The following is a 57,671-nucleotide window of genomic DNA, read 5'->3' on the forward strand; positions in this document are numbered from 1 at the left end:
CTATTTTGTAGGCCTCTCTAAATGGTACGCCTTGTAAAGCTAAATCGTTTACAACTTCAACACTAAACAGATAATCGTATTTTTTATCCTTTAAAATACCATCCTTTATGGTAATGTTCTGGAACATAAAGGTGGCAATCTCCAGGCACTCATTAAGCGAAGTGATTGCCGGAAAAAGATTTTCTTTTAACAACTGTAAATCGCGGTGATAGCCTGATGGCAGATTAGTGATCATCATGGCAATTTCATTCGGCAGTGCCTGAATTTTATTGCAGCGCGAACGGATCAGCTCGAAAACATCAGGATTCTTTTTATGCGGCATAATGCTCGAACCTGTGGTAAGCTCGGGCGGAAAACTGATAAAGCCGAAATTCTGATTGATAAACAGGCAAACATCCATAGCCATTTTTGCCAGGGTTGCGGCAACAGCACTCATGGCCTGAGCCAAGATTCTCTCGGTTTTGCCACGTCCCATCTGTGCATAAACCACATTGTAGTTTAGGCTTTCAAAACCAAGCAATTTAGTGGTTAAAGTTCTGTTCAAAGGGAACGAAGAGCCATAACCGGCAGCAGATCCCAATGGGTTTTTATTGGTAATTTTCCAGGCAGCCAACATCAGTTCCATATCATCAGCAAGGCTTTCGGCATAAGCACCAAACCATAAACCAAACGATGAAGGCATGGCAATTTGCAAGTGCGTATAGCCCGGAAGTAATTTATCTTTATGGGTATTGCTCAGCTCAATTAGCTGGTTAAACAAAGTTGCAGTTTGACCGACCATGTCTTCGATACAGGCACGGAAAAATAATTTTAAATCAACCAAAACCTGGTCGTTACGCGAACGGCCACTGTGAATTTTCTTACCCGCCTCTCCAATACGCTGCGTTAGTAACCACTCTACCTGCGAGTGCACATCTTCTACGGTATCTTCGATGGTAAAATTACCGGCTTGAATTTCGGCGTAAATATTTTTCAGTTCCTGCTGAACGGTTCTTAATTCATCTGCTGTAAGCAAATTAATGGTTTCCAACATTTCTGTGTGCGCCAAAGAACCTAAAACATCAAATTTTGCCATTTGCAGATCGAGTTCACGGTCTTTACCAACAGTAAAGCTTTCTACAAATTTATTTACATCTATATTTTTTTGCCAAATCTTCATTTTAATTTATTTAACCGCAAAGGGCACCAGATTTTTCGTAAAGCACGCTAAGCTATTTTAAAATTTCACTACCGCATTCACTGAGATTTTCACAGAGAACGCAGGACATTTAAAGCCCTCTAGCTTTAACCTCCAACAACCGGTTTCAACATATTAACATACCCTTCAACACCTTCAGCTACTTCCCTAACATACAAAAATTCATCAGCCATGTGCGAGCGACCCGAAAAACCCGGACCAACTTTTACTGATGGAATATCCAGCAAAGCCTGGTCGGAAGTTGTAGGCGAACCATAAGTAGTTCTTCCCAAAGCAACCCCTGCCTGTACAACAGGATGGTTTTTATCAATAGACGAAGGTTTTAAGCGGATTGAACGCGGGGTAACATCACAATCAACATTGGCACGGATAATTTCCAGCACCTCTTCGTTGGTATAAGCATCTGTTACGCGCACATCAACAGTAAAAGTACAATTGGCCGGCACCACATTATGCTGCGAACCTGCATTGATAATGGTAACGGTCATTTTCAAGGGACCAAATACCTCTGATACTTTCGGAAACTGGAAATTCCTGAACCATTCAATATCTTTCAATGCTTTGTAAATGGCATTCTCGCCTTCTTCCCGTGCCGCATGACCGGCTTTACCGTGCGATACACAGTCTAATACCAGTAAACCGCGCTCGGCAATGGCTAAATTCATTTCTGTAGGCTCACCTACGATGCCAAATTCAAGCTCACCTAAATCTGGCAGCACCAGTTCTAAACCATTATTGCCCGAAATTTCTTCCTCGGCAGTAGCAGCTAAACAGATGTTATATTTTAAATTTTCCTGATCGTAGTAATACAAAAATGTTCCGATTAGCGAAACCAGGCACCCTCCGGCATCGTTACTCCCCAAACCAAATAATTTATCACCTTCAATTGCGGCATCATACGGATCGCGGGTATAACCAGAATTTGGCTTAACCGTATCGTGGTGCGAATTTAAAAGTAAGGTCGGCTTAGCAGCATCAAAATGCTTGTTGTAAGCCCAAACATTGTTCATTTTACGCTGGGTCTTGATCCCTCTCTCTTCCAGAAACTGAGCAATTAAATTCGCAGTTCTGTCTTCTTCTTTGCTAAAAGACTGGATACGGATTAACTGCCGCAATAAGTCCAGACTTTCTTTTTGTATATTTTCTAATGACATAGTATCAAGTACTCTTTACCGGTATTAAGTATTCAGTATCAAGATTAATTTGTTCGTGATACGGAGTAGTTGCTACCTATTTTGTTTTCGCTTTAAAAGTATTAAGGCATTACTTACACTTATCTAAGCTTTAGTCTTCAAGCTCTTAGCCCTCTTTAGTATACAAATTCCCGGCTTTTAAGGCCGAAAGTTTAATACCCTTTATCAACGAAGAGCTATAACCGTTGTGTTCCATTTCATTTAAACCTGCAATGGTACAACCTTTCGGCGAAGTTACCTTATCTATTTCTGATTCCGGGTGCGTTCCGTGTAATAAAAGTAAATCGGCCGCTCCTTTTGCTGTTTGAACCGCCATTTTCAAGGCTTCATCTGCATGGAAACCAATTTCCACCCCACCTTGCGAAGCTGCCCTGATACCCCTTAAAAAGAAGGCAATACCACAGGCACAAAGTGCGGTAGCCGAAGTCATTAAATCTTCGTTTATTTTAACTACCGAACCTACCGTTTCAAACATGCGGGTTACATCTTCTAAATTTTGCGGCGAAGCATTGTCGCTCGCAATGCAGGTCATCGATTGCCCTATTGCGATAGCCGTATTGGGCATTGCCCTGATAATCTGAACATCGCTATCCAGTTTCTCGCGAACCGCAGCACAGCTTACGCCCGAAATTACCGAAATCACCAAATGTTTAGCGGGGTTTATGGCCGATTGGATTTCCTCTAAAACCACATTTAACTGCTGAGGCAGCACAGCTAAAATAATCACATCTGCATCAGCTGCTGCATCGGCGTTATTGGCCGTAACCTTATAGCGCTCTTGTGCAAACTTATATAAATTGGCAGTGTTGCGCCTGGTTAAGGTAATGTTTTTGGTTGTGGTGTAGTTGGCTTTAACCAATCCTTTTGCTAAAGATAAACCGATATTTCCGCTACCGATTATGGCGATTTTTTTCATTTTGTGGTTCGTTTATTATTTCTACTTCTTTGATTTCACCAATTACCAGCTTATACTGATCATGTGATTTCATCGATTTTAATTTTATTAAGAAAAGCAATTGTAGTAAGACTACTCATCTGCAGTCCTGCTATCCGCTTTACTCCGTTACACTCCGTTCCCGCTGCTATCAGGTTTATCAGGCAAAACCAGCACATTTCAGCTCCTTTTTTCTGCAACAGCCTATATAACAGATTAACTTTCCACCTTTTACTCTCAACCTCTAAGTCTTCTGCTTTACTTCAGCATTTTAGTACCAAAAGTACCTGTTGCAAGCTCATTTAATTCGTCGGCTTTGCCAATATACACTGCCGAAACGCCTTTTTTAATCGCCTCAAAAGCATTGTGCAATTTCGGAATCATCCCACCCACCACGGTACCATCGGCCTTTAATCCCTCAAATTCATCAGCCTTAATTTCTCTCACCACAGAGCCATCATCATTTACATCTTTCAGCACACCCTTTTTCTCGAAGCAATATACCAAACGCGTTTCATATAAGCCTGCCATAGCCACAGCCACCGAGGAGGCAATGGTATCGGCGTTGGTATTTAACAATTGTGTTTCCCCATCGTGGGTAATGGCACATAAAACAGGTACTAAACCCGCTTTTAATAAATTATCTAACGTTGTTGCAGATACCGAATTTTCATCCAAATCGCCAACAAAGCCATAGTCAATTTCCTTTACCGGACGCTTTTTTGCCTGAATAACATTTCCATCTGCACCAGTTAAGCCAATTGCATTACTTCCTTTAGCCTGCAACTGTGCAACCATATTTTTATTTATCAATCCGGCGTAAACCATGGTTACAATCCGTAAAGTTTCAATATCGGTAATCCTGCGACCTTCAACCATTTTAGCTTCAACGCCTAAACTTTCGCCCAATTCGGTTGCAATTTTGCCGCCCCCGTGAACCAGGATTTTATCGCCTGCCAAAGCCGTAAAATCCAGTAAAAACCGGTGCAGGTTTTCAGAATTATCAATTACGTTTCCGCCAATTTTTATAATGGTGAGTTGTTTTTTCATTTTTAAGCTTTAAAGTTAAAACAGCAAGCTAAAAGCTTTGATCTTTTAACTTGCTACACGTTTATAGTTCTTCGAGCACCGCTTTGATTACAGCTTGTGCAGCCCATAAACGGTTTCCTGCTTCGTGGATCACCAATGAGTTTGGTCCGTCCAAAATCTCTGATGATAATTCCAGATCGCGGCGAACCGGCAAACAGTGCATTACTTTTGCATCGTTGGTGATTTTTAACTTTTCGTTGTTCATCATCCAGCCATCCGGATAGGTTAATACCTTACCGTATTCTTTATAGCTGCTCCAGTTTTTCACATAAACATAGTCGGCACCAACAAGGGCTTCTTCTAAATTATATTCAATTTTAGCGCCTGGCGTAAAATCTTCGGCCAGTTCATACCCTTCGGGCTGGGCAATCGTGAAATCGATCATACCTTCTGCCTGTGCCTTACACATCCATTCGGCAAAAGAGTTTGGTACCGCCTGAGGCAAAGCTTTTACATGCGGCGCCCAGGCCAAAACTACCTTAGGTTTTGCTCCGTCAGGTTTCTTTGTCCAGGTTTCGTGAATGGTAATGATATCTGCAAAACTCTGCAAAGGGTGACGTGTTGCACTCTCCAGGCTCACCACCGGTACTGCACAGTACTTTACAAACTTGTTAAAAAAATCTTCACTGTAATCTTCCTCCCGGTTGTTCAGTTTTGGGAAGGAGCGTAAGCCTAAAATATCGCAATACTGACCCATAACAGCTGCAGCTTCGCGGATGTGCTCTACAGTAGAGCCATTCATCACTACACCATCCTGGGTTTCTAAAGCCCATCCCTCTTTATCCAGATTCATCACCATCACATTCATACCCAAATTTAAGGCTGCTTTCTGCGTGCTTAAACGGGTACGTAAGCTTGGGTTCATAAAAACCAACCCCAGGGTTTTGTTCTTACCTAAATCCTGATGTGCATAAGGATCTGCTTTTAATGCCAATGCATCATTTACAAATTGTTTGATGCTTGGGACATCGTGTACGGAAGTGAACAATTTCATCTTTTTTATTAGGTTAAAGGTTGAGGGTTGGAAGGTTGAGGGTTTGCTATCCCTCAATCTCCCATCTCTCAAAATTTACAATTGCGATTAATACCGCCTGATTTAATTTTTTAATTTACAATTCTTAGCCTTTGCATTCAAGGCCTTCAAGCTTTCTACCTTCCCGCTACCTACCTTATTTTACTAATTTTTTAAAAGCCTCCAAAAACTCATCAGCATGTGCTTTGGTTAGGTTTAACGCTGGCAACAAACGGATTACATTTGGTTTTGCCTCACCGGTAAAAATGAAGTGTTTAAACAAAAGCTCCTTTTTAACATGCGCCAGTTCTTCGGGTAATTCAATACCAATCATTAAACCGCGACCACGAACTTCTTTTACCTGCTCAAATTTCTTCAGTTCGGTAATCAGGTAATTACCAATTTCTTCCGCATTTTTCATCAGGTTATCCTGCTCCATAATTTCGAGCACAGCCAATGCCGCTGCACAAGCCAGGTGATTACCACCAAAAGTGGTACCCAGTTCGCCATGCCATGGTTTAAATTTCGGAGCAATAGAAATTCCGGCTACCGGAAATCCGTTGCCCATACCTTTAGCCATGGTGTATACATCGGCTTCAACACCTGCCCAATCGTGCGAGTAAAACAAGCCCGTTCTACCATAACCACATTGAACTGAATCGGCAATGTAAACGGCATTGTACTCATCGCAAAGCGAACGGACTTTTTGCAGGAAGCTTTTAGATGCTTCTTTAATTCCGCCAACGCCTTGTATACCTTCAATAATTACAGCACAAATTTCGTTACCCTGTGTTTTAAAAGTTTCTTCTAAAGCCACTTCGTTATTGTGTGGCAAAAAGATAACATTTTCGGTTTGGTTAACCGGTGCTACAATTTTAGGATTATCGGTTACTGCCACCGCCAAGGAAGTACGCCCATGAAAAGCGCCTGTAAAAGCAATCACTTTTTTTCTTCCATTGTAAAAAGAAGCCAGTTTAAGTGCATTTTCGTTGGCTTCAGCACCTGAGTTACATAAAAATAACTGAAAATCCTTTTTGCCCGATACTTCACCCAGCTTCTCAGCCAGTTGCACCTGCAAAGGAATTTTAACTGAATTAGAATAAAATCCCACTTTGCTTAACTGGTCAGTTAAACGGCTTACATAATGTGGGTTAGTATGGCCTATTGAAATTACAGCATGGCCGCCGTATAAATCTAAATATTGTTGTCCGTTAGCATCCCAAACATTACTGCCGGCTGCTTTGGTAATTTCTATATCGTTAAGTGGGTAAACGTCGAATAAGTTCATTCTTTTTTAGGGTTTTATGTCATTCTGAGGAACGAAGAATCTGTTTCGCAAGTTGCAGATGCTTCGTGCCTCAGCATGACAGGTTATTAAAAGTTGGCTGCTTTTAACTTCAAGCCTGCAGTTTCTTCCAGTCCGAACATTAAGTTCATATTCTGAACCGCTTGTCCGCTGGCACCTTTTAACAGGTTATCGATAATACTGATGACAAATAGTTTGTTGCCATGTTTTTCGATATGCACCAATGCTTTATTGGTATTTACAACCTGTTTTAGATCAATATTTTTCCGGCTTACGTGTGTAAAAGGATGCGCACTGTAATAATCTTCGTAAATGGTTTGTGCCTCTTCTAAAGTAAGATCGCTTTCCATGTACATTGCCGCCAAAATACCACGGGTAAAAGCACCACGTTGCGGAATGAAGTTTAAAGTATTGGCAAGTGAGGGTTGCAACTGCAGCAAGCTTTCGCTAATCTCATTTAAATGCTGATGCTCAAAAGCCTTATAAATAGATAGATTATTATTTCTCCAGCTAAAATGTGATGTTGTAGCTAAGCTCTGTCCAGCTCCTGTAGAACCCGTAGTAGCATTAATGTGCACTTCTTGCTTAATTAGCCCTTTAGCGGCCAATGGCAATAAACCTAACTGAATACAAGTTGCAAAACAGCCTGGGTTAGCAATGTTGCTTGCCGATTTAATTTTATCGCGGTTCAATTCAGGAAGTCCGTAAACAAATTCACGGTTTTCGAAAGTAGATTTCTCGTGCAACCTGAAGTCTTGCGATAAATCTATTACTTTGATGTTTTCGTTAATTGGATTTGCGGCTAAAAACTTCTTTGCATCGCCATGGCCAACGCAAAGAAAAAGCACATCAATATCCTGCGGAATATCATTTACGAAACGTAAATCGGTATCGCCTATTAAATCGGTATGCACATCAGAAATTAGGTTTCCGGCATTACTTGTGCTGTTTACGAAAGCAATTTCAACATTTGGGTGGTTAACCAAAATGCGCAGCATTTCGCCGCCTGTGTAACCTGCCCCGCCAATTATCCCTGCTTTAATTTTATTCATCGCTATGAGTTTAGTACTATTTTATAAAGAAAAAAATCTTCGTCATTTGCCTGCTTAACAAAGCCTATACTCTTGTACAAATGCTGTGCGGTATAATTATCGACAGCCGTTTCCAATTGTACAAATGTAGCACCAGTGGTTTTGGCAAAATCCATTGCTGTTTTAATTAGCTTTTCGCCAATACCTTGTTTGCGGTAATTTGCATCAACGTACAGATCGTTTAAAATCCAGTTTTTGCTTAATCTTACCGAAGAGTATTTTGGGTATAGTTGTGTAAAACCTACTGCTTGCTGGGTATCCGCATCGATGGCTATAAAAATAACCGATTCATTGTGCTGCAAACGTTCATCGATAAAAGCTTTGGCCATCCCGATATCCGAAAACTGATTGTAGAATATACGATATTGGTTAAACAGACCCGCTACCAGATGGGCTTCATTTACTCCTACTCGTTTAATTCCTATATTATTCACAATCAGTTCTGTCGTTTTGGGTTGATGGGTAGGAAAAAAGAATAAATTCCAAGTCATCAGGCTCGTTGTTCATGATTTTATGTTTGTGGCCAGCTTTAATTTGCAAGCCTTTGTTGGAGTTAACGGTAAAAGTTTCGCCTTCAATTAAAAATGTTGCCTGCCCTTTCAATATGAAGAAAAATTGTGCTGCATAAGTATGAAAGTGCAATTTCTCAGCGGTTTTCGCAGGCATCAGCTCTTGTTTAACTGATGCCTCCGGGCTGTTTACAAAATTCCATCCATCACAATTATCGCCCCATTTGTAGTGGCTCAGACATTGCGCTTTGGAAAGGATTTCGTTCATTTTTAAGTATTGCGTTTGGTATCGAGTATTTAAGTAGCAGGTACCAAGAGGGGTAAAACTTACATTTTACCTCTTCCATTTTACATTTTACAAATAACTATGCTTCCTCTCCGTTTACTTTGTGCCAGATCATTACCTGGTTACCGAAGATTTTAGAGAAACCTTTAACATCTTCTCCACTCCAGGCATTGTTCATTTCACCGTAGCTGCCAAATTTGTTGCTCATTAAATCGTGGTTAGATTCAATACCGATAATCTGGAAACGATATGGCAATAGCTCAACAAATACTTTACCGCTCACAAATTTTTGTGTATCGGCTAAAAATGCTTCAATATTCCGCATAATCGGATCGTGAAACTGACCTTCGTGCAACCAATTGCCATAGAAAGAAGACAATTGCTCTTTCCAGCTTAACTGCCATTTGGTTAAAGTATGTTTTTCTAAAGTGTGGTGTGCTTTGATGATAATTACCGGACCAGCAGCCTCGAAACCAACACGGCCTTTAATACCGATAATGGTATCGCCTACGTGGATATCGCGACCAATACCAAAAGGTTGCGCAATGGCCTGTAATTTCTGGATAGCCCTTACCGGCGCTAATTTTTCGCCATCAATAGCAACCAGTTCACCTTTTTCGAAAGTAAGCTCAATTTTGCGCGATTCGGTTTCTGAAACCTGCGTAGGCCAGGCACTTTCCGGTAAAGTTTCGTTAGAGGTTAAAGTTTCTTTACCACCTACCGAAGTACCCCATAAACCTTTGTTGATTGAATACCTTGCTTTTTCAGCGCTATATTCAACACCATGACCGGCCAAATATTCGATTTCGGCTTCACGCGATAATTTTAAATCCCTGATTGGGGTAATAATTTCAACACCCGGAATCAGGATATTAAAAATCATATCAAAACGAACCTGATCGTTACCTGCACCTGTACTGCCATGTGCTACATAATCAGCACCGATTTTCTTTACATAATTGGCGATTGCCGTAGCCTGACTTACACGTTCTGCACTAACAGAAAGTGGGTAGGTAGCATTTTTTAATACGTTACCGAAAATCAGGTATTTAATACAATCTTCATAGTACCCTTCAGTTTCATCTACCACAGCATGCGATTTCACCCCTAAAGCGTAGGCTCTTTTCTCAATTTCCTGTAATTCCTCATCAGAGAAACCACCAGTATTTACAATTACCGAGTGAACTTCCAACCCACGGTCTTTTGCCAGGTAAATACAACAAAATGAGGTGTCTAATCCTCCGCTAAATGCTAAAACAACTTTTTTCATGCTATTTAAATAAAAGGGTAAATAAAAATAAAAGGGCTTTTAAGCCTGTTTTTGGCTTAGGTTTAACAACCAAACGTTGTTTGATGCGCATAAAGCGCTCGTATAATTTGGGTTTCTTTTGCAGTTCTTCGGCAAATTGTTTGGCTACTTCGTGTTTTTTCTCTGCCGGATCGTAAAGCATGGCCGTGCACATGCAGTTTTTACGTTCCTTCATTTTCAAAATTTCGAAGTTTACGCAACTCTGGCAGCCTTTCCAAAATTCTTCATCCTGGGTAAGTTCGCTGTAAGTAACAGGTTCGTAGCCTAAATCTGAATTGATTTTCATTACGGCTAAGCCAGTTGTTAAACCAAAGATTTTTGCCTTAGGGTACAATCTTCTCGATAAGCCAAAAATTTCATTTTTAATGGCTTTGGCCAATCCGGCTTTACGGTATTTCGGACTTACTACCAAACCACTGTTGGCCACAAATTGCCCGTGGCTCCAGGTTTCGATATAGCAAAATCCCGCCCATGAACCATCTTTGTGGAAAGCAATAACCGATTTGCCCTCTTGCATCTTGTTAGAGATGTATTCTGGCGAACGCTTTGCGATACCCGTACCACGCGCTTTCGCAGATTCGGCCATCTCGGTTACAATTTCTTCTGCAAATACACGATGTTCAGGAAGTGCAACCTGCACTATAAATTCGTTAATATCCATTCGTTTTCTAACGAAAAATTATAAGTATTCTTGTTAATTGGGTTTTTAGAGAGGATCAATTCCTCGTTACGTTTAGTTGAGTACTAAATACGTGGAGTAAAATTTTGCCGGCTTGTGGGGTAATAAAACACGGGCTGAAAACGATTAATAAATAAACTTTCACCAGCAACCAAATGGGCTGTGAAAACAGAAAGTTTATGTAAAAATTGTTTAATCATTTCTTGCGTATTAAAACGGCTTTAACTCTATTGAGGTGCAAAGGTTTAAATAAAAATCGAGTTACACAATATTATCCTCATTTTTTTATGCTCTGAGGTTAATTTTTTTAAACTAATCTGACTTAATTATGCCTAAACGCACACATTCATTCAAAATTAAAAAGCAATTGTTAAGCAGATCGATTTGAAACGAGCGGACCAATATTAACATTGTTAAAAAAAGTCGGCAAACTTTAACATCCGCTTAACATCATTTAACAACCTCCAATAGGGTTTAAAAGCAATATTTGTGAGCCTGTAGCGAAACCTATCAGGCAACCGTTTTATGGGTACCCTTTAATATTTAAATCAAATTTCAAATCAGTATGAAGAATTTTACTCCGTTCAATCTCAAATTTATCCCTTTATTTATTTTCGTTGTTTTAACCGCACTAACTTCTTGCAAAAAAGATGAAACAGATACTACGATTTCATATTTAAGGATTGTAAATGCTTCGCCTTCTTTAGCTACTTATAATGCCTATTTTAATGGTAACATGGTCAACTCAGTAGCCTTACCTTTTGGTGGCTCGGCTGCTTACAGTTCCTATGCACCAGGCGGCTACACTATAAAATTTACCACAGCCAGCAGCGCTGAAAGCTTGTTGAGCAAAACCGTAACGCTGGGTGTAAACACCTATCATTCTACTTACCTGATTAATAAGCCTGCGGCATTAGATATTTACACCATCACCGACGATTTGACCATCACTGCAACCGATAAGGCTTATGTACGTTTTATCAACTTATCGCCCGATGCACCGGCATTAGACCTGGCCAAAACCAGCGCAACCACTACATTAGCTACCAACAAGGCTTATAAAACAGCAAGTGCTTTTACCACAGTTGATGCGGGAACTTATACGCTCGATACCAAAGAAACCTCTTCGGGAACGGTGAAGGCTACATCGGCCAGCACTACCTTTGTGGCGGGCTACCATTACGATGTTATTTGCGGTGGACTGATAGCACCTGCAAATGATACGGAAAGACCTTTAAGTTTACAGGTTGTATTGATCAAGTAAACTTAATTTCTCTGCTAATAATTAAACGTCTTGTGTTTACACAAGGCGTTTTTTGTTTTTATAATCCTGTTGCCGCACTCGTTATTTAACCCAGAAGGCATTTCATGCTTATTTCTGCAAGCATTTGGTATAAATCGAGGCATAAGAATAAACTGTCCGAAGATTTAACAATTTCTTATTTAGAATTATTCAAGATAATTTGGATAATCCAAATTTCTGCCGTTATTTTGCGTCTCTTTAGAATTAATCCAAATAAATTTTAAAGAATAAAATTAGCTGTTCTCCCTTAAAAACGCATTGCATATAATTTTAAAATAACAAAATGAATAAAACCAGACTATTTGTATTAACCGCAGTGATGCTCTTAATCCATACCATCACCTTTGCTCAGCAGTTTGCTACTATAAAAGGTACCGTTACCACATCTGACGGGAAACCTGCGGCTTACATTTCTGTAGGCCTAAAAGGCAAAGGCTTAGGGAACGTTACCAATGATAAAGGCTTATATGAAATTTTACGTGTTAAACCTGGTTCTTATACCATAAGGGTTTCGGCTGTAGGCATGCAAAATCTGGAAAAAACCATTACGCTGACAGCCGGCGAAAGTAAGGTGGTTGGCTTTGTAATCAGCCAGAACGCTAACCAGTTGAGCGAAATCAATATCAATCAGGGTCGTACCAACCGCTATGTTACTAAAAAAAGCGAGTACGTATCGAAAATGCCCCTTAACAACTTAGAAAATCCACAGGTTTACAATACGGTAGATAAGGCTATATTGGCCGATCAACTTGTTTTCTCGGTTGATGATGCTACCAGAAATATCCCCGGTTTACAAAAAATGTGGGAACCTACCGGACGTGGCGGAGATGGTGGTAGTTTTTACAGTGTGCGCGGTTTTACTGCACAATCGGCCTTAAGAAACGGTGTTGCCGGCTTGGTTACGGGTGGTATTGATGCGGTAAACCTCGAAAGACTAGAGGTATTGAAAGGCCCATCAGGTACTTTATTTGGCAGTGCCTTAACCTCTTATGGAGGTGCAATTAACCGGGTAACCAAAAAACCATTTTTTACTACTGCCGGTGAAGTAAATGTGGGCATGGGTAGTTCGGATTTTAGCCGGGTAAGTGTTGATTTCAACAAACCACTGGATAGCAATATCGCATTTAGGATAAACGCTGCCTACAATTACATCAACGATTTTCAGGGCGTAGGTTATGACAAGAGTTTCGCCATAGCGCCAAGCCTATTGTTTAAAATTACCAAAAAGCTAACCTTATCTTTAGATGCCGAAATTTTTAATACACAGGGCACAGGCAAACAGGCCTTCTTCTTCTATTATCCTACCGCCGCATTAGGCGCTTCATCGCCAGCCGAAACCAAACTGGATTATAACCAGCCTTACCGCGGCGATGGATTATTGAATACATCCAGAAGCACCAACTTTTTTGCACAGGCAGATTATAAATTTTCAGATCATTTTACCTCAAGCACCGTTTTTACCAGCAGCCACAGCTTTTCTAACGGCTATGGTCCGTATTTCTACCTTTTACCGGATAATGTGGTTACCGGAAATCCGGCAGATGCTGGCAAAAGCAATTACCTGGTAAGGGCCGATCAGTCGACAGAGCGTTCAAAAAGCCAGCTATATGGTGTACAGCAAAATTTCAATGCAGATTTTAACATTGGCAGCCTGCGCAACAGAACAGTTATTGGATTCGATTTCTTCAGGAAAAGTCCAACCATCAATTTCAATGGGATTAACCAGTTTGATATCGTACCGCTTAACGTAGCCGGATTTGATTATAGCCAGTTTAACGGCAGCACAGTAGCACAACGTTATATTCAGCAAAATATGGCGCCACCATATATCGTAGATGTTAAAACCAATATTTATGGTGCCTATGTTTCGGATGTATTGAACATTACCGATAAATTAATGGCGCTGGCTGCATTACGCTACGATTATTTCGACAACAAAGGTGGTCTTGAATACAGCCCTGTTGAACCTTATGCACAAAAAGGATTTTCGCCAAAATTTGGTTTAGTTTATCAACCTATCAAAGATCAGGTTTCGATTTTTGCCAATTACCAAAATAGCTTTACCAACAAAGGTGCGTACCGAGCAATGGTTAACGGCTCACTTACTACAGCTATTGCAAAACTGGAGCGTGCCAATCAAATTGAGGGTGGTGTTAAGTTAGATGCCTTTAACGGTAAATTATCTTCGACCATTAGCTACTACAACATTAAAGTAGAAAATGTATTGAGGGCAGATCCTAGCAATCCGGCAAACGCACAAATACAGGATGGTACTCAATTAAGCAAAGGTGTTGAAGTTGATATTATGGCCAACCCGGTTAATGGCTTAAACATTAATGCAGGTTTTGCCTACAATGATTCGAAATATACTGAAGCTGATGCGGACGTAATTAACAGAAGACCAGCCACGGCCATGTCGCCTTACCTGGCCAACTTCTTTATCAGCTATAGATTTACCAACAATGCATTGAATGGCCTTGGTTTTGGATTTGGAGGTAATTATGCCAGTTCAAACAAAATTGTAAACAGCGTAAGCATGGGCGTTTATACCTTGCCGTCATACACTGTTCTAAATGCCTCAGCATTCTATGATCTTAAAAGAATCAGGTTTTCTGCCAAAGTTGACAATTTAACCGACGAAAAGTACTGGATTGGTTACACTACTCAAAATCCACAGCGCTTAAGAACATACGCCGGCAGCATTACCTATAAATTTTAATTCTACTCATCAGGAGAAATTGGATCAGATCAATGTCTCCTGATTTAAAAACCGAAAACATGAAAACTAAAATTGCACTACTATTCTTCTTTCTGGCCTTCAGTATCTCCGGCGCTTTTGCACATGCTTTATGGATAGAAACATCGGCTACCGGTAAAAAAGGTCAGGCACAGGAAGTGAAAATTTTCTTTGGCGAATACGAAAGCGGCGAACCCGATTCGGCAGCCAAATGGTTCAGTAACCTTAAAGATTTTAAACTGGTTTTAACAGCGCCAAATGGTACTATTAAAGTTTTAACCGCTTCGCCTGATGTGCTTTTCTACAAAGCCAGTTTCACACCTGATCAGGACGGCACCTACAAACTTTCAGTTGTACACGAGGTGGCAGCGGTTTATGAAAAAGCTAAAATCGAATATTATGCTTTTGCCGACGTTGCGGTAAGTACCCTGAAAATAAATACCACTTTCCCTGCTGATGCAGCCTTAACCATCAGACCAGATAAACATCCATTAAAAGCAGGAGAAACGGCTACACACCAGGTAATTTACAACAAAGCACCTTTTGCAAACCAAAAATTAACTGTAGTGGGACCCGATAAAAAAGCACAGCCTGCATCGACTGATGCTGCAGGTAAGTTCACTTTTAACCCAGCTACAAAAGGAAATTATTTTCTGGAGGCTTTTACAGAAGATAAAACCTCTGGAAAATTAAACGGAAAAGATTACGATAAAATCTGGCATTTGGTTACCTACACCACTCAGGCTAACTAAGTCATTTTTATCAAAAAAAAATTAACCAATTGGCATTGAAACCGCCAATTGGTTCTTTTATTAAATAAAGCTTAATGGCGTTAACAAAACCAATACAGAAAAAAACAAATAAATCGCGGCTCAGACGGATTAGTGATTGGCTGCACCTTTGGCTGGGGATTGCCTCTGGTCTGGTGGTTTTTCATCTGGGAATTACCGGTTGTATTTTCGCCTTTCAAAAAGAAATTACCGAATTCATTCACCGAAAAGAAGTGTTTGTTGAGGTACCCGCCAACCGCAAAACCATTGCCTTAAGTACATTAACAGCAACTGCCGAAAAAACACTGGGTGGCAAGAAAAAAATCTCTTTTCTATCAAGCTATGCCGAGCCCGACCGGGCCTGGGAGTTTAGCACCTATAAAGCGGGTAATCCTGACGCTTTCTGGTATTTCGATTCGATAGATTATTACGATCTGGTTCTCATTAACCCATACACTGGTAAGGTTACTTTAGTTGCCGATTACAAATATGAGTTCTTTGGCATCATCAAAATGCTTCATTGGAGCTTCCTCATTAACCACCCCATCGGGCAGCAAATTATTGGCTGGTCTACCATCATTTTTGTCTTTCTCTTAATTTCAGGTATGATTATGTGGTGGCCTAAAAACCTCAAAAAATCAAATTTCGACAAGAGTTTTAAGATTAAGTGGAAAGCCAAATTTAAACGGTTTAATTACGATCTGCACAATGTACTGGGTTTTTACGTGATGATTATTTGCCTTATGCTGGCCCTAACCGGCCTGGTTTGGGCTTTTCAATGGTTTCAATCAACCGTATATGTAGTAGCAGCGAGAAGTACCGCTCCGCCTAAACAACCAGAAGCCAAATCAGATTCGACTAAAACCATTACCGCCATACCTTTTGATGTAGCTTTCGAAACGGCTAAAAAAACTTTCAAAGATGCCGATCGCATTGGTATCTCGCCGGCAGCAGGTGGAACAACGCCGATATATGCTACCGGGTACAGGGGAGCAGAAACCTACTGGAATTTTGATGTATTGCTGTTCGATCAGTACACGGGTAAATTGCTGGCCCGTAAAAACCAGACTGAAAAAAATGCTGGCGAGGCCTTGATTGGGATGAACTACGATATCCATGTGGGAGCAATTTTAGGTCTGCCCGGAAAAATTATGGCATTTTTTGCGAGCCTTATTGCAGCCAGCCTGCCTATAACCGGATTTATTATCTGGTGGGGTAAAAAGAAAAAGAAGAAAAATCCCGCAGTTGCGGAAAAATAAGCACACCTCTAATTTAATATAAAATGAAAATCTTAAACTTAATTTTGGTGTTAAGCAGTATGATTACCCTTAACGCCAATGCGCAAACAAAAATTGATTCACCGGAAGAAAAACTCGAAAAAGATAGAAAAGCAATCAAATCTTTAGCTGGTTTTTACGAAGTGAATTTCAATTATGGCGAAGTAACTGCTCCCGATCCAAATTACAAATTCAGCAAACCTTACGAAAGCCACGGAAGTGAGTGGGCTGAAATTATTGTAGACGAACCTAAAAGAATCGTAATTCAGCACATGCTGGCCATTAACGATACTACAGTTATTAAGCACTGGCGTCAGGACTGGACCTACGAAGACCCGAACGTTCTGCTTTATACGCAAGATAATGCCTGGAAAAAAGGTAGTTTCACCGCAGCTGATGTAAAAGGAAAATGGACGCAAAAAGTTTATCAGGTAGACGATAGCCCACGTTATCAGGGTTTCGGAACCTGGAGCCATGTTGGCGGGCACGATTCATGGTCGAGCGAAACCGATTCGCCGCTACCAAGAAGAGAATCGACTGTACGTAAAGATTATAACGTATTAACCCGTGGAAGCAGGATTACCATTACCAAGGACGGCTGGATGTTTGAGCAGGACAACAAAAAAGTTGTGCGTACCCCGCAAGGCGATAAATTACTGGCTATTGAAAAAGGTTATGAAGAGTTTACCAAAATAGACCCTAAAACTTTTGCTTATGCTCAAAAATGGTGGGCAAGCCAGCAAACTTACTGGGCTGATGTACGTGGTGTTTGGGCCGATATTATCGGATCGGGCGATACCTTTAAAGTAAAAACCATGGCCAATGGCAAATTGCTTTACGAAACACTTTTCAATTTAGGAGATCAGTCGGTTAAAGAAAAATGGACCGCAGCCCAAAATAAAGAAAAAGTAAAAACAGCTTTACAGCCTTATTTGGCTAAATAGAAAGGGTTATTTTTATCAGGAATGGTTGGTAGTTAATCGCGATGCGGTTAATCATCAACCATTTTTTTGTTAACGATTCGATGTTAGTCGGGATTTGTAACCCCAATCAACAAAATCCCGACAAGCGACCAACAATTAGTTTATTTTACTAAATTCCGGCATGAAAAAATTTGGTTTTCTCATCTTCTTATGCTTTGCTGTTAATGGCTTTGCACAAGATTCTACTTATACCCGTAATGTAATCAATACGCTTACCGGTAAACAATTTTGGGGCAGGGGCTACACGAAAGATGGGATGAAAAAAGCTGCAACTTATCTTGCAGAAAGCTACAAAAAAATTGGCCTGTTGCCTATGGGGAGCAATTACCAACAGGTTTTTAGTTTCCCCGTAAATACTTTCCCTGGTAAAATGCTGGTCGAAATTAATGGCAAAAAACTGATCCCAGGAAAAGATTTTATTGTAAACAACGAAAGTAAAGGCCTTAAGCAACGTACTGTATTGCAAAAGGTAGATAGTGTTAAATATGAGGCCAGTCCGGCATTGCAACTCGTGCTGAAAGATAAACTCACCTGGTCTGTTGCTACCGAAGTAGCCGCTACCACTACTATTCAGCTTAACAAAAAAAGCATCAGCACACAACCCAAAGAGATTAATGTTGACATTGAAAACCAGTTTATCGAAAGTTTTACTGCAGCCAACGTGTGCGGTCTGGTAAAAGGAACCCAATATCCCGATTCACTTTTAATCATTACTGCCCATTACGATCATTTGGGTGGTATGGGTGCCGACACTTATTTCCCAGGAGCCAATGATAATGCCGCTGGTGTGGCAACGCTACTAAGCCTGGCCAAATACTATGCTGCCCATCCACAGCCTTACAGTATTGGTTTTATTTGTTTCGCAGCCGAAGAAGCCGGGTTACTGGGTTCAAGGTATTTTGTAGAAAACCCGCTGGCAGCCTTATCCAAAATCAAATTCCTGATCAATTTAGACCTGGTAGGAACCGGAGCAAGCGGAATGACCGTAGTAAATGCCAGCCTTTACCCAAAAGCATTCGCAGACCTGAATAAAATCAATAACGAACACCATTACATTAGCAAAATTAATCCTCGCGGCAAAGCAGCCAACAGCGATCATTATTTCTTCACCGAAAGTGGTGTACCTGCATTTTTTATTTATACCCAGGGTGGGCCATCAGCTTATCACGATGTGTTTGATGTCGCCGAAAACCTCCCACTCACCGAATACAACGATCTGTTTAAATTAATTGTTGGGTTTAACCAAAAACTGATGAGAAACTGATTTTTTCAGGATCAAAACCCCAGATCTTTATTCCAACCTTTTATTTTCGGCTGCAAGCACCCCGCTATCCAATTTTTGTTGTTGGGATAATATTATAAGCCTTTGGGATAATTAAATAGCACGGCTAAACAGCACTGCGCATCTTTGAACCAACAAAAACACAAACCCGGTTCACGATGAAAATTATAACAAAATTTAGCCTGGCATTATTCCTTTTAATTGGTGTTTCAGTTAAATCAAATGCCCAAAATCAGATCGAAATTGTAATTGTAGGTTCTGCCCACGACAATTCGAAATCGACACAAAACTTTCAGCTGATTATTGATAAGTTGAAAAACTTTAAACCTGATATGGTTTTTGGCGAATACCTACCAACCAGCGATTATGCCAAACTGGAAGCAGATAACTGGGCAAGGAAAGTATTTGACAAAGGACACAATTACCTGGAAAAACGCAACCCCGAAACTGTCAAAAATCTATCCACTCAGATTAAAAAGGATAAAAAGGCGCTTGCATCATTTGCCTACTACCATAAAACCCGCATGAACCTGGCGGTTAATTATGCCAAAAACTGGGACCGCGGCAATGCAGACTACCAGATTTTTGTACTGGAAAACTACATGAAAAACAGCTTTGGTAAAGAAGAACAGGCTGCGTACACCAAAATGTTCGGCGGTACCGACTCTCTGAAAAAGTTTGGCTTTTACCGCACAGGCAGTGAGTATGCTAAAATCTATTTTCCGTTAATTTATCAGTTAAAACAAGAGCAGATTTACAATATGGATTGCCAAACTTACGATAAACCCTGGAGCATCGCCTGGGCCGAAACAGATTCCTTATCTCAAATACTGATCAAAAAAGCCAAAGCCGATAGTACCTCTGTCGAAGCCGCAACCATGAAAGCTATAGAGACTTATTGGAGCTATACACCACAAGAAGAAAAAGCTTTTAATGCCGATGCGTATGCAGGAATGAATACAAAAAAATATGGGATGTTGGATGAGGCCTGGAATTTTTATGGTGGACCCCATTTTTACGGCTACGCGGGTTTCCCGACAGAAAGCGTTAAAGCAATGATTGCACAATGGACCTTAAGAAATGAAGGCATGTGCAAAAACATTATCGACCAGGCAAAAGCAAAAAAAGCCAAACGTGTGGTAGTTGGTGTTGGCGCTTCGCACCGCAAATGGATGGAAGAAATTTTAGCTAAAAATCCTGAGGTTAAAATCATTAATTACAATGATTTACATTAAAGTACCTAAATAAACTAAAGCGAGTCAGATATAGCTGTCTGACTCGCTTAATAAGTTTATTGTAAAAACATTTCGGCGAGTAACTGATACGATTTTATCCGGTCTTCGAAATGTTCGGTAATGGTAACGGCCATCAATTCATCGACATCATAATCAGCCGCCAGTTTAGTAAGTCTCTCCTTAATCACATCAGGCGTTCCATAAATCATTCGGGGTTTATTGGCGTTTATCCTTTCCTGCTCTGCGGAGTTATAGGTTATATCCTTAATATCTTCCCACCCAGTGGAAGTTAAGCCTCCTCCTTTTTCCAGTTGCAAAAAGCGATAACTCATTAAAGCTTCCTGCTGGCGGACTTTCTCTTCATCCTCTGAGCAGAAAACAAAAAATGCTACATTATCAACCGGTTTTGCCAAATCAACCGAAGGTTTAAAATGATCTCGGTAGTATTGAACAGCCTGAGGTCCGCCATGTGGATTAATGAAATGGGCAAATGAAAAGCCGAGGCCAAAATGGGAGGCAAACACCGCACTTTGCCCGCTGCTGCTTAACAGCCATTGCGTAGGTACAGTTTCCGAAATCGGAATTGCTTTTATTTTAGCCTGAATGCCGCCATCAGAAGTATCGTGCAGATAGTGCTGCAAATCTCGTAGCTGCTCCATAAAATCCTGCTCACTCCAGTTGTTTGATGGATTTAACATCGAAGCTGTAATACGATCGGTGCCGGGTGCCCTGCCCATTCCCAGATCGATACGGTTTGGATGCATCACTTCGAGTAACCGGAAGCTTTCTGCAACTTTTAACGCACTGTGATTGGGCAGCATAATACCACCCGAGCCTATGCGCAGGGTTTTGGTATGATTTGCCAGATGGGCAATTAAGATTTCGGGGGTAGAACCAGCTAAACTAGTCGTATTGTGATGCTCAGAAACCCAGAAACGATGATAGCCCAGCCGCTCAGTTTCTTGTGCCAGCAAGGTAGTTTCTTCAATTGCTCTACGTGCGGTAACACCTTTACGCACCGGCGACTGATCTAAAACGCTTAATTTAATTTTAGTACTGCTCATTTAAACAAATGTAGCAGACGGTTGATTCAAATAATGAACAGGAAAGGCTTTATGACTTTAAAATTATTGCGCCAGCGTCAATTTGACCAAATACTGATCTTCGCCATCATCAAAAATAATTTCGCAATCCCAACCCGTTTCTTTAGCTATCGATTTAATGGTTTCTTCATCTACGTAAATCCAGTTAAACCAGTTTCCTTTTTCTCCTTTATACTCGTACTGGTAAGAAACCTCGCCGTAATATTGGTTTTGCGGCTTAGGCATATCTTCATACAGGTAAGCAATATCCGATGAGTCGAAAATTACCTGTCCGCCGGGATTAAGCAAACTTTTGATCCTGCTCAGAAAATCTTTAAAGCCAGGCAATGTACCTGTAAGGCCAATACCGTTCATCAACATTAAAATGGTATCGAATTTTTCCTGGTAGGTAAAAATATCCTGCACCTGTGCTTTTTTCACACCGCGGTCTTTCATAATATTTACCGCAGCCTCAGAAATATCGATGGCAGTAACATCGATGTTAAAGGCCTGCAACAATAAGGCATGGCTCCCCACCCCTGCTCCAATATCCAAAACCTTACCTGTGCACATGTGTAAGGCTTGCAGTTCTAAAACCGGCATATCTTCATCATCGCGAAAGAAAAATTCTAAAGGCATCTCTTCGGGTTCGCCATAAGAATTGTGCAACCACAGCGTATCGGCTTCGCCGGTTCTGTAAATATCGGTAAGTGCTTTCCCAAAAACATCCATGCGGCAAAGATAGGGAGGAAAGCTGAAAGACTAAAGCAAAAAGCGAGGTATGGCAGGTTAGCTATGCGAGTTAGTCGGGATTTTAAGCCCCGACTTTTAAGATCCTTATAGATTAGCTAAGGTCTGGATTACAAATCCAGACCAACATAAGAGTCGTTAGAAAGTTGATAACTCTCAACCTAAAACAAATTCCTGATGATATTCTGGTATCGCTACATGCTTAAAGCCATGATCTTTTAACCGGCTGGCAAAATGCTGCTGCACCTCATATTCTCCATGTACTAAAAACAATTGTTTCACTTTTGCAGGGTCCTGAGCAGATAAGAAACGTAACAAATCTTCGTAATCGCCGTGTGCGCTCATTGATTTTATGGCGCGTACTTCGGCTTTAACTTCGTACTTATCTCTAAAAATATCGACCACCTTTTGACCGGCAATTAATTTCCCGCCCAGCGAGTTTGGCTCACAATACCCCACCATTAAAATGGTATTTTTAGCATTGCCAATATTATTGCGAATATGGTGTTTTACGCGTCCGGCCTCTGCCATACCCGAGGCAGAAATAATTACACATGGCCTGGCATCTTCATTTAAAGCTTTCGATTCTTCCACACTTTCAATAAAGCGCAAACCTTTAAATGCAAAAACATCGTGATCGATTTTTAGTGTTTCTTTAACCCCGTTGTTATATACTTCGGGATGGTTTTTCAAAATTTCGGTTGCTTTTGACGACAGCGGACTATCTACATAATAGGGCACACCGGGCAATTTACCTTTTAGTTCCAAACCATTTAAAGCATAGAGCAGCTCCTGTGTACGCCCTACCGCAAAGGCAGGAATAATCACTTTTCCTTTTTTTATGTTACAAGTATTGTTAATGATTTCCAGGAGCATATTCTCAATCGGATCGAGATCTTTGTGCAGAGAATCGCCGTAAGTAGATTCCATTAAAATGTAATCGGCCTGATCAAACTGTTGCGGACTTTTTAAGAGCAAATCGCCATATCGGCCAACATCGCCCGAAAAGGTAATCCGGGTTGGTTTTCCATCTTCGGTAATGGTTAAATGTACTGCTGCACTGCCTAAAATATGTCCGGCATCGGTAAATTTTAAACGGATTCCAGGTTCAATTTCAAAATCTTCTTCATATTCTACAATTTTCATCTGGCTTACCGTTTGCACTACATCCTCCTCGGCGTAGAGGGCTTCTTCCATTTCTTCGCCATGGCGCAGATGGCGATTGGCAAATTCAGCATCCTGCTCCTGTATCTTAGCCGAATCCATCATCAAAATACGGGCAAGATCCATCGTAGCTGAAGTGCAAAAAATCTTCCCGCTGAAACCTTCAGCAACCAGTTTGGGCAATAAACCACAGTGATCGATGTGCGCATGCGACAAGATCATGTAGGTGATCTTTTTGGCGTCGAAACCAAAATAATCGTTTAATTTATCGGTAACCTGCCCCATGCCCTGGAAAAGGCCACAATCTAATAGTATTTGGGTATTATTTTTTAAGGTAATAAGGTGCTTACTCCCTGTAACTGTACGGGCAGCACCATGAAAGGCAATTTTCATTTAGGTGGTCGTTAGATTATATAAGAATAAAAATGCCGGATATTTCCGGCACTTCCAATTCTTTAAGCATTTATTTCTGCTATTTTATCTTTAACCTTATCCGCAGCGCTGGTAGCTTTGCCTGCCAAACCTGCCAGTTTATCTTTTGAGGCATCTAAAAGATCGGCGAAAAAGTCTGATACTTTGCCTTTAAGGTCGCTGGTCGAATCTGATGATAATGCCAATGCGATGGTTGCTCCTAATGCTGCTCCGGCTAAAACGCCTACTATAATTTTTGTCTCTTTTTTCATGATATTAGTGATTTACTTATTAAACATATTTAGCGAAAAGGTGTTTTATTTTTTTTAATCTCCCTAGGTTCAAACAAAAACCACTCCACAATGAAAAGCATATTCTTTATCGATTTAGATTATACCGTTTATTTTACCAAACCGAACGAAGAACAGTTAATGGGCGAATTGTACCGCTTTTTAGAAAGTCAGGATTTGGGAATTAGTAATGAGGCCTTTGCATTGGCCAAACAGGAAATGCTGCGCACACCGTTTCAAAAAGTAGCCAAAAAATATGGTTTCAGGGAAGAAGCAATGCCCGATGTACTGGCATATTTACGGAACAGGGAGGTAACCCAACCTTTAAAAACCAGCAATGACTATCCTTACATCAAAAATTTAAATGGCAGAAAATTTATTGTAACTGCAGGTTTTACGAAGCAACAAAACTCAAAAGTAAAGATGTTGGGTATTACTGCCGATTTTGAAGCTGTATATGTGGTTGATGTATCGGTAAGCAATAAAAAAGAGGCTTTTGAAAAATTGATTGACGAGCATCAACTAAATAAAGAAGATATTTTAATTATTGGCGACGATGCCGAATCGGAAATTAAATTTGGCCTGGAGCTTGGCATCGATACTTTTCTGCTCGACCCGGAAAATTTGCATCCTGAAGCGCCAAGTACCTTTCGGGGTGTGAATTTGAGTGCTTTGCCAGTTGTAGCAGGGCAATAACACAATGGCTTATTACAAAAAGCCTAACAATATTCTAATCTTTAACATTAACCAAAACCGTTATTCTTCTTGATGTTTCCTATACAATATGCTGAAGGGTTTAGATATTTAATCAGCCTAAAAAAAGTTTACAACTTAGTTTAGCACGATGTCGTGGTATAAAATTACCGCACCAACGCAAATTTATTTTTTGCACTTAATTAAAAATACTTAGTTTTATCTTACAGCGAAACTAAAAAATGGCGATTAAACCTCTTCCGAATGAAAAAGACTTGCTTTTGGAAATAGCAAAAGGCGATGGAATTGCCTTTGCCGAATTGTTTCGTGCGTACCATGGTCCTTTAATCAAATATATTTACACCTTGCTTGAATCGGTAGAGGTCTGTGAAGAGATTGTACAAGATGTATTTTTGAAAGTATGGGAAAACAGAGCAACATTACCTAAACTGGACAGGTTTACCTCTTATCTTTTTATATTAACCCGGAATTATACCATAAGTGCTATCCGCCAAATGGTTAAAGATAAAAAACACAGTCAGTTGTATGCGGAAGAAGTATTAAGCCTTAACAAAGGGGAAGAAACTTTTACTGTAGACCAGGAATACCAGAATATTCTCATTAAAGCAATTGCAGAATTACCCCCATCTCAGCAAAGAGTGCTGCAACTTCGCCAGCAGGGTTTAAAGAGCCGGGAAATTGCAGGAGAAATGGGAATATCTATAGAATCTGTAAAAAAATACCAGCAATGGGCAACCAAATCGGTATCCAAGTTTCTAAAATTACATACCGCAATAACTATTTCTGTTATTCTAAGCATGAATTAAGCCCCTTTTCCCTGGCTTTATTTTTTTTTATTTTTTTATATCCCGTTTTCTATTTCTCTGCGTCTTTAGTAAAGATTCTCCGAAATCTTAACCAAATATGACTGAAAACCAGAGATTGAATTTATTATTCAATCGGCAATTGCAGCACTTAAATTCTCCAGAAGAAAAGGAAGAATTTCTATTGCTGATGGCCGATCCTGTTAATGAAGAGCAGGTTAAACAATTGCTTAACAGCTATTGGGAAGAATTTGATGAAAATGAATTTAGTCCGGCTGTTTTCCTGTCTGGCAATGAGGAAGAAATTCTCTCAAAAATACAAACTGAAAATATTTATCCTTTACCAAAAGCTCAGTCTAAGCCAAAATTCTGGATAGGAATTGCAGCTGCATTGGCTATCATTATATTTGGTGCGGGCCTGTTTTATTTAAAGCAAAATGCTGGTTTCGAAGATACAAAGGCACAAATTAAACCAGGCTCAACAGGTGCAACTCTTAAACTGGCAAATGGCAAAACAATTAAATTATCTGATGCAGTAAACGGCGAACTTGCAAATGAAGCTGGTGTAACCATTACCAAAACAACAAACGGCCAATTGGTTTATGAAATAAAAGGGACAACAAGGCCAGATCAAATCAATACACTCTCTACCAACAATGGGGAAACCTATCAGGTTCGTTTGCCTGATGGGTCCCTGGTTTGGTTAAACTCTGCATCCAGTCTTTCTTATAGCACTGCTTTAATACGTTCCGGAAAACGATCGGTTAACCTGGTTGGAGAAGCATATTTCGAAATCTCGAAAGATAAAAAACACCCTTTTGTTGTTAAAACCGGCAATCAGGAAGTGGAAGTGCTGGGCACACATTTTAATGTAAACGCTTACGACGATGAGTCAACGGCAAAAACAACATTGCTGGAGGGAAGTGTTAAAATTAAAAACAAGGTGAATCAAAAAGTTATTACCCCTGGCGAACAGGCAACAGTGAGTGGAGATGATATTTCAGTTAGTAAAGTAAACACAGACTATGCCATAGCCTGGAAAAATGGTGTTTTCCGCTTCACAGATAAAACACTGGAAGCTGGGATGCGTGAAATTGCAAGATGGTACAATGTTCAGGTTACCTATAAGCGGCCCGAATTGAAAAATGAGCTATTGGGTGGCAGGATTTCCAAATACGCAAGCATTAATCAGGTATTGAAAAAAATGGCAATAACCGAGGCATTCAGATTTACGGTAAAAGGGCGGGAAATCATTGTAGAATAATAAGAACCAATTAAATATTATATCAACTAATCCATTAAAAACCAGACATGAAGAAAGCAAATTATCACTAACAGGAAAATCCTTTCAGGTAAGGTTAAAATAAAAACTGGAAGTGCGACCAACACTCCCAGTAAATGACTTGCCTGAGTAAAACTAGCTTGCAAACTATTTTTTTGACCTAAAACAAGACAAACCAAATGTATAAATTTTACCTAAGAATATTAGGCATCTATTCCTGTGTACCTAAAATCCTGCGAATTATGAAATTAACGACGTTATTACTCATTGTAACGATCATGCAGGTCAGTGCTGTCAGCTATGCACAAAGACTAACATTTAAACAACGAGGCGTGAGTATTGCCCGGATATTTGAAGAGATTGAAAAACAGACGGGCTATGATGTTTTTTATCTCCCTAAAGTATTAAAAACGAACCGCACCATTGATGCTGATTTTAACAATAGCTCATTAGACCAGGTAATGAAAATTTGCCTGATGAACCAACCCTTGGCATTTACGATTGATGAACGAACAATCGTGATTACCAAAAAAGACCAGCCAGTACCCGATCAAAGGCCGGCAGTACCAAAACCCGTTCTCGAACAAGCAAAGTATAAGGTTAGCGGAACGGTTAAGGATGAATTAGGCTTGCCCATTTCAAGTGTTACTGTACGCATACTACACACTAAAAATGGCGTTTTAACAGATTTAAATGGGAAATATGCCATAAATGTTGAAGCGACTGACTCGCTAGAATTTATCTATGTTGGATATAAACGGGTTGAGGTGGCTGTTCGAAACAAAGTGGATATCGATATTACTTTGGAGCCAGAATCGGGAAGCTTGAACGAAGTTGCCGTTGTGGGTTTTGGACGACAAAAAAAGATAAGTGTAGTGGGAGCCCAGGCTACCATAAAGCCGGAAGAGCTAAAACTCCCGGTAAGAGATTTAACCTCGGCACTGGCCGGACGTCTTGCAGGTGTAATATCTACGCAACGTGGCGGAGCACCAGGTGCAGATGGAGCCAATATTTTTATCCGTGGTATTGCAACTTTTGCCAGCAGCCCCCAATCTCCCCTACTCGTGGTTGATGGTGTTCCAGACAGGCCAATTAATAACATTGACCCTGAAGATGTAGAAAGTTTCACCATATTAAAAGATGCAACAGCAACTGCAGTATATGGCACAAGAGGTGCCAACGGTGTAATTTTAATTAATACGAAAAAGGGTAAATTAGGAAAGCCGAATATAAACTTCGAGTTAAATAGTTCGCGGTCAAAGTTTACAGAACTTCCTGACTTTATAGATGCGCCTACCTTTATGACCTTGTATAACGAGAGTTTATCAACGAGAGGAAGAACACCACAATATGATCCGGCTGTTATAGCTAAACACGCCAGTGGAGAAGATCCCGACTTATATCCTAATGTGAACTGGTACGATTACCTGTTTAATGATTTTTCGAGTGCCAGCAGAGCCAATCTTAATGTAAGTGGTGGTGTAGATGCAGCAAAATATTATGTATCAGCCGGCTATTACACAGAGAAAGGAATGTTCAAACAAGCTGAAGCGCAATCATTCAATTCGACCCTGAAGCTGGATAGGTTTAATTTTAACAGTAATGTAAGTGTTAGGGTAACCAAAAGCACCAATCTGGAACTTGGCATTAACGGATTTATAACCAATTACAACACGCCATCAGCCGGTGTAAATGCAATTTTTGATTATGCCACACAGCAGGCACCACATGTTGTACCTCCTATTTATTCAAACGGCCAGTGGCCCAAGTACCCCGGTGTTCCATTCAATCCCTACTACTACCTTGTAGCAAACGGCTATTCAAACACCTATTCAAATACTGTTAGGAGTAACATCAAAGTAAACCAGGAACTGGACTTCCTAACTAAAGGATTGTCTTTTTCAACCATGTTTGCTTTTGATGCTGTTAACGGAAGCAGCTTAACCCGGTCAAGAACCTTGCAATCGTATCTGGCCACTGGCCGGGATGCTAACGGCAAACTTATTACCAGAATTGCAGAAACAGGTTCTGATGTATTGGGTTTTTCGGCCGATCGCAACAGTAACAGAAGATTTTATACCGAAACTTCCCTTAACTATTCAAGAAAATATGGCAATCATGATGTTTCGGGCTTATTTCTTTTTAATCAATCCGACTATGTAAATGGAAATGCAACTGATCTGATCAATTCCATACCATTCAGGCAGCGTTCTCTGGTAGGAAGGGCTAATTATGGTTATAAAGACAAATATTTCGTAGAAACCAACTTTGGTTATTCAGGATCTGAAAATTTCGTTCCAAGCAAACGTTTTGGTTTCTTCCCTTCAGTTGGTGCCGGCTGGGTAGCTTCAAATGAGAAGTTTTTTGAACCTGTTAAAGATGTTGTATCCTACCTGAAATTCCGCTACACTTATGGTTTAACAGGTAATAGCAATACTGGTTCCCGATTCTTGTTCTTGTCTACTTTAGGTGATGCATTTTCGTATACTTTCGGTATTCCGGGGGCAGACAGGGCTTATACCGGTTATCAGGAAAACAGAATTGGTAGCGAAGTGCAATGGGAAACCGGTTTCAGGCACAACCTGGGTGTTGAAATCAATTTCTTAAAAGATGATCTTCAACTGATTGTGGAGTTGTTTAAAGAAAAAAGAAACGACATCTTACTTCAAAATTATACGATTCCTTACATTTCCGGCTTCACAAGCACCAATATCCCTTATGTAAATGTGGGTAAAACAGCAAACCGTGGTATCGATCTGACTTTAAGCTACAACAAGAGCTTCAGAGATGGGTTTGTAACTTTCAGGGGAACCTTCAATATGAATGAAAACAAAAACATTTTTGACGGTTTACCTCCATGGCAATACTCATGGCTTAACCGTACCGGGCACGCCATTGGTCAGCGTTTTGGTTATGTAGCCATGGGATTATTTAAGGACCAGAATGAAATTGATAATGCACCTACACAAGCAGGCGATGTACGTCCAGGTGATATCCGCTATAAGGATTTGAATGGAGATGGCATCATTTCCTCATTTGACCAACAAGCCATAGGCTACGGTAGTACTCCAAGAATTTTATATGGTTTAAACGTAGGCGCAGGCTATAAAGGATTTGACCTTGTACTTTTCTTCCAGGGCGCAGGACAGGTTGATTTCAGTTATAACGGTGGTACAGGCACAACACCTTTCTCTCAGGGAGCTACTTTTGGAAACATGTACACCAAGGTAACTGATCGCTGGACAGTAGAAAACCCTAATCCAAATGCATTCTACCCACGCTTATCTACCAATCAGGATGTTACCACAAACTATTATTCGAGTACCTGGTGGGTAAAGCGTGCCGATTACATCCGGTTGAAAAGCGCAGAAGTGGGTTACACCTTTGGAATAAAAGCATTGAGTAAAGTTGCTATTAAAAAGTTGAGAATTTATGCCAATGGTACCAATCTGGTAACTTTTTCAAAATGGAAGTTTTGGGACCCGGAACTAGGGGATGGCCGTGGTGCATCTTATCCAAACACTTCAACTTTCAACTTAGGTTTACGTGCTAATTTTAACTAATTATGAAAAACACATTCGCAAAAAAATTAATTCTGGCCCTACTAATACCTTTTCTTTTCCTACCTACAAGCTGTAAAAAAGGATATTTTGATACTGTACCAGATAATATCAATACCATAGATAAAGTATTTTCGAACAGGGCCAATACCGAACGCTGGTTCTTTGGCCTTTATGCAGGTGTAGAAGATATATGGGATCAACCTTACGGTTTTCAATATGCAGGGATCAGCGATGAACTGGAATATGCCAACTGGGGCACAGGTAATGCACTAACCATCAATTCGGGAGCAGTTACCAGCGATAATTCGCCAACACGTTTCGAAACATACTACCAGTTGATCCGGAACATAAACATTTTCCTGGAAAGAGTGGATGAGTGTAAAGAGCTTTTAGAACAGCAAAACGGCGAATCCATTGTAAAGGAGTATAAAGGAGAAGCGCGTTTTTTAAGGGCTTATTATCATTGGTTATTGATGAAAGAAGTAGGCCCTGCAGCCATTGCCCCTTTAATTTCGGGCTTACCAAATGACAACTTTCAAATTCCAAGAAGTTCATGGGACGAATGCGTAAAGTTTGTGCTGAATGAGATGCGTGCATCTGAAGCCAGCCTTACCAGTTTGCATCTTACTGGCTCCAACACCGTCGATGATTATCAGGTAGGCCGAATTACATTACCTATAGCAGCTGCAATTGAAGCACAGGTTTTACTATCACATGCCAGCCCACTATTTAACGGAAATTCGGAATTTGCAGACTGGAAGAACTTTGATGGAAAGCAATTATTTAATCAAACTTACGATCCTACCCGTTGGCAGGCCGCAGCTGAAGCGATGAAACGTGCTATTGACCTGAACATAGCCCAGGGTCGTAAACTTTTTATAAAACAAAATGCGAACTTATTCCTTCAGGGATTTAATTCAACCAGAGATATGTTTTGGGATGGTTGGAAAGAAGAAGGCATATGGCTAAGAAGGGCCAACAACGTGCATTCGGGTTGGTCTCAGCACTGTGCGCCAAAAAATTCTCTATCAGGCAATGGCTGGAATGGTATTGGCGTATTACAGGAGCTTGTTGATGATTTCAGGATGGCAGATGGCCGTACAATTAAAGAAACACCAACATATAGCGAAACAACGTTCACAAACACTTCAACGCCATATTATTCTACAGGTACAAATAATATGTATGTTGGAAGAGAGCCTCGTTTTTATGTCGATGTAACCTTTAGCGGATCGGTAATACCAGTTGTACCAGCTGCCGGACAAACTTATGTCACCTATTTTTCTACAGCATCATCGGGCAAAAAGGCAAATGCCAGAGATTATCCAAAAACAGGTTATACAGCCAGGAAAAACATACATCCCAATACTAATTTAAGTACCGGCAGTAATCCGGCCCGCCCGGCTATGCTGATTAGGATGGCCGAATTATATTTAAGTTACGCCGAGGCTTTAAATGAATCGCAGCCAGGCCATGCAGATATATTAAAATACCTGAATGATGTACGTACAAGGGGAGGCATACCACAAATCCCGGCAGACCTCGGGCAGATAGAAATGCGGAAACAAATCCGCCTGGAAAGAAGAATCGAGCTGTGTTACGAATCTGGGCTCAGGTTCTGGGATGTACGCAGATGGAAAATCCCAAATGAACCAGGTTCGAAACAAGGCGGCGATTTTTATGGCATGAACATGGACGCAGGGACTTCTTTGTCTGATCCGACTTTTTACAAGCGGGTAGTTGCAACCTCCAGAGTACAATGGCAACGTAAATTTTATTTCCTTCCCTACCGCCAGAATGAAATGGACAGGAATAAACAAATTGTTCAACTTCCAGGGTATTAATTTAAACCGATGTTATAATGAAATTATATAAAATATTATGCTGTATCGCAGCGGCTTTTACCGTTACTAGCGCTTGTAAAAAAGAAGAGGCATACCTTGAAAAATCAGACACTAAAGAAAATGCATTGGTGTATGTTTCCAGACAGAGCAGTGCTCAAAAAATCACAGTTTATCCGGCAAAAGACACCGTTGTATCTTTTGATTTTGGTGCATCATTTGCCGCTGTAGGCTTGCCTTCAAGTAATATTGCCGTAAAATTTAAGGTAGACGACAAAGCCTTTGATAGCGTTAATGTTGTGCGCACCAGCCAAAACCTTACACCCTATTTAAAACTCCCCGAAAATGCCTACACCATTAGCGGGCTGGATGTAACCATATCAGGTGGGGCAATTACTTCTAATCTGGTTTCCTTAAAATATAACTCTAAAAATCTGGATCCCAACAAACTGTATATGCTACCGATTAGCATTATTGATGCTTCCGGATATAAGATCAATCCTTTATTAAAAACAATGTTTATTACTACTGTGAAGTACAAAGCACCAGAAATTCTGGCAGATAGAACAGGATGGGCTATTACCGCATCAACAACGGAGGCCGGTGATGGATCACTTGCCAGTGTCCTTGATGGCGACCTGACAACTTTCTGGCATTCGCAATACTCCGCTCCAGCGTCCTCTTATCCTCATTGGATCCAGGTTGATATGCGCGCTTTAACCAATGTAACCAGCATCTCTATGGCACCCAGGAATAACAATAATACCGGGTTTACCAAATTTAACTTAAAAGGAAGTGTTGACGGAACAATATGGACAGATCTGTTGACAGCTAAAATAATGGATCCTAACTTAAAATCTTTGCAGAACTACGAACTTGACGCACCTACAAAAGTGAGGTTCTTGAAATTAGAAATGACAGAAGGACCTCAGGCATATACGCATTTAGCCGAATTTCAGGTTTTCAAAGTAAAATAGGCAAAAAACTGGTTAGCCTCTGTAACCTCACAAAGATTAAGAATAGGCCTAAAAACTAAAAAGTCCCGGTTTGTACCGGGACTTTTTCCATCTATCCTCTGCCACCTCTCGATGGTCTTCCTCCTTCAGAGCCACTTCTTTCGCCTCCACCACGTTGTTGTTGCGGAGCTTCAGATCTTCTTTGTTCTTGACGTTGCTGCATTTGCTGTTGCTGCTGCGCCCTTTGTTGCTGAGCCTGTGCATCGCGTTGAGCACGTTCCTGCTGCTGAGCCTGTTGCTGTTGGGCACGCTGTTGCTGCATTTGCTCATTACGTTGTTGTTGCATCTGTGCATCGCGCTGAGCACGTTCCTGTTGCTGAGCTTGTTGCTGTTGGGCACGTTGTTGTTGCATTTGCTCATTACGTTGTTGTTGTAACTGGCCATCACGTTGAGCACGCTCCTGTTGCTGAGCTCGCTGCTGTTGTGCACGCTGTTGTTGCATTTGCTCATTACGTTGTTGTAACTGACCATCACGCTGTGCACGTTCCTGTTGTTGAGCTTGTTGCTGTTGGGCACGTTGTTGTTGCATCTGCTCATTACGTTGTTGTAACTGACCATCACGCTGAGCACGTTCCTGCTGTCCACGTTGCTGATCTGCCTGCCCGCGTTGTATATCGCGTTGCGCACGTTGCTGATCCTGGCTCATACGGTCTTGCTGGTTACGTTGCTGACGCATCTGCTCAAAACGCTGTTGTTGTTCCTGGCTTCTATCTACATTAGTCTGTCCGTTTCTGCCATCAATACCATTTGCACCATTACGGCTTATCCTTCCGTTCCCATCTCTGTTGTAGGCTTCACCCCTGTTATTGTTGGGCTGGTTGTTATTGTCGCGGCCTACATTATTATCATTACGTCTGTCGGGTTGCACCGAACGGTTGTTATCGTTTCTTGATCCGAAACGGTTATCGTTATTGTTGCCATTGCGTTGATCGCGGGTAGCATAACCTTCGTTTCTGCCATTTCTGCTAATACCAGCATTGCCTTGTTCAAATCTTCTTGGCGCTGCACTACGGTTATCAACCTGGTTACGCTCTGGCCTTGGCCTGTAAATTGAAACCTCTCTGCCACCTACCCTGCTTGCGCCTGGCCTGTTACTTTGCGCGTACCTATAAACAGTTACATCGCGGTTGGTTGCACGTCTGATATCCTCAATCCTTGGGCCACCATAATAACTTCTTCTGTTATACACATAAGTATTGTTAATGATGGTCGTATTACGGATATACACATTGTTACGGCCGTAATCATATCTTGGAAATGTACTGATGTAGATATTGCGTTGTGGTATAAAATTCCAGCAGAACTCAGGCACTACATAGCGGCGGCCAAAACTTAAATTAATGCTAATGGTTGGTGCCATTGGTGCCCAGCCATAATAACCATCGCCACTTCTCCAGTCTACCCATGCAGGTCCCCAAGTGGTATCAGGTAACCAGATCCACTGTCTGTAACTGTTAATTACCCACCGACCATAGTGGAAAGGTGCCCATCCCCAATCGTAATTAGAAACCCAGGTATTTCCGTACTCGGTCATTGCCCAGCGGCCATTGCTATAGTATGGGCGAAATTCGCTCTGATCTACATCCGGACGCCAAACATAACCGTATTGCGGGTCTTGTATCCAGGTGCCGTAGGGCGAAAGCTCATCGTAGAAAGTTTGTAAAGAAATATTACCAGTGCTATAACCATCGTTCTGGTAATCATCCTGGTAGTCTTGCGCCCTGACAAGGGTGGTGGTTCCGGCAAGGAGCCCAAAAAGCCCCAGCACAAGTGCCGTAAATTTCAGTGTTTTCATTTGTGTGTTTTATTTTAATAACCTAATGTGTGTGTATCAATTAGAGAACCAAAAAATTCAGAAAGTTTAATATGCAAGCATAGTTTTGGCGTTTTCCCCGAAATATTGCCCTACAAGGCATATTTAACTCTTATTTAACGTTTTAAGCAAAGTTTAATTGTGCAGAAAATAAGTCAGTTAGAAATAAAATTTGCTACACCTGTGTTTACAAAAGAGATTATATTGCAACACTGCTAAACTTTAAAACTTAAATCCTATTTATTGTAAGTATTTTTGCAACATGCAAAAAGGCACTTTATACCTTATTCCCGTACCATTGGCCGAAGAGGTAGCACACAAAACTTTTACCCCCTATCTGGTTGATACGATTAATCAGATCGACACTTATATTGTAGAAAACAGCAAAACAGCCCGCCGCTTTTTAAAAGAAGCCGGATTGAAAACGCCGCAAAAAGACTTAATTGTTCACGATTATGGCAAACATAACCGCAATGATTTGGGACAATTTTTTGAAGAGCTTACTGCTGGGAAAGATGTTGGTTTAATGAGCGAGGCCGGATGTCCGGGGATTGCCGATCCGGGAGCAGATATTGTTGCCGAGGCACATAAACGTGGTATAAAAGTAGTACCGCTGGTAGGCCCAAGTTCTATCCTGCTGGCACTAATGGCTTCAGGCTTTAATGGCCAGAGCTTCGCATTTTGGGGTTATTTGCCAATTGATAAAGAACAACGCACCAAAAGGATTAAAGATTTAGATTTATCGGCCAGCCGTTATAAACAAACTCAGATCTTTATCGAAACACCTTTCCGCAATAACCAGTTATTTGAAGAGGTTTTAAAAAGCTGCAAACCCAATACACAGGTTTGCGTAGCCTGTAACCTAACTGCTGAAGATGAATTTATTAAAACCCAAAGCGTTTACAACTGGCGCAAAGAGGAAATAGATCTGCATAAAAAACCAACTATATTTTTGTTGTATTAAATTGTTGAAGAGTTCATTAGTCATTGGTTCATTAGTACCTGTAAATTGTCTATTGTAAAGTGGTTAACCGGTTAATTGTTTAAATCGGTTAACCGACTCACAACTCTAAACTGCAAATTGCCCGTTGTAAAGTGGTTAACCGGTTAATTGTTTAAATCGGTTAATCGACTCACAACTCTAAACATCCAACTCCAAACTTGCATCTGGTAACTGCAAATTGCTTACTGTAAACCGGCACCTGAAAACCTTTGTGCTTTTGTGTCTTGGTGGTAAAAAATAACTGGCATACTGAAGCTTCGATAGCAACCTCTTTAAAAAAATCAAAACATATCCAAATCCAGTTGGTTATTAGTATAGCGCTCTGCAATTATGGTTACATTAAATTCTTAGAGTTATGAAAAACACGGGCACACCAAAAAATAACCCAACCGTTCAGGGAAGTTCGATCGCAGACAGGGCTAATCATGATATTAAAACCGATAAAAAGATACAGGGCATAACCAATGGTGGCGGGCAACGGTCCGATCAAACTTCCAACAAAGACAATCAGCGGAAGTACGATAACAAGAAATAATAAAAAAGGTGATGATCTTGCTGGATCATCACCTTTTTTATGCTTACTCCATTGGGTGGCTTGGATAATAACCAGCAGTAGAAATGATGTATATGGCACCTGCTACCGATGGAAGTTTAGGCAGGGCAAAATTCGAAAATCCATCGCCGCCATACCTCGTTTTGAGGATAGAAAACAGTTTTACATTTTTAGTGATCGATAGCAACGCACGATCGCATACCGCAAATCCTTCTGGCGCATAGTCGCCGGCAAAAAGGATTATTGCCCCTAGCATTTCATTCATAGTGTGATAATTTAGTTGTTCAATACTACTAAAAAAAACAACACGAAAATCTTATTTGGCCATCACATTATAAAAGTTATAATCGGTCATGGGTGCACCGGTAATCCCCAAATTGTGGCAAATGGTTACAATTTGTCCGCGGTGGTAGGTACTGTGGTTAAATACCTGCATTACATATTCGAAATTTTGAAAATCGCAGCTAAACCATGGGCTCTGTATCGGTGTATTTTCTTCAAACCGGCTTTCGCTTAATGCAGTAACATAAACGGCAAGGTTTTCAGACTGTTTCAACAAAGTATCAAACACATTGTTTAAACTTCCATATTCGCGAAATTCAAATTCGGTTTTACTCAAAATCGAATACCAATATTCCTGGGTTTGCAAAATATGAGCGAGAGTTAATTTTACGCTTTTAAAGCTCGATAAAACTTCCTGCTCCAATAACTCCTCCGGATGATTTTTTAACCAGTTTACCAAAGTTAAATTGGCCCAGAAATTATAGTTTGCATAATTTTTCATTAAATAAACAATAGATGTTTCTTCTTTTGTTTCGGCGAATAATTGTTCTTGTATCATATCTTTTTGCTTTAGTTACACAAAGAAAACACACCGCACTGACAACCCTATGGCAGTGTAAATTTCGAATGAAAAATATTTTTAAAAATTCTTTTTATCTCAAAAAAAGCATAGTAAATGAGAATAACTCAACGTATTAAACAGACAAAAACAACCCTTAAAAAAAGCTTTCATGTAAATATTAAAATACAAAACACACTTTTAACAGCCACAAAACAATATAATTAAGTTTTCGTGTAAAATTTCCTTAAAGGTCAAAATTGAATGTAACAAGTTGTGTTACATTTGTTTTGTTATCCAAACAACCTAACTTATTATTTATGAAAAAATTAATTCAAACAATCGCTGTCGTAGCGATGATGGCTCTTGTAATCGTATCGTGTAAGAAAAACCAGGAGACGATAGCCGAAGAACCACAGGAAACTGTAAAAAATGCCGACAAAGTATTGCAGTACATTAAAGATCTGGGCTTCCCGGCCGAAAGTATTGTAGATAACGGAAACGAATTTGTGGTAGAAGAAGATATCCTGTTTCCGAAAAACATGGTAGTACCTTTTGTTGCCGAGGGTCCAAAAACAGAGCAATATTATACCGGAAGTATTGTAAACAGTACCAAAAAACTAAACATCCGCGTTTTTATTGATCCATCTATGACCTCAATGACTAGCGAAATTAACAGTGGTATTGCCCAATGGAATGCTGTACCTAATTCTACGCTACGCTTTAATGTGGTGACTGCCGCGCCTTATGATATTCTGATTAAAGATGAAAATTTGGGCTCAGGCACCTGCGGACAGGGGCAATTCCCATCAGGTGGAAGTGCTGGTGCTTTAATTAAGATCAACAAAAGTTATATTGCGGGCAATTCATTTGCACAACGCGCCAGAACCATTTGCCACGAATTTGGCCATTGCATCTCGTTCAGACATACCAATTGGGCCGCACGTGGCGAATCGACTGCAACCAACGTACCTGGAGTTACCGGAACTGATGCTTCATCGCTCATGAATGGTGGCCAATGTAACTCTGGAGCCACGGTATTATCGACAAAAGATAAAGATGCTACTGCAGCTTTATATTAAGATCATTTTTTAATCAATTAACCTATTCATTTTGGATAACAAGATAAGCTTAGGGGTACAAGATAGCTCCTGAGCTTATTCTTTGGAAAGCGCAATAATATCTTTCCCTTCTAAAGTCCGTCTTTCGTTCTGGTGATTTAAGGTGTGGATCATTGCATCGCTAAGCTCGGCCATAGTGCAAAAACCGTTAGCATACAGCGCCCTGCCAATAGGGAACATCCAATTGATATATTTATAAAATTTATGCGCGTACTTTTGTCCGGGCAAAGGCTTAATAAAACCTGGCCGAAAATTAAAAACCTGCTCAAAAGGTAATTTCTTTAAATCGTTTTCGGTTTTTCCCTTTACCTGAGCCCATTTTAAACGGCCGTCTTCGTTAGTACCACCACCAGAAACATAACAAAAAGTCATGCCGCTGTTTAGTTTACTTAATGTTTCGGCAACATGCATGGTAAGTGTATAAGTCATTTTGTAATACACCTCACTATCAACCCCAACAGAGCTGACACCAAGACAAAAGAAACAGGCATTATAGCCGCTCAGTTGATTTTCTATTACCGAAAGATTTAAAAAATCGGCATGGATAATTTCTTTGAGTTTAGGATGCGTATAGCCACAGGGCTTTCGGTTAATCACCAGAACTGTATCTATCTGATCGCTTTCCAGGCACCGCATTAAAACACCCTCGCCTACCATCCCTGTAGCACCGGTAATTATCGCATGGCGTTGCGCGCTCGTTTTTCCCATCATCAACCGTGTTTATTTATAGTGTAAAATACATGTTTATTTTGTTTTTTGGGTAAAAACGACGACCAAGTAATCTGATACAAACAAAAAAAGAGCAGCTAATTTGCTGCTCTTTAAAATATTATCTGGCTCCAGCGCCTTTCATCAGGTAATCTTTTGGCGTTTCGGCACCTAAAAGATGCTGAACGAAGTAATCCCAACGACGGCGCATCATATAAGGCGAATAAGCCCCGAAACCGTGCGCGCTGTTTGGAAAAATAACCAGGTCGAAAGATTTATTGGCTTTTTCCAAAGCTTCTACCACCAATAGTGTATTGTAAGGAGGAACGTTATCGTCCATCATACCATGCACCAGCATTAACTTACCTTTCAAGTTTTTTGCATAGTTCTGGTTGGCCTGTGCTTCATAATCGGCGTTTTCTACCAAACCGTTGTAACGTTCGCCCCAGTCATCCTCATAGTTTCTGTTATCGTGGTTTCCTGATTCTGCAATACCCACTTTAAAGAAATCAGGATAGCGGAACATCGCTGCTGCAGTGGCAAAACCGCCACCTGAGTGCCCCCAGATACCAACCTTAGTTGTATCCATCGGATATTTAGCCGAAAGCTGACGGATTGCTGCAATCTGATCGGGTAAAGTATTTTCAGCCATGTTGCCATAGCTCATATCATGAAAGCTTTTAGAGCGGTCGGGGTTACTAGTACCTTCGATTACCACTACAATAAAGCCTAGTTCGGCCAGCGCCTGGTTATCGCCACGCGAAGCCGAGAATGCCCAGCTGCCTACGCTTCCACCCTGTGGACCTGGATAAATATAATCGATAACCGGATATTTTTTGGTCGCATCCATTTGGGTTGGCGTAAATACCAATCCGTAAATGTCGGTTTTACCATCTTTAGCTTTAACAGAAACCGGTGTTGGTGCTTTCCAGCCGGTAGCCGATAAACGCGAAACATCTGTTTTTTCTAAATTTTGGATCAGATTGCCTTTTATATTTCTCAATACAGTAACCGGTGGTACATTTGGTTGCGAATAGCTATCAATAAAGTACTCAAATGATGGCGAAAAAGTAACCTGGTGGTTGCCTTCTTCCGGCGTTAACGATACCAGGTTTTTACCATCAAAACCAATTTTATATAAATGGCTGAAGTAAGGGTTACCAGCCTCACGGCCGTTGGCAAAGAAATATAGTGTACGGCTTTTCTCATCAACCTTAACCAGGCGGGTAACCACCCAATTGCCTTTGGTGATCTGGTTTTTCACCTTTCCGGTTGTAGCATCGTACAAATACAAATGTCCCCAGTTATCACGCTCCGAATACCAGATGATTTCTTTAGATGCAGGTAGATAACGCCAGTTAATGGCTCCCTGACCTGATTCGTACTGTGTTTTTACTGTTTCTTCGAAAACTTCGCGAACTGCACCGGTTGCTGCATTGGCAATACGGAATTTTTCCTGTTTGTGATCACGTGAGGTAGATACAAAAGCAACTTCCGAACCATCGGCTTTCCAGTCGATATCGTCGAAAGTTCCGCTGCTCGAGATGTCATCGCTTAAAGTAGCGCGGTGCGGATCTGCAGGTATATTTAAGGAAACTACTTTCGGGTTTTCTACATCAATTACCACACGTCTGATGGTTGCAATCTCCTTATCGCCAGGTAAAGGATATTTCCAGGCTTTCAAAACCGGCGCTCCCACATTGGTGGTTACCAGATACATATCTTTCGAATTTCTCTGATCTTGCTGAAAGGTGGCTATTTTTTTTGAATCAGGAGACCAACGTAAAATCGGAGCATCGCTGTGTTTCCAGCCCGCATTATCGGTAGCATATCCATAATCTTTAATACCATCGGTAGTTAACTGGGTTAATTGGCCCGAGGCTATGTCTTTCACAAAAAGATTATAGTCTTTTATCAGAATAGATTTTTTACCATCTGGCGATACCACTTCGTTACGGCCTCTATACATTCGTGCAGACAACGCCGGGGAATTTTTATATTCGGTGGTTAAGATTTTGGTTTTTTTAACCGGATCGATCAGAAAAGTTTGTTCTGCGCTTTCGCTTTTGGTGGTGTACCAAAATTTATCGCCCTCAAGCCAGTTGGGTTGTACACTGGCATGATCGATGTACTTCGAGGTGTTATAGCTCATAAAACTTTCCGCCCTTTCGTAATCTTTAACGGTTAAAGTTTTCTGCTGAGCATTTGCCGCAATGGCTAAAGTACAAGCCGTTACGGTAAGCCAATTTTTATTCATAATATGTTGTTGGTTAATCTCGGCGATAAAAATAAGACTGTTTTGGCATATAAATGGTATTAAAGCTGATACAAATTTAGCCAGATGAGTAACATAATTGGCCGAACTGGCTATTTCAAAAGTTTTTGCATTCGCCATTTTACGCTACCGCTTTAACAAATATGACTTTGTTAAAGCAGCTTTATTTTTCTAATTTTATTGTTCGAATATTCCAACTACAACCACATGTCAGCTAAAGAAATACTTCAAAATTATGTTGCCAAAACAATTTCTTTAACGGATGAGCAGTTCGACTATTTTTTCTCTCATTTCAAGCCACAATCATTTAAAAAAGGCCAGGCTATTATTACTGCCGGTGATCGGGTAAATTGCGAATACTTTGTAACTGCGGGCTGTTTAAAGGCTTTTTATATTAACGACGATCTGAAAATGTTTATCCTTCAGTTTGCCATGCCTACCTGGTGGGCTTCAGATTTTGATGCCCTTTATAGCGGAAATGTAGCAACCATCGGCTTAGATTGTATTACCGATGCGGAGGTATTGTGCTTAACCAGTGCCGACCGCGAAAAGCTTTGCAAGGAAATACATGAGATTGAACATTTTTTCAGGTGGCGAACCAATAAGGGTTATGTGGCCTCGCAAAAACGGTTACTTTCCTTCATGAACAACGATACCAAATACCGGTACGAAGAATTACTGGCGCAATACCCCGAATTGTACAATCTGGTACCAAAGCAGTTAATTGCCGCTTATTTAGGCGTATCGCGCGAAACCCTAAGCCGTCTTTACCATCCGTAAGTGATCTACATCACATTAAACTCATCCTCAGGCTAATGTGACCTACATCACGCAGCCAGCCCGCATATCCTCTCCATATTTGTACTGTTAATTTAAAACAACAGAAAATGGAAACAACAAATTTTAACGTTAATGGCGCTCAGAGCGAAATTAACTGGATAGGCCGCAAAGTAACTGGTGCACACAACGGTACCATCGCAATCAAATCGGGCGAGCTTGTATTAAACAGCAATAAACTAAGCGGCGGTAAATTTACAATCGATACCACTTCGATTGTTATTTTAGATGTAACCGACGAAGGTACCAACGCACAGTTTGCCGGACATTTGGCATCTGACGATTTCTTCTCTTCAGAAAAACACCCCGAGGCTTTTTTTGTAATTACCGACGTAAACTTAAAGGACAACGGCACCTACGACATTACAGGAGATTTGACCATTAAAGGGATTACTAACGAAGTAACCTTTGCGGCTAACATCAGCTTAAACGATAACAAGTTAACCGCAAGTGGCAAAATTGTGATCGACAGAACCAAATACGACATGAAATTCCGTTCTGGCAATTTCTTTCAAAACTTAGGCGATACACTGATTTACAACGATTTTGATCTAAATGTTGATATCGCTGCTGAGCTTGCTGCCTAAGGATTTTTAAACTTAAAAAACTAAAGTCATGCCATACGTAAAAATAGAAGTAACACGCGAAGGTGTTACCCGTGAGCAAAAACAAACTTTAATTAAAGGGATTACTGATTTGATTAGTGATACCCTGAATAAAGATCCGCACCTTACCCATATTGTAATTCAGGAAATAGAACTGGATGACTGGGGTTATGCCGGAGAACAAGTATCAGTGTTAAGGGAAAAAGGCATTACAGCCGATAAAAAATAAAGCCATGAAAAAGCAAACCATCATCGTTACCGGAGCATCATCGGGTATTGGTAAAGCCGTAGCACGTTTATTTGTTGAAAAAGGAGATAATGTGATCCTGAATTCAACAACTGCCGGAAAACTGGAACAGGTTTATCGGGAACTGGGGGCTGGTGAAAATATAGCCATGGTTACCGGAAACGTGAGTGACAAAAGCACCGGAGCCCGGTTACTCGAGGTAGCCTTAGCAAAATTCGGTTCAGTAGATGTACTGATTAATAACGCCGGTATATATGAAACCAAGCCTTTTTTAGAAGTAGACGAAGCATACCTCGACCGTTTTCTAAACACAAATTTTAAGGGCACCTATTTTACCACACAAAGCATTCTTCCACAAATGTTAAAGCAAAACGGCGGAGTGGTAATCAACATCGGGACCCCATTGGTAAACCATGCTTTGGGTGGTGCACCAAGTACAGCACCCATATCAAGCAAAGGGGCCATCCATGCACTAACCCTGCAGCTCGCCGCCGAATTTGGCACACGAAACATCAGGGTAAATACCATTGCACCTGGCGTAATCCGCACGCCGATGCATGCAGGAGAAGACGATAAAAGTGCCGGTTTGCATTTGCTAAACCGGGTAGGCGAAGTAGAAGATGTGGCTGAAATGGTATACACCGTAGCCAAAAGCAATTTCATTAGCGGTGCCATTATCAATGTAGATGGTGGAATGGGTGCCGGCCACAACTTGAACTAAATTGAAAAATTTTATTTTAATGGCTTTCTTGTTTTGCACGTCGTTAAGCTTGAAAGCACAACAAACAAAAAAAATGGAAAATAACCAGCAAAGCAAGATTGCCATTACACAGGCACTTGAAGATTATTATTTTAAAGGCATTTACACAGGCGATATCAACCTGCTTAAACAAATTTTTCATCCCAACACCTATCTTTATGGTGATGTAAAAGGACAACCTTACGCCAAAACACTGGCTGTCTATCTCGATGGTGTGGCCAACCGCCAAAGCCCGAAAGATAGCGGCAAACCATTTAAAGGGAGCATTGTTTCGATAGATGTGGTTAACTCTATCGCTATAGTCAAAGCGCAGGTAAAGATGTACGATTTTAATTATGTCGATTTATTATCTTTTCATCAGATAAACGGCAAATGGTTTATTGTAAACAAAATGCTCAGTGATGTAGCTGAATAAAATGTAAACAAGATGTGGTACGAGAATAAAGTTAGCCGGTTATTGGATATTCAATATCCGATTTTACAAGGGCCTTTTGGGGGCAATCTGTCATCTGTTGAGCTCGTTGCAGCGGTATCAAACGCTGGTGGGCTGGGCGGGTATGGGGCTTACACCTTAAATGCGGGCGAAATAGCAACGGTGCACCAGCAAATATTAGCCGCAACCAATAAACCTTACAACCTTAACCTTTGGGTATCGGATAACGATATAGCCGGAATCGATACTGCTAAACAGTTTGAAAAAACCAGTGCGCTTTTTAAACCCTACTTTGATGAACTGAATATCCCACTGCCGCCAAAACCAGCACCTTTTAATTCGCGCTTTGAAAACCAGCTTCAGGTAGTATTGGACATTAAGCCCAAGGTATTCAGCTTCATGTTTGGCGCACTACCAATCGATGTGCTGGAGCAGTGTAAAAAACGGGGCATTGTTACCGTTGGAGCAGCGACCACATTAGATGAGGCCATTTTTTTAGCCGATACAGGTGTTGATATGATTATTGCTTCGGGTTTTGAAGCAGGCGGTCACCGGCCATCTTTTCTCGATCGTGCAGAAAACTCGGTTAGCGGCACATTTGTACTTTTGCAACTCATTAAAGAAAAGGTTAAAATTCCGGTAATAGCTGCAGGCGGGATTGCCAATGGTAAAGGCATTGCAGCTGCGCTTACCCTGGGGGCTGATGCTGCCCAGATTGGAACAGCTTTTCTGGCCTGCAATGAATCGAACGCATTAGCCATTCACAAAGAGATGCTTTTTTCAGATGCTGGGAAATACACCAGATTATCGCGTGCATTTACCGGAAGATTGGGCCGCGGTATAAGCACCCGTATTGCCAGCGAACAAACCGGAAATGAAAGCGAATTCTTACCTTTCCCATTGCAAACCACTTTTATCTCGCCGTTGCGAAAAGCAGCCATTGAGCAAGAAAAATGGGATATGGTAATGTTTTGGAGCGGACAAATAGCCCCCATATTAAAACATAGGGAAGCTTCGGTATTAATGAAAGCATTGGTAGCAGAAACTACGGCTCATTTTGAAAACCTTAAAATGACTTAGCAGTTTGGGCTAATCGCTAAGCAAAGTTTATTGATAAGTCCAGTCAATGATTTGTTTAAGGGTTTTCTTAATTTCAGCCTGGGCTTCTGCTTTCCTGATATCAATTCCACACATCAAGCCATCATTGGTATTGGCAATTAAGGTCATGTAATAGATTCCACCAATTAAAAGAGCTGTTATTGGCCTTACATTTTTTTCTTTACCCTTAAAATGCTCGTCTGTAATTTCAGTAAAAAACTGTTCACCGAAAAATTCGCGTTTCTCATTTAATTCAGCTAAAACTTTCGAGCGCTCACTGATGCCCCAGCTGATAATTTTGCGCATTTCTTCATTCGCCATGAGCGAATTTAGCTGATCTTCTAACAAATGATATAGCATTTGCCTGCCCAAATCAGGCTTACTCTGTTCAATAAGTTCATTTGCCTGATCGATGTTTACACTCCAATAATCACGGGTATTCAGGTATTCTTTTACCAGCCCTTCCATGCTGCCAAAATAATCGTACACCAGTTTACGGTCTACCTTGGCTTTCAATGCCACCTGACTAACATTTAAACCAGTAAACCCATCCTTTTTTAGGATCTTACCAACAGCATCCAATAATTTTTTCTTTGTCCTTTCCTTATCTCTGATAGGTCCGCTGGTAATTTTTCTGGTCATTTTGGGATGTTTGGTTACAAAATTTCTTACCCTTACTGGTTATTCAAAGATATATAATGCTTCTCCATTTCGCCACACCATTTTTTAAGTTTTAAAAAAATCAATATTTGAATTTATCCTGCACTTTATTAACTTTGAAAAACAAAGTGCTTTTTAAAAAATTTATGCGAAACATGAGCTTACTCACCCGATTTCAGCAATTTCACGCAGATGCGAGATGCAATATGTGGTTTCGCATTTTTACTGTTTTTTGCCGTGTAGCGCTTGCTGCCAGTTTTATTCCATCAGGCATTGTAAAAATCATGGGTGAAAGGTTCACGGCACTACCAGCCAATCACCCACTAGGGCACTATTTTGATGCCTTACATCTTACCGGTTATTATTACACGTTTATTGGGGTTGCTCAAATCTGTATCGCCTTGCTCTTACTTATTCCACGAACAGCTTTTTTCGGTGCTTTGGCTTATTTCGTAGTCATTATAAATATTTGCATTTTAACCTATGCAACCCGCTTTGAAGGTACGCGGATTGTAACCCTGATGGTACTGGCAGACCTTTACCTGCTCTGCTGGGATTATAAACGGTTGAAAGCAATTGTATGGACTGCCAGCTTACCCAAAGTCCCTTTGAGCAAAAAGTTTCCCTTTGCCTTTTCGGGATTTGTGATACTGGCCATCGCCATAGTAGTTCTCAGTAATCAATTTCTATACGAAATCAGGCCTGGCAATTCAATACTCGAATGTAAAAATCAAAGTGCAGGGAACAAAAACCCTAAAGGTTGTGCTATTTTTTGCGACTGTATCTATCAGAAGGGGCTGCCACTTGATAGTTGTCTTAAGCAATATGAGCAGTCTAAAATGTATCAGAAACGATTAAGATAGCTTGCATTCGTTCTAAAATCAACGACACTTAGGAATTTACCTGAGCAAATCAGCGATGGTATGAAGAAGCGTACTATAGTTACATGGTTTTCCTATAATAGCATCGGCCTGGCAATCGAGCTCACTGATTTTTTTATGCGAAAGGGCAGTCAATAAAATTATTGGGATTTGCGAAGTAGACCACGAATTTTTAATATTATCGCAAATTTCCCTTCCGTCAGCATCATCCAACAAAATATCCATAACGATTAAATCTGGATTGAACGTAACGATCGATTCCTTAATCAGAGATGCTTTATCGACCAAGTGAACAATATAACCCTCATCTGAAAGCAATAGTTCCAAAGATCCAAGCAAAAAAAGGTCATCATCAACTACCAGGATTTTCTTATTCATATTCTATATAAGTAGATCGCTTAATCTGTGACATTACACGAGCGCATTTAATAATTTCAAAATATCATTTTTTTAAGACATTACAAAAAATTATGGTAATAAGTTGATATTTTGGCAAAAGTGTACGCGACACGTACTATAACGAATAAGTTTGGCGAATTTAATGATTCATACTTTGTGGCAAAAACTACTTACCCGGTAAAATGGTCATTTACATCTGTCCATACCATGTTTTTTCAACTCGGCTTTGGCAATTGAATCTAGGTCAGAACTCGCATAAAAATGCAGTGCCTGCGCCATAAAGTAATTTTGTTCTTTGGTGCATTCATCGCACAGTGCAGGTGGTGGTATTTTTTTCGCAAAATCTTTTCCTATTGAGTCTATCTTTTTAAATAAGCTCGCAGAGTAGATACCATCATAAGGATTTCCAACATCCCTTTTACGTATTTCTTTCATAGCATCTGTTCCTTTATAGAATTCCGCAAGAATAGCAAAAAAGACTCTGTCTTTAAAAGCAAGAACACAGGGGTTAGCCCCTGTATTTTTCGAGTAATCAAACTTTGGATATCTATACCTCATTTGACATCCTAAAAAGAGGAATATAACTGCAAAAAAAGCTATACTTACTTTTTTCATCTGATATTATTTATTGTAAAACCCGAATATCAATCTAGCCAACCGCTCCATTAAACATATAGAAAAAGACAGCAACGCTATGTCAACTATCCTTCTGAATTTTAATTCACCCAGGTCAAAATATCCTTTCTTTAATTTAAGTTTTTCTTCGCTTCTAAATATTTCTTATAAGCTGACTTGGCAATAGAATCAAGTTGTTTACTTTCATAATAGGCCAGACATTCATTCACCAAAGCTTTATTTTTATTATGATCCAATATTTTCGAAGGTTGGATCAGCTTGTAAAATTCTTTGCCTAGGCTATCTGCCTGCTTAGCAGAAGCAGTATTTCCTATAAGGTCAAAATTTACTGATTCTGATATGTCGTTTTTTGACACACTTGTATCTTGCGACTTTAAACAGGAAATAAAAACCTGCCGCTTATAGCTCATCAGCCATTCATCTTTTTGTTGTTTATTTTGCGCAAAACAGGCACCGCATGCGATGCAAAAAAACACTGCAATCAAACAAAATCTGTTATTCATTTTTCCCTAATTTAATTCCCATAAGTTAATAAATGCTATCCTTTGTTTTTTGTTGCCAGTTAAATCAGCTTCTATGTTAAAACAACATCTCCATTGCAATTGGTACCGGCATGCCTTGAAGCAAAATCAGCAGGATAATTTGGGACCATGATAAAAATACCTTTTTTTACCGCTTAACAATGTAGGGAAATTTCTGCCTTTTTTCCCAAACGACAAGTAAATTCGGGGCGGCACAGTCTCACATTTTTCAAGAGAGGTAAAGCTCATCCGTGAATGTTATTGCCTGAAGAAACTGTTGGCACTAGTATTATTGTGCCCTATATAGTCAATCAACCACTTGTCCCCGTACTTGCTCAATGCGAATACCAGGTTTATTTCCGGTGCGAAATTGACACCCAACAGCGCTTTGTTATAGATAATCAAGGATTTCGTAAGCGTGGCCTTCGCTAAGTTATCCAGGATGGCTTCAGGCTCAAAAGTCTGCAGTTGGATATCCAGATCAAGACCGTCTATCTTAATCCTATCATCCCGTCTGATCGGAGGACGCTTAACCAGATCCTTATTAATTTCGGCGAAGTAGGACCTTAATGTATTCAAATAGCTTTCTGAAAGGAACCCGCTTTTTTTATAATATTCAATATATTTCTCTACAGCTATTTTATTAATGGCCTGTCTTTTAAACTTTTTATCGACTGGAATATCCTTAACGATCGGATAAGTCTGCTTGGGTATGGTAGAGCTTTGGTCGCCATACTCCACAGAATTGTACCACTTCAAGTATCCTAGTGCAACAGCATATGGATTCTCAGCTTCTTTATTTTCCTGCTGTCCAAAGCAAGTATAAACTGACAGGAACAGAGATAATAATATAAATACTTTTTTCATGGCTTTAATTTTTAATACTCTTCCGCACCTGGGTTCATTTACCGGCAGATAAGACAAATTACAGACATTAGAAACGTAAAATTTAGATAAATGTAAAAAAATCCGGAACGTACTACGCCCCAGATTTAAGTTGTCATTAATAATACCTGACATTTTGCACTATGCGGTCTTAAGTTTTTCTTCGACACGCGCCATTGTGATCTCTACAACTTTTTGAATAACATTGACCATAACCACATTCATCGGCATTCCAGCGGCCTCTCCAATTGCCCTTAATGCTACTTGGTAATCATCAGGATCAAGTCTCGCCGCAAGTTTTTCCATATCTTCTCTAACTTTTTCCTCATCCACAACTGAATACCTTTCCGTTTCTTTTATTGACATGAACCTTTTGTAAAAAGTTGATAATTCTGACACCTTGGGGCAAAAAAACGCTTGCAAAGCTTATGATCTGCAAGCGAAACTCTTTTGTACAAAGGGCTTAAGGGGCCTCAGTTGTTTTTAAATGCGGTTTTGCCATTTTGTTTGTAATCCCGCTGGTACTCGAACCTTGTGAGTTAAAAGAGCCACCAGTGCGGTTTTCAATTTCTTAATGACGAATTACACACGATATACATACAAAGTAACATTCGTATTACTAAAATGTATTCGCGGAGAGAGAGGGATTCGAACCCTCGATACCGTTGCCAGTATACAAACTTTCCAGGCTTGCTCTTTCGACCACTCAGACACCTCTCCGGTAAGGCTGCAAAAATATATTTTTTATTGATAAAAAAAATGCTCCCGATCTAAATCGGGAGCATTTCTAAAGAGATTAATCGCTATTAGTCTATAACAGTGATTTTTAACATATTGGTTTTACCTTTAGCTTCAATTGGAATAGCTGCAGTATTGATAATGATATCGCCTTGTTTAACCAGTTTTTTAGCTTTTAAGAACTCATTAACCTCAATGATGGTGTTATCGGTACTTTCCCACTTATCGTAGTAGAAACCTCTTACGCCCCAAAGTAAGCTCACTGCATTTAACAATGCGCGGTTGCTGGTAAAAATAAAAGTTAATGCTTCAGGGCGGTGGCTCGAAATTTCGAAAGCAGTATAACCGCTCAAAGTCATCGATACAATACCCACAGCATTGGTTTGTTTAGCAAGAAAACATGCAGAATCACAAATCGCATCACTTAAGAAAGAAGGCGATTTTGGTTTCAAGAACTTATCTGGATTGAACGGATAGTTGTTTTCTTCAATGTTTTGGATAATTTTTTGCATCGTTTCGATTACGATCAGCGGAAACTCACCAACCGATGTTTCGCCACTTAGCATTACCGCATCAGCACCATCCAAAACAGAGTTAGCTACGTCATTCACCTCAGCACGTGTTGGACGAGGAGTCGTAATCATGCTCTCTAACATCTGCGTAGCTACAATTACAGGTTTAGAAGCTGCCCTACATTTAGCAACAATCATTTTCTGTAACAACGGTACTTCTTCCATTGGGCATTCAACACCCAAATCGCCCCGGGCAACCATAATACCATCAGTTACAGCAATAATCTCATCGATATTCGCAATAGCTTCAGGTTTTTCAATTTTCGCAATTACACGGGCAGATTTACCGCGTTCAGCAATTATTTTTTTAAGTTCGATAATATCTTCAGCTTTACGCACAAAAGATAAACCGATCCACTCTACGTCATTTTCCAGTACAAATTCTAAGTTCTCACGGTCTTCAGGTGTTAGTGAAGGGATAGAAACTTTAGTATTTGGCAGGTTTACCCCTTTTCTTGAAGTTAAAATACCACCGTGTACAATCTCGCAGGTAACCTCGTCTTTCAGGTTGGTAGATAAAACTTTCATCTGAAGTTTTCCATCATCCAAAAGGATAATTTCGCCAGCCTGAACATCCTGAGGGAAGTTTTGATAGGTGATGTAAATCCGTTCTTCATTACCAATACATTCGTTAGTGGTAATTACGGTTGTTTTACCGTTGATCAGGTTAATACCACCTTCTTTTACCAAACCAATACGGATTTTAGGTCCTTGTAAATCGGCAAGAATACCTACATTATAATCGTATTTTTTGTTTAAATCGCGGATGGTATCTAAAACCGCCTGGTGATCGGCCTGCGATCCGTGCGAAAAGTTTAGACGGCAAACATCTAAACCTGCGTTAAACATACTATATAATACATCTGGTTTTGCTGATGCAGGCCCTAGTGTGGCTACAATTTTGGTTCTCGAATGAAAAGGTTTCATTTAATTAATTGATTTTAGAATGCGGTTTAGCAAACGCTATTATTTATCTAAAATAGATAAACCACATTAAATTTTATATATTTTGTTTCTTTGTTCTTTTTGTTTGTAACCGTCAAATATAGTGTATTTAATACACCAAGTATATAATTTTTATATTACCAAATTCTCCTTACTCTTTAACTTAGTCGGATCTATCTTTGCAGCCACCTGTATATCAGGCAGTTTATTCAATCCGTTTAACAGATAATCCAAATCTTCCTTATCTATAAATTCTTTAATAATGATAAAGAAATCTACCTTGTTCATCTCCGGAATCAGAAAACCATCGCTGCTCCGGTTGCTGATCAGGTAATATTCTACCTCTCCCTGCTCTACAAAAAAGTAATATTTAGAGAAACACCAGGCCGGTTCGTCAATATTAAAAAAAATTTCGTGGTCTTCTATCTTTTCAAATTGTGTGTTTAAACGGGTATTAATTTTGTGGCAAAGTACATAGTCTTTTAGGGGTGCTGTAATCGCAATTAGTATAAAATCAAGGTCTAAGGTAAGTTTTAGGTAAGTTCTATTCAAAGCGAAATAAATTATTTACAGAACGAAATTAAAAAACTAATTCTATATTCGCTGTGTTATTGAGATACCAAAATTACGTATCGAAATAAAAACATTTGAAAATTGTAAGAATTTATTTTTCTTTGCACAGAATTATTTAACCATTAAATTATAAAATTATGTCTGATATTGCTTCAAGAGTTAAGGCTATTATCGTAGAAAAACTAGGTGTTGACGAAAGCGAAGTTACGCCAGAGGCTTCATTCACCAACGATTTAGGTGCAGATTCTTTAGATACCGTAGAGTTGATTATGGAATTTGAAAAAGAATTCAATGTAGCTATTCCTGATGATCAGGCTGAAACCATCGGTACTGTTGGTCAAGCAATTGCTTATTTGGAAAAAAACGTTAAATAGAATTACGCTTTTTCAGTATAAATGGAATTAAAAAGAGTAGTAGTAACAGGGTTGGGTGCGCTCACTCCTATAGGCAATAATGTTCCCGATTTTTGGGAAGGATTGACTAACGGGGTGAGTGGCGCTGCTCCTATTAAGGGTTTTGATACTGAAAAGTTCAAGACTAAATTCGCATGTGAGGTTAAAAATTTCAATCCAGAAGACTTTTTGGAGAAGAAAGAAGCCCGCAAGCTAGATCCGTTTGTACAATATGCCCTTGTGGCTACAGATGAGGCTGTGAAGGATGGAGGTTTCGATTTCGAAAAATTAGATACCAACCGAATCGGCGTAATCTGGGGTGCGGGCATAGGTGGATTGAAAACATTTTTGGACGAAATTTCAAATTTTGCCAAAGGTGATGGTACGCCAAGATACAATCCATTTTTTATCCCTAAAATGATTATTGATATCGCTCCAGGGCATATCTCTATCAAATACGGTTTACGTGGGCCAAATTTTGCAACTGTTTCGGCATGTGCTTCTTCTACAAACGCCATGATTGATGCATTTAACTATATCCGTTTGGGTATGGCCGATGTTATTATCAGTGGTGGTTCTGAAGCAATCATTAACGAAGCAGGAATGGGTGGTTTTAACGCCATGCATGCATTATCTACACGTAACGATGATCCGGCAACAGCATCTCGTCCTTTTGATAAAGACCGTGATGGCTTCGTAGCTGGTGAAGGTGCAGGAACCATTATTTTAGAAGAACTTGAGCACGCAAAAGCAAGGGGTGCAAAAATTTATGCAGAACTTGTGGGCGGTGGAATGAGTGCTGATGCTAATCACATCACAGCACCACATCCTGAAGGTTTAGGTGCCAGAATGGTAATGACAAATGCGCTAAAAGATGCTGGTTTAACACCTGCTGATATAGACTACATCAATGTTCACGGTACCTCTACACCGCTGGGTGATATTAGCGAAACCAAAGCCATTGGTACATTATTTGGCGAAGATGCTTATCGTTTAAACATCAGTTCTACCAAATCAATGACAGGTCACCTCTTAGGAGCTGCCGGTGCTGTTGAAGCAATTGCCGCAATTCTTGCTGTTAAAAATGATATTGTTCCTCCAACAATCAATCACTTTACAGATGATCCTGCATTTGACCCTAAATTGAACTTTACTTTTAACAAAGCGCAAAAACGTACTGTTAGAGCAGCTTTGAGTAATACATTCGGTTTTGGTGGTCATAACGCTTCTGTGATTTTCAAGAAATACGAAGATTAGTTTAATGCAGCTGCCATATAATTTTGTATGCTAATTAAAAATAGATAACTTAGTTAAATATGCTGATTAGCCGTTAATTGTGTTATTTATTTAATGCCGATATTAAAATTATATAAACTTTATCTTTCTCCCGAAAAGGAGTTTGTTAAAAAGCTGAGAAATATTTTGGGCTTTATTCCAGGGAATGTTACGCTATATAAAATGGCGTTCAGGCACCGCTCTGTGGCTAAGGTTTTAAAAAATGGCAGCAGAAGCAGCAACGAACGTCTGGAGTTTTTAGGCGATGCAGTTTTAGGATCGGTAATAGCAGAATTACTTTTCAAACATTATCCGTACAAGGAAGAGGGTTTCTTAACCGAAATGCGCTCAAAAATTGTGAACCGGGCTAACCTCAACCAATTGGCTAAAAAAATTGGTTTTGATAAGCTCATCCAATTCGACCAGCGTTCGGTAAGCATCCAAACCAAGCACAATTCGATGCTGGGCGATGCTTTCGAAGCCATTGTTGGGGCCATTTACATGGATAAGGGCTATAACTTTACCAAAGAGTTTTTGCTCCGTCGCATTGTAAAGCCCCATATCGATATCCATACCCTCGAACTCACCGAAACCAACTTTAAAAGTAAACTGATTGAATGGTGCCAGCGCCATGGCAAAGATGTAATGTTCGAACTAGTACAAAATAGCGAAGGCGAAAGTGCCAAACTATTTACTATTACGGCCTTAGTTGAAGGCGAAAAATATGGCACTGGAAGAGATTACAACAAGAAAAATGCAGAGAAACTGGCAGCAGAAAAGGCTTGCGAAGCGTTGAGTATTTAGTCGATTGGGTTAATTGTATAAACTGATTAATCGGTTAATTGATTCCTTCGCATAACTGCAAACTGTCAATTGAAAACTGTTTACTGGCTACTGTCTTGACGACTAAACTTCGCACATCGGATTTTCCGACTATCAACTCGAAACTCCCAACTCAAAACTCAAACCTACTTCCCTTTCCCCAGCGTATCTGTAAACTTCTTCGATGATTCTTTAATGTATTTGATGTAATCGTAGCTGTTCCAATATTGGGCTTTATCAAATTCAGGGCGACAGTTGAGCATGTATTTCTCTAAAGTATCGCCTCTTAACTCTGTATTGTTTTTAATGATGCTCTGATTAAAATACACATCAATCTGCGATTGCTTTATCTCGTTATCGGCATATCGGCCAAATCTGCGTGCATTTTTAGGGTCGCTACCGAATAAATTATACAAGGCATTTAACGGACTAAAAATAGCCGATAAAAGCGTGGTTTTACCACCATTGTACACTCCTTTGTTTCTATACTCCCTTTTGATTTCGGCTAAATCCTGCTGTTTGGTATTACCATAAACGGTTACATCATCAAGTGTAGTACTTGCGCGTACCAGATAAACAATAATATCTTCCTGATTTTTTACCACCACCCTTTGATCGATCAGGTTTCTTTTAATTACCAAAAGTGTATCGCCAATTTTTGCTTTAAGCTGAAACATCCCGATGTCGTTACTGCCTACACCGATGCCTGTACGCAAATTGGTAATTTCGGATAAGGCAATCCTGATGTTCGAACCTTTTTCAATAACCACACCTTTAACAATAAAATCCTGAGCCTGGGCAAATAATCCCAGGGTAGTTAAAAGAATGAGTATAATGGTAAATTTTAAATTCTTCATGTTGTAATTAATTGTTGCGTTTCAAAGTATCGGTATAATGTTTAGCCGATTCTTTGATGTATTTAACAGCATCGTAATTGTTCCAGTTGTTTGCCATGCTGCTGCTGGGATAATAGTCGAGCAAAAATTTATCCAGTTCCTTTCCCCTTAAAGTGGTATAACTGGTTACCAGGCTTTTATTAAAGAATTTATCTATCTCAATTAAGCTCAGCTCTTTCTTATAATAACGGTTAAAATTACGTGCTCTTGCCGGTGTTTTCCCAAATAACTCATAAAAAAATGTTAACGGGCTACCACCGAAGGGGTTTAATAAAATTAATGGCGGTTTACCGGCATAAAAAGAGCCATTATGTTTCAAATCGCGCTTAATATCCTCCATCTCCTGCTTTTTCGTTTGCCCTTTAACCGTCACCTCTTCCAGCATCGTACTTCCTCTGATTAGGTAAACTACCAGATCATCATCCGTTTTAACCACAATTTTTTGATCGGTCAAATTCCTTTTTTTAACCAATAGCGTATCCCCTAACTTCGCATTTAGCTGAAAAAGGCCGATCTCATTGCTGGCCGTACCCATTTTATTATTCAGGTTGGTAATTTCGGCAAGGGCAATTCGCACATTCGAACCTTTTTCAATTACCACCCCTTTAAGCACAAAGTTTTGGGCCTTGCTGCTTAAGCCGTGTACAACCATAATCAGTAAAAGAATAAATTTCAAATGCTTCATCAGGTATTTATAAGGGCGTATTCAATGTATCTAAATATTGCCGGGCCGATTTTTTAATGTATCCCGCTGCATCATAAGTATTCCACTTTTTAATCTGCTTATGTTTAGGCCTGTAATTTACCATAAACACCTCCAGCTCTTTCCCTGTTAAACTCGTATTCCTTTTTACCAGACTCTGATTAAAAAACTTGTCTATTTCAAGTTCCTTTAGCTCCTCATTATAATACCTGTCAAACCGCCTGGCTCTTTTTCTTTCTGCGCTAAACAATTCCATTATAGCTGCAAGCGGGTAGCGCATATAGTGAAGCGGATTTCTGTTCTTCCCATAAAAGTAAGTCTTCTTACGATGTTCTAACCTAACAGCCAATAAGTTTTCTTGTTTGTTTTCTGCCTTAATTGTTACATCTTCCAAAATCATATCCGCCCGAATAAGGTTTACAATAAAATCTTTATCGCTTTTAACAATCACGTACTGATTATCGAACTTTCTCTTCTGGACTAATAACGTATCGCCAATTTTTGCTGCGATTTGAAAGAAGCCCATATCATTTGTGCCAACCCCTTGATTGGTGCGGGTATTGGTTACAACAGCCAGGGCAATTCGAATGTCGGTCCCTTTTTCAAAAACAACACCTTTTGAAACAACAGCCTGTGCCATAATATTTTCAGGTACAATCAGAAAGCTTATAGAAAGAAAAAAGAGCGTAAAAAATGCTTTCATATCTGTAAGATATTTTTCGTAAAATTAACACTTGTTACACGTTCAAACTGTTAACAAAACGTTAATAAACATGAGAAAGCTACTGGGTGGATTTTATTTATTGTACGCTGCAATGGTATTCTTTATACTCATGGTGATCGTTTGCCCGTTTATCATGCTCAGTATGGGGATTTTTAACGAAAAAAACGGCCGGAAGATTTCTTTCTATTTCCTAAAATTATGGGCCTGGGGTTTCAGTCTATTTACCTGCCTGTGGTTTATTGCCAGAGGCGCTAAAATTGATACCGCGAGGGTTTACATTTACGTAGGCAACCACAGTTCGTTTTTAGATGCTGTGGCCATCGTACTAGGCATACCGCAGGCTTTTAGTCCGCTGGGAAAAATAGAAATGCTTAAAATACCGGTTTTTGGCTGGATCTATAAGCGGTTGGTGGTGATGATCGACCGCAGCAGCCGGGAAAGCCGTGATCATTCTGTAGCCGAATTGCGTAAAGACCTCGCCGAAGGGCAATCGATTCTAATTTTCCCCGAAGGAACGATGAATAAATCAGATCAACCTTTAGCTCCTTTTTACGATGGTGCTTTTCGTTTAGCGATAGAAACCCAAACGCCCATCTTACCCTTTGCCATACTCAACAGCAGAGCACATTTACCGCGAACCGATCCG

Annotated in this window: 58 protein-coding genes and 1 tRNA gene (2 of these 59 cut by a window edge); 27 read left to right on the forward strand and 32 right to left on the reverse strand. The window is 40.2% G+C overall.

Annotated features, from left to right (window positions below; all coding sequences use genetic code 11):
• The 11 genes from argH to HWV58_RS15340 form a co-directional block, all read right to left on the reverse strand.
• A protein-coding gene (argH, locus tag HWV58_RS15290) for an argininosuccinate lyase (RefSeq protein ID WP_175634929.1) crosses the window boundary here: on the reverse strand, positions 1–1,159 show its 5' portion. It extends 173 nt beyond the left edge of the window; the window shows 1,159 of its 1,332 coding nt (coding positions 1–1,159); it begins with the start codon at positions 1,157–1,159; its stop codon lies off the left edge, out of view.
• A 125-nt stretch (positions 1,160–1,284) separates the two neighbouring features.
• Entirely contained in the window at positions 1,285–2,352 is a 1,068-nt protein-coding gene (locus HWV58_RS15295) for a M20 family metallo-hydrolase (RefSeq protein WP_175634930.1), read from the reverse strand.
• A 145-nt stretch (positions 2,353–2,497) separates the two neighbouring features.
• Positions 2,498–3,307 carry a pyrroline-5-carboxylate reductase gene (proC, locus tag HWV58_RS15300; RefSeq protein WP_175634931.1) on the reverse strand — a complete coding sequence of 270 codons (810 nt, stop codon included), beginning with the start codon at positions 3,305–3,307 and terminating at the stop codon, positions 2,498–2,500.
• A gap of 276 nt (positions 3,308–3,583) precedes the next feature.
• Positions 3,584–4,375, reverse strand: a complete 792-nt coding sequence (gene argB / locus HWV58_RS15305; RefSeq protein WP_175634932.1) for an acetylglutamate kinase — start codon at positions 4,373–4,375, stop codon at positions 3,584–3,586.
• 61 nt (positions 4,376–4,436) lie between these two features.
• A complete protein-coding gene (locus HWV58_RS15310; RefSeq protein WP_175634933.1) occupies positions 4,437–5,408 on the reverse strand; it encodes a Rossmann-fold NAD(P)-binding domain-containing protein in 972 nt (323 codons plus the stop codon).
• 175 nt (positions 5,409–5,583) lie between these two features.
• On the reverse strand, positions 5,584–6,714 hold the full coding sequence (locus tag HWV58_RS15315; protein ID WP_175634934.1) for an aspartate aminotransferase family protein: 1,131 nt from the start codon (positions 6,712–6,714) through the stop codon (positions 5,584–5,586).
• Between the two features lie 86 nt (positions 6,715–6,800).
• Positions 6,801–7,784 carry an N-acetyl-gamma-glutamyl-phosphate reductase gene (gene argC, locus HWV58_RS15320; RefSeq protein ID WP_175634935.1) on the reverse strand — a complete coding sequence of 328 codons (984 nt, stop codon included), beginning with the start codon at positions 7,782–7,784 and terminating at the stop codon, positions 6,801–6,803.
• Positions 7,785–7,786: 2 nt separating this feature from the next.
• Positions 7,787–8,257: a GNAT family N-acetyltransferase gene (locus tag HWV58_RS15325; RefSeq protein ID WP_235972741.1), complete on the reverse strand. Its 471-nt coding sequence runs from the start codon at positions 8,255–8,257 to the stop codon at positions 7,787–7,789.
• A complete protein-coding gene (locus HWV58_RS15330) occupies positions 8,250–8,600 on the reverse strand; it encodes a cupin domain-containing protein (RefSeq protein WP_175634937.1) in 351 nt (116 codons plus the stop codon). Before HWV58_RS15330 ends, HWV58_RS15325 begins: the two co-directional genes overlap by 8 nt.
• A gap of 97 nt (positions 8,601–8,697) precedes the next feature.
• Positions 8,698–9,888, reverse strand: coding sequence for an argininosuccinate synthase (gene argG, locus HWV58_RS15335; protein ID WP_124560643.1), 1,191 nt, complete (start codon positions 9,886–9,888; stop codon positions 8,698–8,700).
• A 1-nt stretch (position 9,889) separates the two neighbouring features.
• A complete protein-coding gene (locus HWV58_RS15340) occupies positions 9,890–10,588 on the reverse strand; it encodes an N-acetyltransferase (RefSeq protein ID WP_039480975.1) in 699 nt (232 codons plus the stop codon).
• 583 nt (positions 10,589–11,171) lie between these two features.
• Between HWV58_RS15340 and HWV58_RS15345 the strand changes: the two genes are divergently transcribed.
• The 7 genes from HWV58_RS15345 (at position 11,172) to HWV58_RS15375 (ending at position 20,193) form a co-directional block, all read left to right on the forward strand.
• Positions 11,172–11,870 carry a DUF4397 domain-containing protein gene (locus HWV58_RS15345; RefSeq protein ID WP_175634938.1) on the forward strand — a complete coding sequence of 233 codons (699 nt, stop codon included), beginning with the start codon at positions 11,172–11,174 and terminating at the stop codon, positions 11,868–11,870.
• 322 nt (positions 11,871–12,192) lie between these two features.
• On the forward strand, positions 12,193–14,628 hold the full coding sequence (locus HWV58_RS15350; RefSeq protein ID WP_217707009.1) for a TonB-dependent receptor: 2,436 nt from the start codon (positions 12,193–12,195) through the stop codon (positions 14,626–14,628).
• 59 nt (positions 14,629–14,687) lie between these two features.
• On the forward strand, positions 14,688–15,398 hold the full coding sequence (locus HWV58_RS15355) for a DUF4198 domain-containing protein (protein WP_175634939.1): 711 nt from the start codon (positions 14,688–14,690) through the stop codon (positions 15,396–15,398).
• 74 nt (positions 15,399–15,472) lie between these two features.
• Entirely contained in the window at positions 15,473–16,675 is a 1,203-nt protein-coding gene (locus HWV58_RS15360; protein ID WP_175634940.1) for a PepSY-associated TM helix domain-containing protein, read from the forward strand.
• Positions 16,676–16,698: 23 nt separating this feature from the next.
• The gene (locus HWV58_RS15365; RefSeq protein WP_175634941.1) at positions 16,699–17,637 is read left to right on the forward strand and encodes a DUF6607 family protein; all 939 of its coding nucleotides are present in this window, start codon (positions 16,699–16,701) and stop codon (positions 17,635–17,637) included.
• Positions 17,638–17,797: 160 nt separating this feature from the next.
• The gene (locus HWV58_RS15370; protein ID WP_175634942.1) at positions 17,798–18,940 is read left to right on the forward strand and encodes a M28 family metallopeptidase; all 1,143 of its coding nucleotides are present in this window, start codon (positions 17,798–17,800) and stop codon (positions 18,938–18,940) included.
• A gap of 176 nt (positions 18,941–19,116) precedes the next feature.
• The gene (locus tag HWV58_RS15375; protein ID WP_175634943.1) at positions 19,117–20,193 is read left to right on the forward strand and encodes a DUF5694 domain-containing protein; all 1,077 of its coding nucleotides are present in this window, start codon (positions 19,117–19,119) and stop codon (positions 20,191–20,193) included.
• Positions 20,194–20,249: 56 nt separating this feature from the next.
• Here HWV58_RS15375 and HWV58_RS15380 read toward each other — a convergent pair whose 3' ends face one another.
• The 4 genes from HWV58_RS15380 to HWV58_RS15395 all read right to left on the reverse strand — a co-directional run bounded on the left by HWV58_RS15380 (position 20,250) and on the right by HWV58_RS15395 (position 23,872).
• A complete protein-coding gene (locus HWV58_RS15380) occupies positions 20,250–21,257 on the reverse strand; it encodes an LLM class flavin-dependent oxidoreductase (RefSeq protein ID WP_175634944.1) in 1,008 nt (335 codons plus the stop codon).
• A gap of 63 nt (positions 21,258–21,320) precedes the next feature.
• The gene (locus HWV58_RS15385; RefSeq protein ID WP_175634945.1) at positions 21,321–22,007 is read right to left on the reverse strand and encodes a class I SAM-dependent methyltransferase; all 687 of its coding nucleotides are present in this window, start codon (positions 22,005–22,007) and stop codon (positions 21,321–21,323) included.
• Positions 22,008–22,181: 174 nt separating this feature from the next.
• On the reverse strand, positions 22,182–23,582 hold the full coding sequence (locus HWV58_RS15390; protein ID WP_175634946.1) for an MBL fold metallo-hydrolase RNA specificity domain-containing protein: 1,401 nt from the start codon (positions 23,580–23,582) through the stop codon (positions 22,182–22,184).
• A gap of 62 nt (positions 23,583–23,644) precedes the next feature.
• On the reverse strand, positions 23,645–23,872 hold the full coding sequence (locus HWV58_RS15395; RefSeq protein ID WP_175634947.1) for a YtxH domain-containing protein: 228 nt from the start codon (positions 23,870–23,872) through the stop codon (positions 23,645–23,647).
• 90 nt (positions 23,873–23,962) lie between these two features.
• Between HWV58_RS15395 and HWV58_RS15400 the strand changes: the two genes are divergently transcribed.
• From HWV58_RS15400 to HWV58_RS15425, 6 genes are all read left to right on the forward strand, one after another.
• Complete coding sequence (locus tag HWV58_RS15400) at positions 23,963–24,586, forward strand: HAD family hydrolase (protein WP_175634948.1); 624 nt, start codon at positions 23,963–23,965, stop codon at positions 24,584–24,586.
• Positions 24,587–24,825: 239 nt separating this feature from the next.
• Positions 24,826–25,410: an RNA polymerase sigma factor gene (locus tag HWV58_RS15405; protein ID WP_175634949.1), complete on the forward strand. Its 585-nt coding sequence runs from the start codon at positions 24,826–24,828 to the stop codon at positions 25,408–25,410.
• Positions 25,411–25,507: 97 nt separating this feature from the next.
• Entirely contained in the window at positions 25,508–26,671 is a 1,164-nt protein-coding gene (locus tag HWV58_RS15410) for a FecR family protein (RefSeq protein WP_175634950.1), read from the forward strand.
• A gap of 260 nt (positions 26,672–26,931) precedes the next feature.
• Positions 26,932–30,252 (forward strand): TonB-dependent receptor, encoded by a 3,321-nt coding sequence (locus tag HWV58_RS15415; RefSeq protein WP_175634951.1) that lies wholly within the window; start codon positions 26,932–26,934, stop codon positions 30,250–30,252.
• A gap of 2 nt (positions 30,253–30,254) precedes the next feature.
• Positions 30,255–32,096: a RagB/SusD family nutrient uptake outer membrane protein gene (locus tag HWV58_RS15420; protein WP_175634952.1), complete on the forward strand. Its 1,842-nt coding sequence runs from the start codon at positions 30,255–30,257 to the stop codon at positions 32,094–32,096.
• Between the two features lie 17 nt (positions 32,097–32,113).
• Positions 32,114–33,070, forward strand: a complete 957-nt coding sequence (locus HWV58_RS15425; RefSeq protein ID WP_175634953.1) for a discoidin domain-containing protein — start codon at positions 32,114–32,116, stop codon at positions 33,068–33,070.
• A gap of 91 nt (positions 33,071–33,161) precedes the next feature.
• On the opposite strand, the gene HWV58_RS15430 is transcribed toward HWV58_RS15425, so the two are convergent.
• Positions 33,162–34,904 carry a DUF6600 domain-containing protein gene (locus HWV58_RS15430; protein ID WP_175634954.1) on the reverse strand — a complete coding sequence of 581 codons (1,743 nt, stop codon included), beginning with the start codon at positions 34,902–34,904 and terminating at the stop codon, positions 33,162–33,164.
• A gap of 280 nt (positions 34,905–35,184) precedes the next feature.
• Here HWV58_RS15430 and HWV58_RS15435 point away from each other — a divergent pair, with 280 nt between their 5' ends.
• Both HWV58_RS15435 and HWV58_RS15440 read left to right on the forward strand, forming a co-directional pair.
• Positions 35,185–35,886: an SAM-dependent methyltransferase gene (locus HWV58_RS15435; protein WP_175634955.1), complete on the forward strand. Its 702-nt coding sequence runs from the start codon at positions 35,185–35,187 to the stop codon at positions 35,884–35,886.
• A 394-nt stretch (positions 35,887–36,280) separates the two neighbouring features.
• A complete protein-coding gene (locus HWV58_RS15440) occupies positions 36,281–36,460 on the forward strand; it encodes a hypothetical protein (protein ID WP_175634956.1) in 180 nt (59 codons plus the stop codon).
• Between the two features lie 43 nt (positions 36,461–36,503).
• Here HWV58_RS15440 and HWV58_RS15445 read toward each other — a convergent pair whose 3' ends face one another.
• On the reverse strand, positions 36,504–36,743 hold the full coding sequence (locus tag HWV58_RS15445) for a phage tail protein (protein WP_175634957.1): 240 nt from the start codon (positions 36,741–36,743) through the stop codon (positions 36,504–36,506).
• A gap of 51 nt (positions 36,744–36,794) precedes the next feature.
• A complete protein-coding gene (locus tag HWV58_RS15450; protein WP_217707010.1) occupies positions 36,795–37,319 on the reverse strand; it encodes a DinB family protein in 525 nt (174 codons plus the stop codon).
• 320 nt (positions 37,320–37,639) lie between these two features.
• On the opposite strand from HWV58_RS15450, the gene HWV58_RS15455 reads away from it, so the two are divergent.
• Positions 37,640–38,401, forward strand: coding sequence for a M57 family metalloprotease (locus tag HWV58_RS15455; RefSeq protein ID WP_175634958.1), 762 nt, complete (start codon positions 37,640–37,642; stop codon positions 38,399–38,401).
• A 75-nt stretch (positions 38,402–38,476) separates the two neighbouring features.
• On the opposite strand, the gene HWV58_RS15460 is transcribed toward HWV58_RS15455, so the two are convergent.
• The gene (locus tag HWV58_RS15460; protein ID WP_235972742.1) at positions 38,477–39,151 is read right to left on the reverse strand and encodes an NAD-dependent epimerase/dehydratase family protein; all 675 of its coding nucleotides are present in this window, start codon (positions 39,149–39,151) and stop codon (positions 38,477–38,479) included.
• Positions 39,152–39,269: 118 nt separating this feature from the next.
• Positions 39,270–41,405, reverse strand: a complete 2,136-nt coding sequence (locus tag HWV58_RS15465; protein WP_175634959.1) for a S9 family peptidase — start codon at positions 41,403–41,405, stop codon at positions 39,270–39,272.
• A gap of 225 nt (positions 41,406–41,630) precedes the next feature.
• Between HWV58_RS15465 and HWV58_RS15470 the strand changes: the two genes are divergently transcribed.
• From HWV58_RS15470 to HWV58_RS15495, 6 genes are all read left to right on the forward strand, one after another.
• On the forward strand, positions 41,631–42,203 hold the full coding sequence (locus tag HWV58_RS15470) for a Crp/Fnr family transcriptional regulator (protein WP_175634960.1): 573 nt from the start codon (positions 41,631–41,633) through the stop codon (positions 42,201–42,203).
• Between the two features lie 107 nt (positions 42,204–42,310).
• Positions 42,311–42,847, forward strand: a complete 537-nt coding sequence (locus HWV58_RS15475; protein ID WP_175634961.1) for a YceI family protein — start codon at positions 42,311–42,313, stop codon at positions 42,845–42,847.
• A gap of 28 nt (positions 42,848–42,875) precedes the next feature.
• Positions 42,876–43,094, forward strand: a complete 219-nt coding sequence (locus tag HWV58_RS15480; protein WP_175634962.1) for a tautomerase family protein — start codon at positions 42,876–42,878, stop codon at positions 43,092–43,094.
• 4 nt (positions 43,095–43,098) lie between these two features.
• Positions 43,099–43,833 carry an SDR family NAD(P)-dependent oxidoreductase gene (locus HWV58_RS15485; RefSeq protein WP_175634963.1) on the forward strand — a complete coding sequence of 245 codons (735 nt, stop codon included), beginning with the start codon at positions 43,099–43,101 and terminating at the stop codon, positions 43,831–43,833.
• A gap of 73 nt (positions 43,834–43,906) precedes the next feature.
• The gene (locus HWV58_RS15490; protein WP_217707011.1) at positions 43,907–44,287 is read left to right on the forward strand and encodes a nuclear transport factor 2 family protein; all 381 of its coding nucleotides are present in this window, start codon (positions 43,907–43,909) and stop codon (positions 44,285–44,287) included.
• A 12-nt stretch (positions 44,288–44,299) separates the two neighbouring features.
• Positions 44,300–45,385 carry an NAD(P)H-dependent flavin oxidoreductase gene (locus HWV58_RS15495; RefSeq protein ID WP_175634964.1) on the forward strand — a complete coding sequence of 362 codons (1,086 nt, stop codon included), beginning with the start codon at positions 44,300–44,302 and terminating at the stop codon, positions 45,383–45,385.
• Between the two features lie 27 nt (positions 45,386–45,412).
• On the opposite strand, the gene HWV58_RS15500 is transcribed toward HWV58_RS15495, so the two are convergent.
• Positions 45,413–46,045, reverse strand: a complete 633-nt coding sequence (locus HWV58_RS15500; RefSeq protein WP_175634965.1) for a TetR/AcrR family transcriptional regulator — start codon at positions 46,043–46,045, stop codon at positions 45,413–45,415.
• Positions 46,046–46,179: 134 nt separating this feature from the next.
• On the opposite strand from HWV58_RS15500, the gene HWV58_RS15505 reads away from it, so the two are divergent.
• Positions 46,180–46,926 carry a hypothetical protein gene (locus HWV58_RS15505; RefSeq protein WP_217707012.1) on the forward strand — a complete coding sequence of 249 codons (747 nt, stop codon included), beginning with the start codon at positions 46,180–46,182 and terminating at the stop codon, positions 46,924–46,926.
• 36 nt (positions 46,927–46,962) lie between these two features.
• Here HWV58_RS15505 and HWV58_RS15510 read toward each other — a convergent pair whose 3' ends face one another.
• From HWV58_RS15510 to HWV58_RS15545, 8 genes are all read right to left on the reverse strand, one after another.
• Positions 46,963–47,322, reverse strand: a complete 360-nt coding sequence (locus tag HWV58_RS15510; RefSeq protein WP_175634966.1) for a response regulator transcription factor — start codon at positions 47,320–47,322, stop codon at positions 46,963–46,965.
• Positions 47,323–47,529: 207 nt separating this feature from the next.
• Positions 47,530–47,958, reverse strand: a complete 429-nt coding sequence (locus HWV58_RS15515) for a hypothetical protein (protein WP_175634967.1) — start codon at positions 47,956–47,958, stop codon at positions 47,530–47,532.
• Between the two features lie 131 nt (positions 47,959–48,089).
• The gene (locus HWV58_RS15520) at positions 48,090–48,482 is read right to left on the reverse strand and encodes a hypothetical protein (RefSeq protein ID WP_175634968.1); all 393 of its coding nucleotides are present in this window, start codon (positions 48,480–48,482) and stop codon (positions 48,090–48,092) included.
• A gap of 276 nt (positions 48,483–48,758) precedes the next feature.
• Complete coding sequence (locus tag HWV58_RS15525; RefSeq protein ID WP_175634969.1) at positions 48,759–49,367, reverse strand: hypothetical protein; 609 nt, start codon at positions 49,365–49,367, stop codon at positions 48,759–48,761.
• A gap of 159 nt (positions 49,368–49,526) precedes the next feature.
• Positions 49,527–49,751, reverse strand: a complete 225-nt coding sequence (locus HWV58_RS15530; RefSeq protein ID WP_175634970.1) for a hypothetical protein — start codon at positions 49,749–49,751, stop codon at positions 49,527–49,529.
• Positions 49,752–50,018: 267 nt separating this feature from the next.
• Positions 50,019–50,105, reverse strand: a tRNA-Ser gene (locus HWV58_RS15535).
• A gap of 86 nt (positions 50,106–50,191) precedes the next feature.
• A complete protein-coding gene (pyk, locus tag HWV58_RS15540; RefSeq protein WP_175634971.1) occupies positions 50,192–51,622 on the reverse strand; it encodes a pyruvate kinase in 1,431 nt (476 codons plus the stop codon).
• 150 nt (positions 51,623–51,772) lie between these two features.
• Positions 51,773–52,192, reverse strand: a complete 420-nt coding sequence (locus tag HWV58_RS15545) for an IPExxxVDY family protein (RefSeq protein WP_090765092.1) — start codon at positions 52,190–52,192, stop codon at positions 51,773–51,775.
• A gap of 158 nt (positions 52,193–52,350) precedes the next feature.
• Between HWV58_RS15545 and HWV58_RS15550 the strand changes: the two genes are divergently transcribed.
• From HWV58_RS15550 to rnc, 3 genes are all read left to right on the forward strand, one after another.
• Positions 52,351–52,587, forward strand: a complete 237-nt coding sequence (locus HWV58_RS15550) for an acyl carrier protein (RefSeq protein WP_008508386.1) — start codon at positions 52,351–52,353, stop codon at positions 52,585–52,587.
• A 21-nt stretch (positions 52,588–52,608) separates the two neighbouring features.
• On the forward strand, positions 52,609–53,862 hold the full coding sequence (gene fabF / locus HWV58_RS15555) for a beta-ketoacyl-ACP synthase II (RefSeq protein ID WP_175634972.1): 1,254 nt from the start codon (positions 52,609–52,611) through the stop codon (positions 53,860–53,862).
• A gap of 93 nt (positions 53,863–53,955) precedes the next feature.
• A complete protein-coding gene (gene rnc, locus HWV58_RS15560; RefSeq protein WP_175634973.1) occupies positions 53,956–54,684 on the forward strand; it encodes a ribonuclease III in 729 nt (242 codons plus the stop codon).
• A 164-nt stretch (positions 54,685–54,848) separates the two neighbouring features.
• On the opposite strand, the gene HWV58_RS15565 is transcribed toward rnc, so the two are convergent.
• Genes HWV58_RS15565 through HWV58_RS15575 form a run of 3 tightly spaced genes read right to left on the reverse strand, consistent with a single transcriptional unit; the run spans position 54,849 to position 57,004 of the window.
• Positions 54,849–55,559, reverse strand: a complete 711-nt coding sequence (locus tag HWV58_RS15565) for a hypothetical protein (protein WP_175634974.1) — start codon at positions 55,557–55,559, stop codon at positions 54,849–54,851.
• Between the two features lie 7 nt (positions 55,560–55,566).
• A complete protein-coding gene (locus tag HWV58_RS15570) occupies positions 55,567–56,283 on the reverse strand; it encodes a hypothetical protein (RefSeq protein ID WP_175634975.1) in 717 nt (238 codons plus the stop codon).
• 7 nt (positions 56,284–56,290) lie between these two features.
• Positions 56,291–57,004 carry a hypothetical protein gene (locus HWV58_RS15575; RefSeq protein WP_175634976.1) on the reverse strand — a complete coding sequence of 238 codons (714 nt, stop codon included), beginning with the start codon at positions 57,002–57,004 and terminating at the stop codon, positions 56,291–56,293.
• Positions 57,005–57,074: 70 nt separating this feature from the next.
• On the opposite strand from HWV58_RS15575, the gene HWV58_RS15580 reads away from it, so the two are divergent.
• Positions 57,075–57,671, forward strand: the 5' portion of a protein-coding gene (locus HWV58_RS15580) for a lysophospholipid acyltransferase family protein (protein ID WP_175634977.1). The gene runs 132 nt beyond the window's last position; the window shows 597 of its 729 coding nt (coding positions 1–597); the start codon lies at positions 57,075–57,077; its stop codon lies beyond the right edge, outside the window.

The organism is Pedobacter ghigonis, assembly GCF_903166585.1.
Lineage (GTDB): Bacteria > Bacteroidota > Bacteroidia > Sphingobacteriales > Sphingobacteriaceae > Pedobacter > Pedobacter ghigonis.

Excerpts from the sequence above, each read along its gene's own strand:
- HWV58_RS15570 (WP_175634975.1), bottom strand. The coding sequence starts at position 56,283 with ATGAAGCATTTGAAATTTATTCTTTTACTGATTATGGTTGTACACGGC.
- HWV58_RS15315 (WP_175634934.1), bottom strand. The coding sequence starts at position 6,714 with ATGAACTTATTCGACGTTTACCCACTTAACGATATAGAAATTACCAAA.
- HWV58_RS15550 (WP_008508386.1), top strand. The coding sequence starts at position 52,351 with ATGTCTGATATTGCTTCAAGAGTTAAGGCTATTATCGTAGAAAAACTA.
- HWV58_RS15400 (WP_175634948.1), top strand. The coding sequence starts at position 23,963 with ATGAAAAGCATATTCTTTATCGATTTAGATTATACCGTTTATTTTACC.
- HWV58_RS15460 (WP_235972742.1), bottom strand. The coding sequence starts at position 39,151 with ATGATGGGAAAAACGAGCGCGCAACGCCATGCGATAATTACCGGTGCT.
- HWV58_RS15380 (WP_175634944.1), bottom strand. The coding sequence starts at position 21,257 with ATGAGCAGTACTAAAATTAAATTAAGCGTTTTAGATCAGTCGCCGGTG.
- HWV58_RS15430 (WP_175634954.1), bottom strand. The coding sequence starts at position 34,904 with ATGAAAACACTGAAATTTACGGCACTTGTGCTGGGGCTTTTTGGGCTC.
- HWV58_RS15450 (WP_217707010.1), bottom strand. The coding sequence starts at position 37,319 with ATGATACAAGAACAATTATTCGCCGAAACAAAAGAAGAAACATCTATT.
- HWV58_RS15390 (WP_175634946.1), bottom strand. The coding sequence starts at position 23,582 with ATGAAAATTGCCTTTCATGGTGCTGCCCGTACAGTTACAGGGAGTAAG.
- HWV58_RS15475 (WP_175634961.1), top strand. The coding sequence starts at position 42,311 with ATGGAAACAACAAATTTTAACGTTAATGGCGCTCAGAGCGAAATTAAC.
- HWV58_RS15395 (WP_175634947.1), bottom strand. The coding sequence starts at position 23,872 with ATGAAAAAAGAGACAAAAATTATAGTAGGCGTTTTAGCCGGAGCAGCA.
- pyk (WP_175634971.1), bottom strand. The coding sequence starts at position 51,622 with ATGAAACCTTTTCATTCGAGAACCAAAATTGTAGCCACACTAGGGCCT.
- argB (WP_175634932.1), bottom strand. The coding sequence starts at position 4,375 with ATGAAAAAACAACTCACCATTATAAAAATTGGCGGAAACGTAATTGAT.
- rnc (WP_175634973.1), top strand. The coding sequence starts at position 53,956 with ATGCCGATATTAAAATTATATAAACTTTATCTTTCTCCCGAAAAGGAG.
- HWV58_RS15525 (WP_175634969.1), bottom strand. The coding sequence starts at position 49,367 with ATGAAAAAAGTATTTATATTATTATCTCTGTTCCTGTCAGTTTATACT.
- HWV58_RS15310 (WP_175634933.1), bottom strand. The coding sequence starts at position 5,408 with ATGAAATTGTTCACTTCCGTACACGATGTCCCAAGCATCAAACAATTT.
- HWV58_RS15385 (WP_175634945.1), bottom strand. The coding sequence starts at position 22,007 with ATGGATGTTTTTGGGAAAGCACTTACCGATATTTACAGAACCGGCGAA.
- HWV58_RS15510 (WP_175634966.1), bottom strand. The coding sequence starts at position 47,322 with ATGAATAAGAAAATCCTGGTAGTTGATGATGACCTTTTTTTGCTTGGA.
- HWV58_RS15575 (WP_175634976.1), bottom strand. The coding sequence starts at position 57,004 with ATGAAAGCATTTTTTACGCTCTTTTTTCTTTCTATAAGCTTTCTGATT.
- HWV58_RS15345 (WP_175634938.1), top strand. The coding sequence starts at position 11,172 with ATGAAGAATTTTACTCCGTTCAATCTCAAATTTATCCCTTTATTTATT.
- argG (WP_124560643.1), bottom strand. The coding sequence starts at position 9,888 with ATGAAAAAAGTTGTTTTAGCATTTAGCGGAGGATTAGACACCTCATTT.
- HWV58_RS15330 (WP_175634937.1), bottom strand. The coding sequence starts at position 8,600 with ATGAACGAAATCCTTTCCAAAGCGCAATGTCTGAGCCACTACAAATGG.
- HWV58_RS15355 (WP_175634939.1), top strand. The coding sequence starts at position 14,688 with ATGAAAACTAAAATTGCACTACTATTCTTCTTTCTGGCCTTCAGTATC.
- HWV58_RS15455 (WP_175634958.1), top strand. The coding sequence starts at position 37,640 with ATGAAAAAATTAATTCAAACAATCGCTGTCGTAGCGATGATGGCTCTT.
- HWV58_RS15530 (WP_175634970.1), bottom strand. The coding sequence starts at position 49,751 with ATGTCAATAAAAGAAACGGAAAGGTATTCAGTTGTGGATGAGGAAAAA.
- proC (WP_175634931.1), bottom strand. The coding sequence starts at position 3,307 with ATGAAAAAAATCGCCATAATCGGTAGCGGAAATATCGGTTTATCTTTA.
- HWV58_RS15410 (WP_175634950.1), top strand. The coding sequence starts at position 25,508 with ATGACTGAAAACCAGAGATTGAATTTATTATTCAATCGGCAATTGCAG.
- HWV58_RS15520 (WP_175634968.1), bottom strand. The coding sequence starts at position 48,482 with ATGAATAACAGATTTTGTTTGATTGCAGTGTTTTTTTGCATCGCATGC.
- HWV58_RS15350 (WP_217707009.1), top strand. The coding sequence starts at position 12,193 with ATGAATAAAACCAGACTATTTGTATTAACCGCAGTGATGCTCTTAATC.
- HWV58_RS15375 (WP_175634943.1), top strand. The coding sequence starts at position 19,117 with ATGAAAATTATAACAAAATTTAGCCTGGCATTATTCCTTTTAATTGGT.
- HWV58_RS15415 (WP_175634951.1), top strand. The coding sequence starts at position 26,932 with ATGAAATTAACGACGTTATTACTCATTGTAACGATCATGCAGGTCAGT.
- HWV58_RS15360 (WP_175634940.1), top strand. The coding sequence starts at position 15,473 with ATGGCGTTAACAAAACCAATACAGAAAAAAACAAATAAATCGCGGCTC.
- HWV58_RS15340 (WP_039480975.1), bottom strand. The coding sequence starts at position 10,588 with ATGGATATTAACGAATTTATAGTGCAGGTTGCACTTCCTGAACATCGT.
- HWV58_RS15405 (WP_175634949.1), top strand. The coding sequence starts at position 24,826 with ATGGCGATTAAACCTCTTCCGAATGAAAAAGACTTGCTTTTGGAAATA.
- HWV58_RS15495 (WP_175634964.1), top strand. The coding sequence starts at position 44,300 with ATGTGGTACGAGAATAAAGTTAGCCGGTTATTGGATATTCAATATCCG.
- HWV58_RS15500 (WP_175634965.1), bottom strand. The coding sequence starts at position 46,045 with ATGACCAGAAAAATTACCAGCGGACCTATCAGAGATAAGGAAAGGACA.
- HWV58_RS15485 (WP_175634963.1), top strand. The coding sequence starts at position 43,099 with ATGAAAAAGCAAACCATCATCGTTACCGGAGCATCATCGGGTATTGGT.
- HWV58_RS15365 (WP_175634941.1), top strand. The coding sequence starts at position 16,699 with ATGAAAATCTTAAACTTAATTTTGGTGTTAAGCAGTATGATTACCCTT.
- HWV58_RS15445 (WP_175634957.1), bottom strand. The coding sequence starts at position 36,743 with ATGAATGAAATGCTAGGGGCAATAATCCTTTTTGCCGGCGACTATGCG.
- HWV58_RS15370 (WP_175634942.1), top strand. The coding sequence starts at position 17,798 with ATGAAAAAATTTGGTTTTCTCATCTTCTTATGCTTTGCTGTTAATGGC.
- HWV58_RS15565 (WP_175634974.1), bottom strand. The coding sequence starts at position 55,559 with ATGAAGAATTTAAAATTTACCATTATACTCATTCTTTTAACTACCCTG.
- HWV58_RS15480 (WP_175634962.1), top strand. The coding sequence starts at position 42,876 with ATGCCATACGTAAAAATAGAAGTAACACGCGAAGGTGTTACCCGTGAG.
- HWV58_RS15435 (WP_175634955.1), top strand. The coding sequence starts at position 35,185 with ATGCAAAAAGGCACTTTATACCTTATTCCCGTACCATTGGCCGAAGAG.
- HWV58_RS15420 (WP_175634952.1), top strand. The coding sequence starts at position 30,255 with ATGAAAAACACATTCGCAAAAAAATTAATTCTGGCCCTACTAATACCT.
- HWV58_RS15470 (WP_175634960.1), top strand. The coding sequence starts at position 41,631 with ATGTCAGCTAAAGAAATACTTCAAAATTATGTTGCCAAAACAATTTCT.
- argC (WP_175634935.1), bottom strand. The coding sequence starts at position 7,784 with ATGAATAAAATTAAAGCAGGGATAATTGGCGGGGCAGGTTACACAGGC.
- HWV58_RS15295 (WP_175634930.1), bottom strand. The coding sequence starts at position 2,352 with ATGTCATTAGAAAATATACAAAAAGAAAGTCTGGACTTATTGCGGCAG.
- HWV58_RS15465 (WP_175634959.1), bottom strand. The coding sequence starts at position 41,405 with ATGAATAAAAATTGGCTTACCGTAACGGCTTGTACTTTAGCCATTGCG.
- HWV58_RS15515 (WP_175634967.1), bottom strand. The coding sequence starts at position 47,958 with ATGAAAAAAGTAAGTATAGCTTTTTTTGCAGTTATATTCCTCTTTTTA.
- HWV58_RS15490 (WP_217707011.1), top strand. The coding sequence starts at position 43,907 with ATGGAAAATAACCAGCAAAGCAAGATTGCCATTACACAGGCACTTGAA.
- fabF (WP_175634972.1), top strand. The coding sequence starts at position 52,609 with ATGGAATTAAAAAGAGTAGTAGTAACAGGGTTGGGTGCGCTCACTCCT.
- HWV58_RS15425 (WP_175634953.1), top strand. The coding sequence starts at position 32,114 with ATGAAATTATATAAAATATTATGCTGTATCGCAGCGGCTTTTACCGTT.
- HWV58_RS15440 (WP_175634956.1), top strand. The coding sequence starts at position 36,281 with ATGAAAAACACGGGCACACCAAAAAATAACCCAACCGTTCAGGGAAGT.